The 57,671-nt window shown below is 46.0% G+C and carries 54 protein-coding genes and 1 riboswitch (1 of these 55 running past the window's edge); of the genes, 52 read left to right on the top strand and 2 right to left on the bottom strand.

Annotated features, from left to right (window positions below; translation table 11 throughout):
• On the top strand, positions 1-809 hold the 3' portion of the coding sequence (rsmI, locus tag PQG66_RS24120; protein WP_272040392.1) for a 16S rRNA (cytidine(1402)-2'-O)-methyltransferase. Its footprint begins 76 nt before the window's first position; only the last 809 of its 885 coding nucleotides appear in the window; its start codon lies beyond the left edge, outside the window; the stop codon is at positions 807-809.
• Between the two features lie 237 nt (positions 810-1,046).
• Here the strand turns inward: rsmI and PQG66_RS24115 are convergent, their stop codons facing one another.
• Positions 1,047-1,301, bottom strand: a complete 255-nt coding sequence (locus PQG66_RS24115; RefSeq protein WP_024633700.1) for an AbrB/MazE/SpoVT family DNA-binding domain-containing protein — start codon at positions 1,299-1,301, stop codon at positions 1,047-1,049.
• Between the two features lie 330 nt (positions 1,302-1,631).
• On the opposite strand from PQG66_RS24115, the gene PQG66_RS24110 reads away from it, so the two are divergent.
• The 50 genes from PQG66_RS24110 to PQG66_RS23865 all read left to right on the top strand — a co-directional run bounded on the left by PQG66_RS24110 (position 1,632) and on the right by PQG66_RS23865 (position 55,856).
• Positions 1,632-2,909, top strand: coding sequence for an HD domain-containing protein (locus PQG66_RS24110; protein ID WP_272040390.1), 1,278 nt, complete (start codon positions 1,632-1,634; stop codon positions 2,907-2,909).
• A 348-nt stretch (positions 2,910-3,257) separates the two neighbouring features.
• Positions 3,258-4,025, top strand: coding sequence for a TatD family hydrolase (locus PQG66_RS24105; RefSeq protein ID WP_272040389.1), 768 nt, complete (start codon positions 3,258-3,260; stop codon positions 4,023-4,025).
• Between the two features lie 241 nt (positions 4,026-4,266).
• A riboswitch (cyclic di-AMP (ydaO/yuaA leader) is annotated at positions 4,267-4,520 on the top strand.
• 268 nt (positions 4,521-4,788) lie between these two features.
• The gene (locus tag PQG66_RS24100) at positions 4,789-5,970 is read left to right on the top strand and encodes a 3D domain-containing protein (RefSeq protein WP_272040388.1); all 1,182 of its coding nucleotides are present in this window, start codon (positions 4,789-4,791) and stop codon (positions 5,968-5,970) included.
• Between the two features lie 155 nt (positions 5,971-6,125).
• Positions 6,126-6,671 carry a ribonuclease M5 gene (rnmV, locus tag PQG66_RS24095; protein WP_272040387.1) on the top strand — a complete coding sequence of 182 codons (546 nt, stop codon included), beginning with the start codon at positions 6,126-6,128 and terminating at the stop codon, positions 6,669-6,671.
• 4 nt (positions 6,672-6,675) lie between these two features.
• Positions 6,676-7,578, top strand: coding sequence for a ribosomal RNA small subunit methyltransferase A (gene rsmA, locus PQG66_RS24090; protein WP_442955172.1), 903 nt, complete (start codon positions 6,676-6,678; stop codon positions 7,576-7,578).
• A gap of 58 nt (positions 7,579-7,636) precedes the next feature.
• Positions 7,637-8,533 carry a sporulation peptidase YabG gene (gene yabG / locus PQG66_RS24085; RefSeq protein WP_272040386.1) on the top strand — a complete coding sequence of 299 codons (897 nt, stop codon included), beginning with the start codon at positions 7,637-7,639 and terminating at the stop codon, positions 8,531-8,533.
• 173 nt (positions 8,534-8,706) lie between these two features.
• Positions 8,707-8,979, top strand: a complete 273-nt coding sequence (gene veg, locus PQG66_RS24080; protein ID WP_272040385.1) for a biofilm formation stimulator Veg — start codon at positions 8,707-8,709, stop codon at positions 8,977-8,979.
• 205 nt (positions 8,980-9,184) lie between these two features.
• Entirely contained in the window at positions 9,185-9,361 is a 177-nt protein-coding gene (locus PQG66_RS24075; RefSeq protein ID WP_272040384.1) for a small, acid-soluble spore protein, alpha/beta type, read from the top strand.
• A gap of 150 nt (positions 9,362-9,511) precedes the next feature.
• Positions 9,512-10,366 (top strand): 4-(cytidine 5'-diphospho)-2-C-methyl-D-erythritol kinase, encoded by an 855-nt coding sequence (ispE, locus tag PQG66_RS24070; RefSeq protein ID WP_272040383.1) that lies wholly within the window; start codon positions 9,512-9,514, stop codon positions 10,364-10,366.
• 96 nt (positions 10,367-10,462) lie between these two features.
• Positions 10,463-11,290 carry a pur operon repressor gene (gene purR, locus PQG66_RS24065; RefSeq protein WP_272040382.1) on the top strand — a complete coding sequence of 276 codons (828 nt, stop codon included), beginning with the start codon at positions 10,463-10,465 and terminating at the stop codon, positions 11,288-11,290.
• Positions 11,291-11,477: 187 nt separating this feature from the next.
• The gene (gene spoVG / locus PQG66_RS24060; RefSeq protein ID WP_017691372.1) at positions 11,478-11,762 is read left to right on the top strand and encodes a septation regulator SpoVG; all 285 of its coding nucleotides are present in this window, start codon (positions 11,478-11,480) and stop codon (positions 11,760-11,762) included.
• A gap of 357 nt (positions 11,763-12,119) precedes the next feature.
• Positions 12,120-13,511, top strand: a complete 1,392-nt coding sequence (gene glmU, locus PQG66_RS24055; RefSeq protein WP_442955174.1) for a bifunctional UDP-N-acetylglucosamine diphosphorylase/glucosamine-1-phosphate N-acetyltransferase GlmU — start codon at positions 12,120-12,122, stop codon at positions 13,509-13,511.
• A 97-nt stretch (positions 13,512-13,608) separates the two neighbouring features.
• Positions 13,609-14,562, top strand: coding sequence for a ribose-phosphate diphosphokinase (locus tag PQG66_RS24050; protein WP_017691370.1), 954 nt, complete (start codon positions 13,609-13,611; stop codon positions 14,560-14,562).
• 424 nt (positions 14,563-14,986) lie between these two features.
• On the top strand, positions 14,987-15,547 hold the full coding sequence (gene pth / locus PQG66_RS24045; RefSeq protein WP_272040378.1) for an aminoacyl-tRNA hydrolase: 561 nt from the start codon (positions 14,987-14,989) through the stop codon (positions 15,545-15,547).
• A gap of 95 nt (positions 15,548-15,642) precedes the next feature.
• A complete protein-coding gene (locus tag PQG66_RS24040; protein ID WP_272040377.1) occupies positions 15,643-15,873 on the top strand; it encodes an anti-sigma-F factor Fin family protein in 231 nt (76 codons plus the stop codon).
• A gap of 330 nt (positions 15,874-16,203) precedes the next feature.
• Entirely contained in the window at positions 16,204-19,731 is a 3,528-nt protein-coding gene (mfd, locus tag PQG66_RS24035) for a transcription-repair coupling factor (RefSeq protein ID WP_272040376.1), read from the top strand.
• The gene (locus PQG66_RS24030) at positions 19,715-20,857 is read left to right on the top strand and encodes a peptidylprolyl isomerase (protein ID WP_272040375.1); all 1,143 of its coding nucleotides are present in this window, start codon (positions 19,715-19,717) and stop codon (positions 20,855-20,857) included. Before mfd ends, PQG66_RS24030 begins: the two co-directional genes overlap by 17 nt.
• Positions 20,858-21,120: 263 nt before the next feature.
• Complete coding sequence (gene spoVT, locus PQG66_RS24025; RefSeq protein WP_272040374.1) at positions 21,121-21,663, top strand: stage V sporulation protein T; 543 nt, start codon at positions 21,121-21,123, stop codon at positions 21,661-21,663.
• 377 nt (positions 21,664-22,040) lie between these two features.
• Positions 22,041-23,822 (top strand): putative polysaccharide biosynthesis protein, encoded by a 1,782-nt coding sequence (locus PQG66_RS24020; protein ID WP_272040373.1) that lies wholly within the window; start codon positions 22,041-22,043, stop codon positions 23,820-23,822.
• Positions 23,823-24,060: 238 nt separating this feature from the next.
• A complete protein-coding gene (mazG, locus tag PQG66_RS24015; RefSeq protein ID WP_272040372.1) occupies positions 24,061-25,554 on the top strand; it encodes a nucleoside triphosphate pyrophosphohydrolase in 1,494 nt (497 codons plus the stop codon).
• Positions 25,555-25,780: 226 nt separating this feature from the next.
• The gene (locus tag PQG66_RS24010; protein ID WP_442955171.1) at positions 25,781-26,131 is read left to right on the top strand and encodes an HU family DNA-binding protein; all 351 of its coding nucleotides are present in this window, start codon (positions 25,781-25,783) and stop codon (positions 26,129-26,131) included.
• Complete coding sequence (locus PQG66_RS24005) at positions 26,131-26,409, top strand: RNA-binding S4 domain-containing protein (RefSeq protein WP_272040370.1); 279 nt, start codon at positions 26,131-26,133, stop codon at positions 26,407-26,409. Before PQG66_RS24010 ends, PQG66_RS24005 begins: the two co-directional genes overlap by 1 nt.
• Positions 26,410-26,585: 176 nt before the next feature.
• Positions 26,586-26,870, top strand: a complete 285-nt coding sequence (gene yabP, locus PQG66_RS24000) for a sporulation protein YabP (RefSeq protein ID WP_272040369.1) — start codon at positions 26,586-26,588, stop codon at positions 26,868-26,870.
• Entirely contained in the window at positions 26,867-27,457 is a 591-nt protein-coding gene (gene yabQ, locus PQG66_RS23995; protein WP_272040368.1) for a spore cortex biosynthesis protein YabQ, read from the top strand. Before yabP ends, yabQ begins: the two co-directional genes overlap by 4 nt.
• Entirely contained in the window at positions 27,450-27,785 is a 336-nt protein-coding gene (locus PQG66_RS23990; RefSeq protein ID WP_272040367.1) for a septum formation initiator family protein, read from the top strand. The genes yabQ and PQG66_RS23990 overlap by 8 nt, the downstream gene beginning before the upstream one ends.
• A gap of 202 nt (positions 27,786-27,987) precedes the next feature.
• The gene (locus PQG66_RS23985) at positions 27,988-28,512 is read left to right on the top strand and encodes a S1 domain-containing RNA-binding protein (RefSeq protein ID WP_056697430.1); all 525 of its coding nucleotides are present in this window, start codon (positions 27,988-27,990) and stop codon (positions 28,510-28,512) included.
• A gap of 503 nt (positions 28,513-29,015) precedes the next feature.
• Positions 29,016-31,523, top strand: a complete 2,508-nt coding sequence (gene spoIIE / locus PQG66_RS23980) for a stage II sporulation protein E (RefSeq protein ID WP_272040366.1) — start codon at positions 29,016-29,018, stop codon at positions 31,521-31,523.
• 95 nt (positions 31,524-31,618) lie between these two features.
• Positions 31,619-32,371 carry a VWA domain-containing protein gene (locus PQG66_RS23975; protein ID WP_272040365.1) on the top strand — a complete coding sequence of 251 codons (753 nt, stop codon included), beginning with the start codon at positions 31,619-31,621 and terminating at the stop codon, positions 32,369-32,371.
• Positions 32,355-33,302, top strand: coding sequence for a serine/threonine protein kinase (locus PQG66_RS23970; RefSeq protein ID WP_272040364.1), 948 nt, complete (start codon positions 32,355-32,357; stop codon positions 33,300-33,302). The genes PQG66_RS23975 and PQG66_RS23970 overlap by 17 nt, the downstream gene beginning before the upstream one ends.
• 44 nt (positions 33,303-33,346) lie before the next feature.
• Positions 33,347-34,786 (top strand): tRNA lysidine(34) synthetase TilS, encoded by a 1,440-nt coding sequence (tilS, locus tag PQG66_RS23965; protein ID WP_272040363.1) that lies wholly within the window; start codon positions 33,347-33,349, stop codon positions 34,784-34,786.
• A 52-nt stretch (positions 34,787-34,838) separates the two neighbouring features.
• Positions 34,839-35,378 carry a hypoxanthine phosphoribosyltransferase gene (hpt, locus tag PQG66_RS23960; protein ID WP_272040362.1) on the top strand — a complete coding sequence of 180 codons (540 nt, stop codon included), beginning with the start codon at positions 34,839-34,841 and terminating at the stop codon, positions 35,376-35,378.
• Between the two features lie 99 nt (positions 35,379-35,477).
• A complete protein-coding gene (gene ftsH, locus PQG66_RS23955) occupies positions 35,478-37,523 on the top strand; it encodes an ATP-dependent zinc metalloprotease FtsH (RefSeq protein ID WP_272040361.1) in 2,046 nt (681 codons plus the stop codon).
• Between the two features lie 298 nt (positions 37,524-37,821).
• Positions 37,822-38,760: a quinolinate synthase NadA gene (gene nadA / locus PQG66_RS23950; protein WP_272040360.1), complete on the top strand. Its 939-nt coding sequence runs from the start codon at positions 37,822-37,824 to the stop codon at positions 38,758-38,760.
• Between the two features lie 35 nt (positions 38,761-38,795).
• The gene (nadB, locus tag PQG66_RS23945; protein WP_272040359.1) at positions 38,796-40,430 is read left to right on the top strand and encodes an L-aspartate oxidase; all 1,635 of its coding nucleotides are present in this window, start codon (positions 38,796-38,798) and stop codon (positions 40,428-40,430) included.
• Positions 40,427-41,293: a carboxylating nicotinate-nucleotide diphosphorylase gene (gene nadC, locus PQG66_RS23940; protein ID WP_272040358.1), complete on the top strand. Its 867-nt coding sequence runs from the start codon at positions 40,427-40,429 to the stop codon at positions 41,291-41,293. Before nadB ends, nadC begins: the two co-directional genes overlap by 4 nt.
• 6 nt (positions 41,294-41,299) lie before the next feature.
• Complete coding sequence (locus PQG66_RS23935) at positions 41,300-42,070, top strand: type III pantothenate kinase (RefSeq protein ID WP_272040356.1); 771 nt, start codon at positions 41,300-41,302, stop codon at positions 42,068-42,070.
• Between the two features lie 103 nt (positions 42,071-42,173).
• Positions 42,174-43,064 carry an Hsp33 family molecular chaperone HslO gene (gene hslO / locus PQG66_RS23930; RefSeq protein WP_272040355.1) on the top strand — a complete coding sequence of 297 codons (891 nt, stop codon included), beginning with the start codon at positions 42,174-42,176 and terminating at the stop codon, positions 43,062-43,064.
• Between the two features lie 23 nt (positions 43,065-43,087).
• The gene (locus PQG66_RS23925) at positions 43,088-44,038 is read left to right on the top strand and encodes a peptidylprolyl isomerase (RefSeq protein ID WP_272040354.1); all 951 of its coding nucleotides are present in this window, start codon (positions 43,088-43,090) and stop codon (positions 44,036-44,038) included.
• A gap of 396 nt (positions 44,039-44,434) precedes the next feature.
• Positions 44,435-45,373 carry a cysteine synthase A gene (cysK, locus tag PQG66_RS23920; protein ID WP_272040353.1) on the top strand — a complete coding sequence of 313 codons (939 nt, stop codon included), beginning with the start codon at positions 44,435-44,437 and terminating at the stop codon, positions 45,371-45,373.
• Between the two features lie 270 nt (positions 45,374-45,643).
• Positions 45,644-47,239, top strand: coding sequence for an anthranilate synthase component I family protein (locus PQG66_RS23915; RefSeq protein ID WP_272040352.1), 1,596 nt, complete (start codon positions 45,644-45,646; stop codon positions 47,237-47,239).
• A 92-nt stretch (positions 47,240-47,331) separates the two neighbouring features.
• Positions 47,332-47,910, top strand: a complete 579-nt coding sequence (gene pabA, locus PQG66_RS23910) for an aminodeoxychorismate/anthranilate synthase component II (protein ID WP_272040351.1) — start codon at positions 47,332-47,334, stop codon at positions 47,908-47,910.
• 1 nt (position 47,911) lies between these two features.
• Complete coding sequence (locus PQG66_RS23905) at positions 47,912-48,805, top strand: aminotransferase class IV (RefSeq protein WP_272040350.1); 894 nt, start codon at positions 47,912-47,914, stop codon at positions 48,803-48,805.
• A complete protein-coding gene (folP, locus tag PQG66_RS23900) occupies positions 48,802-49,668 on the top strand; it encodes a dihydropteroate synthase (RefSeq protein WP_272040349.1) in 867 nt (288 codons plus the stop codon). Before PQG66_RS23905 ends, folP begins: the two co-directional genes overlap by 4 nt.
• A 120-nt stretch (positions 49,669-49,788) precedes the next feature.
• Positions 49,789-50,151: a dihydroneopterin aldolase gene (gene folB / locus PQG66_RS23895; protein WP_272040348.1), complete on the top strand. Its 363-nt coding sequence runs from the start codon at positions 49,789-49,791 to the stop codon at positions 50,149-50,151.
• A gap of 9 nt (positions 50,152-50,160) precedes the next feature.
• Positions 50,161-50,718, top strand: a complete 558-nt coding sequence (gene folK / locus PQG66_RS23890) for a 2-amino-4-hydroxy-6-hydroxymethyldihydropteridine diphosphokinase (protein ID WP_272040347.1) — start codon at positions 50,161-50,163, stop codon at positions 50,716-50,718.
• Complete coding sequence (locus tag PQG66_RS23885; protein WP_442955170.1) at positions 50,715-50,864, top strand: helix-turn-helix domain-containing protein; 150 nt, start codon at positions 50,715-50,717, stop codon at positions 50,862-50,864. The genes folK and PQG66_RS23885 overlap by 4 nt, the downstream gene beginning before the upstream one ends.
• Positions 50,865-50,989: 125 nt before the next feature.
• A complete protein-coding gene (gene dusB, locus PQG66_RS23880) occupies positions 50,990-52,009 on the top strand; it encodes a tRNA dihydrouridine synthase DusB (protein ID WP_272040345.1) in 1,020 nt (339 codons plus the stop codon).
• Positions 52,010-52,261: 252 nt separating this feature from the next.
• A complete protein-coding gene (greA, locus tag PQG66_RS23875; protein ID WP_272040344.1) occupies positions 52,262-52,741 on the top strand; it encodes a transcription elongation factor GreA in 480 nt (159 codons plus the stop codon).
• 114 nt (positions 52,742-52,855) lie between these two features.
• Positions 52,856-54,367, top strand: a complete 1,512-nt coding sequence (lysS, locus tag PQG66_RS23870; protein WP_272040343.1) for a lysine--tRNA ligase — start codon at positions 52,856-52,858, stop codon at positions 54,365-54,367.
• A gap of 151 nt (positions 54,368-54,518) precedes the next feature.
• On the top strand, positions 54,519-55,856 hold the full coding sequence (locus tag PQG66_RS23865) for a TrkH family potassium uptake protein (RefSeq protein WP_272040342.1): 1,338 nt from the start codon (positions 54,519-54,521) through the stop codon (positions 55,854-55,856).
• A gap of 152 nt (positions 55,857-56,008) precedes the next feature.
• Here PQG66_RS23865 and PQG66_RS23860 read toward each other — a convergent pair whose 3' ends face one another.
• Entirely contained in the window at positions 56,009-56,599 is a 591-nt protein-coding gene (locus tag PQG66_RS23860) for a TetR/AcrR family transcriptional regulator (RefSeq protein ID WP_272040341.1), read from the bottom strand.
• Between the two features lie 90 nt (positions 56,600-56,689).
• Here PQG66_RS23860 and PQG66_RS23855 point away from each other — a divergent pair, with 90 nt between their 5' ends.
• Positions 56,690-57,229 (top strand): hypothetical protein, encoded by a 540-nt coding sequence (locus PQG66_RS23855; RefSeq protein WP_272040340.1) that lies wholly within the window; start codon positions 56,690-56,692, stop codon positions 57,227-57,229.
• The last annotated feature ends 442 nt before the right edge of the window (positions 57,230-57,671 follow it).

The following is a 57,671-nucleotide window of genomic DNA, read 5'->3' as shown; positions in this document are numbered from 1 at the left end:
TTGGAAATTTGGAGGATATGACCTTTCGAGCGATTAAGACATTGCAGAGCTGTGATATTATCGCTGCTGAAGACACACGTCAAACCCGAAAGCTGCTCACCCACTTTGAAATTACACCTTCCATGTTATTTAGCTATCATGAGCATAATAAGGCCGCAAGTGGTCCTGAATTGATACGCTATATAATAGAAGGAAAAAATTTAGCATTGGTTAGTGACGCCGGGCTGCCTGCGATTTCGGACCCTGGTTCTGATCTCGTACAGCTTGCGATAGAAGCAGGAGTTACAGTTATTCCGATCCCCGGACCAAATGCAGCATTATCAGCTCTGATTGTATCCGGATTACCTACGGAACGATTCACCTTTGGTGGCTTCCTGCCACGAGAGAAAAAGGATATGCGTAAGGTACTGGAATCTTTCAATGAATCGAATGGGACATTACTTTTTTATGAGTCTCCTCACCGAATTCGCAAAACGTTATTGTACCTGGAGGAAATTCTGGGCGAACGTTCGATTGTACTGGCACGTGAGTTGACCAAACGGCATGAGGAGTTTGTCAGAGGCACACTGCAGGAATGCATGGATTGGTTAGAGGAGCACCCACCTCTGGGTGAATATTGTCTGTTGGTCGAAGGAATCAAAGAAGAAGAACGTAGGGCTGAACGAGAAGCCTGGTGGCAGGTTATGACGCTGGAGGAACATGTAAAACACTATGAAAATGAGGGAATCAGCCGAAAAGATGCAATGAAAAAAACAGCATCGGACCGCGGTATAACGAAACGGGATGTATATAATGCTCTAATTGGCTAGCTGATCCCAGCAAAAATGTGGAATAGTGAGATCTACCTGAAAATGGGCTTAAAACAAACCTTAAGATACCCTTAAAATGTAAAAAGAGCAGCACACTAATTTGTGAAAAATATGTGACTGCTCTTAAAAATAGTAAAAAAAAACCTCCCAACGGTGAGTTCACACCGGGAAGGCAATGAAGGGATATAAAAAGGTTAGAATTAACGATTAGAATAATTCCATTATACCAGTATCTTCTTATTTTGTCACAGGTGCAGGGATTTCTGAAATACATTCGTTACAAACGATTTTTCCTTTGAAGTACGTAACATTCTCTGCATTACCACAGAAGATACAAGCTGGCTCGTATTTTTTGAGCATAATACGCTCACCATCAACGTAGATTTCCAAAGCATCTTTCTCACCAATACCGAGCGTACGACGCAATTCGATTGGAATAACCACCCGTCCCAGTTCATCCACTTTTCTTACAATACCTGTTGATTTCATCATTATAATCAGTGCTCCTCTCAGCTAACTATCAGTGTCATTATTCGACATTATTTTATGTTTTATGGTACTCATCATACCAACGTTTCCCAAAACAGTCAACCTTAAAATTAGCTTAAAATGTAAGATGTTTTCTTAAGTTTACTGGTGGCAAGGGATTGAGTGCACTTTTTCGTAATTAAACATCGTTGAGAGCTTTGTCGATTTGGAAAACGACAAAAGTACTTTATTCGACAAAAATCGTCAAACCATGTCGAAAACTTGGCGAAAATCGGAGTCAGACATGCTATGACGTAAGGAAAAAGAGAACAATTAAAAAGGAGTGAACTAAAAATGGAACAACGTCTAACCGAAGAGAAGGTTTTTAAAGATCCGGTACATAATTACATCCATGTGCAGGAGCCCATTATATGGAAGTTGATCAATACACCTGAGTTTCAGCGGCTCCGTCGAATTCGTCAACTAGGGACATCCTATCTTACATTTCATGGGGCAGAACACAGTCGCTTTTCCCATTCCCTGGGCGTATACGAAATTACACGTAAAATCATCTCTCAGTTTGAACGAAGTCATTATTCGGACTGGCCAAGGGAAGAAAAGCAAGTGGCTCTATGTGCAGCTTTGCTTCATGATCTTGGACATGGGCCGTTCTCTCATTCCATTGAAGAGGCCTTTGACATGAATCATGAAGATTGGACATGTCGCATTATCCAGGGTGATACCGAAGTAGGGGCAATACTAAGACGGTATGCTCCTCATTTTGATGAAAAAGTAGCCTCTGTTATTCAGAAAACGTATGACAAACCTATTGTGGTGAATCTGGTAACTAGTCCGCTTGATGCTGACCGAATGGATTATCTGCTCAGGGATGCCTATTTCACGGGAGTTAATTATGGTACGATCGACCTCGATCGAATCCTCCGCATGCTCCGTCCATTCCATGGAAGGATTGTAGTGAAAGAGTCCGGCATGCATGCTGTGGAAGATTATCTAATGTCGAGGTACCAGATGTACTGGCAGATTTATTTCCATCCCGTGACGCGTAGCTCCGAGATTATACTGAGACAGATTTTTAAGCGAGCAAAAGAACTTGTAAAGCAAGACTTCTCATTCAAATTCATGGTTGAACCACTGCCGAAACTTTTCCAAGGTGAGATTTCAGTTCATGAGTATCTACAGCTTGATGAATCGTTAATTCAGACAGCTTTTATGCAGTGGCGTAAGGAGGAAGATACTGTTCTAAGTGATCTGTGCGAGCGTTTTATGAATCGCAGGTTGTATAAGTATGTGGAACTCGAACAGATTGACCTGGCCATGGTTGAAGAAATACGGGAAGCCTTTGTGAAAGCAGGTCTAGACCCCGAATATGATCTCGAGATTGATTTCCCAACGGATAATCCGTATGATGTGTTTCGGCCAGATCAATCCACAGATAAGCAGATACTTCTGCTTGATCGGCAGGACAAACTGCATGAGTTGTCAGAAGTGTCTGATATTGTTCGTTCAATCAGTGGACTTCAACTAGGCAAACATCATCTGTACTATCCGAAGAACAAGGTAGATGCTATTCTTCATGAATTACCGTCTCATATCCGCCCCTATTTTTTGTAATGATGATGGACACGACAGGTGATACATTTTGATATCAAAAGACTTTCTAAAAGAGCTATTAAACATGATACATTAATCTGCTTTAATGGGGAGTAAGGGTAGATCGACATAATTTTGTAATTCACGTAGGGAAATATACAATTCTACACTCTATATACGCTATACCTTGCTCTAATTTTTTGTTTTCCTTCTATATATAGTAGTTTGAGTATCAAAAATAAATTTACAAAATTTTTGATTGTTCCACCCCATTGATGATGCAAAAAAATGAACTACTCATAAAAAAACGAAATTTCAACGCATAAAAATACGTATTTGTCTTTCGACATGAAGGGAGAAACATAGACAATGTTATTTGATACCCATACACATCTTGATGCACCACAATTCGACGAAGATCGAGAAGACGTTATCCAACGCGCGGTAGATTCCGGCGTTACTCGCATGATTAACATAGGCTTTAATCGAGAGACCATACCAACGACGATGAAATTGGCTGAAACATATGACTTTATCTATGCAGCCGTTGGATGGCATCCAGTGGACGCGATCACCATGCAGGAGGGGGATCTGGAATGGATTGCGTCATTGTGCAAACATGAAAAGGTAGTAGCAATCGGTGAAATTGGTCTGGACTATCATTGGGATACTTCACCTAAGGAGGTACAGCACCGCGTATTACGACAACAAATTGCATTGGCGCGTGAACTAGGTATGCCAATTGTCATCCATAATCGGGATGCACATGAAGATATAGTACGTATTTTGCGTGAAGAAAAGGCTGGCGAGGTTGGCGGTGTGATGCATTCCTTTTCGGGGAGCTGGGAAACGGCAAAGATGTGTCTGGATTTAGGGTTCCATCTCTCTTTTGGAGGCCCGATCACTTTCAAAAATGCGAAGCAGCCAAAAGAGGTACTTGCCAAGGTTCCCATGGACCGTTTTTTCATTGAAACCGACTCACCTTATCTGACACCTCATCCATTTCGCGGAAAACGAAATGAAACAGCGCATGTACGTCTGGTAGCAGAAGCAGCAGCGGAAATAAAAGGCATTTCGGTAGAGGAAATAGCTGCAATTACAACCAAAAATGCCATGGAACGATTTGGGATACGATAAGAAAACGAGTAAATCAGGTGAAAAAGGGAGTTAAAGAGAGGTAATTTGCTCTTTGATTCAAATAATTAAAGAATATTACAATATTTTAACCAAATATTTAGAAAAACGTACTTGATCCATGCTTTACAACATGCATCAAAACAGGATATCATCTTTTCAGTGAATTGTTGTGCGGAAAATTGGACAGATGTTCGGGGGATGAACAAAGGGACACTTTCCGATAAGACAACATTACTTTCATGAATCAATCTCGCTGAATCTCTGTTAACGGAGAGCGGGGGAACCAATAGGGCTTAAACACCGGTGATTGCAGCCGGTGCGCATCGTTCACTGACCCAAAAGCAGTGGATCGTTCTGCGAAGCCGTATTTGATTTCTTCTTTGGGTCTCGGGGTGAATTCAAGGGTATCCGCCATGAGCGGGTGACCTAAGATAGGGCGGCTCTCTTTCGCCCGAACCCGACAGCTAACCTCGCAAGCGGAAAAAGAGAGGCAACCTCGTGCATGAATTTCCGAAATTCAAATCATTCGGAAGCCACGAAAGGGTCTCTAACACTCTTTCTTTGGCTTTTTTTGTTTTGAATAAAAGAAATATTGTCATCATACGGTAAGTATTCAGGAGGATGACATCATGTTACGAAGAGGGGTTCATGGTGCAGAACGGGTCATTACCTCTGATCCATGTTCTGTAGAAAATTTGGTATAGTCGCGTCAAAAACATCATGCATTACTTTAGACGGCGAGGCTATGAAGGAGGACGGAGAAGTGGGCACATTCCAACCAGAAGAGACCCATGAGTCACGATCATCCAGTAAGTCTTTCGCGTTACGGTGGAAGCATGAGAACTTGCGTCAAATGGCATTGATCGCGATATTCTCAATTGCACTTGCAATCATGATCTTGTTAGTCGTTTACGGTCAGGCCGGGAAGCAGATTTCACTGGTTATTGACGGCAAAGCTCAAGTGGTAGAGACTCGTACAGGAATGCTTCAGGAAATGTTGGAGGAGCAGTCAATCACAGTCAGCCCTCACGACAAGGTATCCATGCCCATGAATGGGGCCATTGCAGATGGAGACCGAATCGTTATTGAGCGGGCCGTTCCAGTTAACATTACGGCAGACGGAGACACCAAGACTCTGTATACAACCGATTCATCGGTACAAGATGTAATTCAGCAATCAGGCATTGAAGTTGCAAATCAAGATAAAGTGTTTCCAGCGCTCGAAACTGCGATTAAAGCGGACATGAAGATTCGTATAGTGCGTGTAACAAAGCGTACAGTCGATGTGAAACAACCGATTGCTTACAAAGTTATTAAAACGGCTGATCCTAGTTTGTTCAAAGGGGATAACCGTGTTGTCGTAAACGGTAAAGAAGGCACACTTGTTCAGCATATTGAAAAGGTGTTTCAGGATGGAGAACTTGTCTCCAAAAAAATGGTGGGCAAAACGATTGCGAATAATCGTGTAGATAAGGTTATCGCGGTTGGTACAAAAGCCAAACCCGTAGAGAAAGAACCAGAGGTTCAATTGGTATCGGCCAAAACCTCAAGCAGCAAAGCAACAACAACGAACTCGACGAAAACATCTGCCTCGGGCAGCAAAGTGATTACCGTCTCTGGGACTTCTTTTAAATATTCGAAAGTTCTAAAAAATGTATCCATGACAGCCTACTCTTCTGAAGAGCCGGGTATTGGTACAAAAACAGCATCTGGTACTCGTGTAACGGAAGGGCGCACCATTGCGGTTGATCCCAAGGTCATTCCAATCGGCTGGTGGGTATACATCGAAGGCCTCGGATTCCGTCGCGCAGAAGATACAGGTGGTGCGATCAAAGGTAATAAAATCGACGTTTATTTTGATAGTGTGAAGCATGCCCTGAATTTTGGACGTAAAAAAGGAAAAACGGTCTATGTCATCGGTCCGGTGAAGCCTGAAGCGAACTAAAATCGTTTTACTTTGAATTGGGAATGCTATAAAATAAATGCATGATGGATTCATGCGGAATATGCGGCGGAGGGGTCTGAATTCAGTCTCCTCCGCCGTTTGGCTGAGAAGAGGATATTCCTCTTCTTTTTGCGTTAGAAAGGAAGTAATGGAACATGATAAAAGAAGTTATCGTTGTAGAGGGTCGAGATGACACAGTAGCGATTCGCAGAGCAGTTGAGGCAGACACCATTGAAACGGGAGGTTCTGCTATTAATCAGCGTATACTGAAACGTATTGCGCTCGCCCAGGAGCGACGTGGTGTCATCATATTGACTGACCCGGATCATGCGGGAGAGCGTATTCGTAAAATCATTGCCAACAAGATCCCTGGTTGCAAGCATGCTTTTATCCCAGAGGCAGATGCAACGCGCAAAGGAGATATCGGGGTTGAGAATGCTTCGCCAGAAGCCATCCGTCATGCATTAGCTCGTGTACACACCTCCTATGAAGGTGCACCTAGCCTCATTGATTGGGAGGATCTGATCGAGGCAGGTCTGATTGTACACCCACAGGCGGCTGCACGCCGCATGGAGATGGGCAATCTGCTGGGAATAGGTTATTGTAACGGGAAGCAATTCCACAAACGGCTCAGTGTATTCCAGATTACCAGAGAAGAGTTCTCCGCTGCATTAGCGCAAATTGAACGTGAAGGAATGTGAGTATATGAAGGATATGGAGCAAACCATTGAAATAGCAACACCGAAGCGTACTAAAGAAATTATTCAAAAGCATGGATTCTCCTTTAAGAAAAGTCTGGGTCAGAATTTTCTGATTGATCAAAACATATTGAACAAAATAGTTGGTGCAGCCGATCTGGATGAATCCAAGGGGGCGCTGGAGATTGGCCCGGGAATTGGGGCCCTTACGGAACGTCTGGCCCGTGTAGCAGGACCTGTTACAGCCGTCGAGATTGACCAGCGCCTGCTACCGATTCTTGGAGAGATGATGGAGCCATATCCAAACGTACGCGTGCATCACGGAGATGTGCTTAAGCTGGATCTGGCGGAGCTTTTTGCCACAGACTTTGCTTCGGTTAATAAAGTCAGTGTTGTAGCGAATCTGCCCTATTATGTAACGACACCAATCATGATGAAGCTGCTGGAAGAGAAACTGCCGGTAGATAGCATCGTGGTGATGATACAGAAGGAAGTGGCTGAGCGCATGGCAGCTACACCAGGCTCCAAGGATTATGGCAGTTTAAGCATTGCTGTGCAGTACTACAGTATGCCGGAACTGGTCTGTGTGGTGCCGCCTACAGTATTTATTCCACAGCCGAATGTAGAATCGGCTGTAATCAAGCTGAAGGTGCGAGAGCAACCTCCTGTGCAGGTTCCAAGCGAAGAACACTATTTCGAGGTCGTACAGGCTTCTTTTGCCCAGCGGAGAAAAACAATCTCAAACAACCTCAAGGCTCGCTTCTTCACGAAGGAGAATAGAGAACAGGCCGACCTGCTGCTAGAGCAGGCAGGTATCCAGCCTTCAAGGCGCGGTGAAACATTAAGTCTGCAGGAGTATGCAACTCTCAGCACAGTGATGTGGGAAGCTGGAGTTCGCGGAGGGCTATAATTTTCAATGAACCAATCCGGGTCTCTGCCCATACGATGGGGTAGAGGTGATAATGGTGATGAATATCGGAGACTTGGTCGTCCGGAAGTCATACGGAGGCGATGTGACTTTCCGGGTAGAAGGACTCCAGTCCGATGCTGCGGTCATTAAAGGGACCGAGTTCCGGCTCTTGGCAGACTCCCCGGTGGACGATTTGATACAGGTTCCTTACGAACCACAGAACGCAAAGACCCGTCAGGCGTATGTCAAAGCTCATCAGACTCTATCCCGGTTACAGCAGAACCGAATGGAGCAGGCTGAGCGTTATCGGGAAGGTCTGATACAGGAATGGGCTACACAACAGGAGCCAGCTTATTTTGAAATGCCTGGCAAGGTGCTACATCTGGATGGTGACCCGAATTACCTGAAAAAAAGTATGAACCTGTATGAGCAGCTGCGCGTTCCTGCAGAAGGACAGTATGTGCATGAATCAGCCATGGCCGATACGTTATACCGCCTACTGCCCAAAGTTCGTCCTGATATCGTTGTGATTACCGGTCATGACGGTGTGCTAAAGACACGCCAGCCCTATGATTTGTACAGTCTGGGGAGCTACAAAAACTCACAGAACTTTGTATCGGCAATTCAGGTAGCGAGACAATACGAGCGTCATCTTGACGCACTCACGATTATTGCGGGAGCATGCCAGTCGCACTTTGAGGCATTGTTGCGTGCTGGTGCCAACTTTGCGAGTTCCCCAGGTAGAATCCTCATCCATGCGCTAGATCCGGTCTACGTGGCTGCTAAGGCTTCGTTTACTTCGGTTCGAGATACAGTAAACATGAATGATGTACTTCATAACACGATCAGTGGTATCCAAGGTGTAGGTGGTGTGGAAACCAAGGGGAGCTATCGTGTAGGGTTACCCGGGCTCAATGATTTATCTACACTAAAAGTGAATCCGTCAGCAATATAATGAGCGGTAATGGTCGTTACATTTAATTCAGAAAAGTCCTGAAAAAGGACTTTTTTTATTTGCAAAAAAAATAATTGACAACGACTTTTTAGTGCTGATATAATATTTAGTTTTAATTTGACATGGGCTGTAAAATACAGTATAATGAACAAGAAAAGAGGTGGACGTCCCTAATGGCTAAAAATACGCTGTTGGATATCAAACGCAATCTTGATGCACATATTGGTCAGAAAATTACGCTGCGGGCTAATGGTGGCCGCCGTAAGACGATTGAGCGTACGGGTGTATTGGAAGAAACGTACCCTTCTGTTTTTATTGTTAAGCTTGATGAGGAACAAGAAACCTTCAAGCGAGTATCATACAGCTATGCGGATATACTTACGGAGTCTGTAGAAGTTATGGTCTTTGACCCAAACAGTGAGACAAGCTCCTATATGGAGACGTAAGCATTGGTTTACGGGCGATTTACCCTTTGGGTGAATCGTCTTTTTTATATTTGTCAGGAATGACGCCGAAGTAGTCACGGCATACTAACGGAACAGGTCTAGGATCACCGCTCAGTTATAGGGTACAGCGGCCCAGAGCCTGATTCATACAGTCGAACTGCCGGAACTCATTGTGTCTTGATTAAGATTTAGAGGAGGATGACTTATGAGTCGCAGAAGGAGAAGCGTCATGTCCGAGGAACTGAAGTATGAGCTGGCAAAGGATCTTGGCTTCTATGATACCGTTCAGCAGGAGGGATGGGGCGGAATTAAGGCCAAAGATGCCGGGAACATGGTGAAAAGGGCAATTCAAATGGCAGAAGAGGCAGCGCGTAAATCCTAATTTAAGTTTAACCAGAATGGAGAGCGGGGCATTTTTCAAAATTCGCCCCCGCTTTTTCCCCATGGATACGGAATACAAATGACTTGACAGCCCCATTTTGATATAATATGTTAAGTTGTCTTAGGGAAAAGGTGAGGACGGGTGAACGTCTTGAAAATTTACGAAAAAGCGCCTGCTAAAATTAATTTAATGTTGGATGTCCTACATAAAAGAAGTGATGGATTTCATGAAGTTGAAATGATCATGACGATGGTGGATCTGGCAGATCGCCTAGAGATGTCGGAATTGCCACGAGATACGATTGTCATCTCCAGCCAAGCGGGCTACATTCCGCTAGATGAGAAGAATCTGGCGTTTCAAGCGGCGAGATTGATTAAGGAACGTTACAATGTACGCACGGGAGTTCATATCCATCTAGACAAAAAAATTCCTGTTGCTGCTGGTCTTGCTGGGGGGAGCAGTGATGCGGCTGCAACGCTGCGTGGACTGAACCGTCTATGGCGGCTTAATATACCGGATCAGGAATTGCAGGAATTGGGTGCCGAGCTAGGGTCGGATGTCCCGTTCTGTATTACAGGGGGAACGGCACTTGCAACAGGACGGGGAGAGAAATTAACTCCGATTCCTAACCCACCGCAATGTTGGGTTATTTTGGCCAAACCACCAATCAATGTGTCTACTGCCGATGTGTATGGACGTTTCCGAAGTGAGAAGATTGTTCGTCATCCAAGCGCAGCCAGAATGGAACAGGCTATCCGTAGTCAATCCTTTACAGAAGTCTGCAATCAGATGGGCAATGTGCTGGAGGATGTAACCTTGAAGCTGTATCCGGAAGTTCAGCATCTCAAGGAGGCCATGATACGCCTTGGTGCAGACGGAGTGCTGATGTCGGGAAGTGGCCCGACTGTCTTTGGATTAGTATCCAAAGAAGCCAAGGTGGCACGGATCTATAATGGACTTCGGGGATTCTGCAAAGAAGTCTATGCTGTGCGATTGTTAACGTAAATTTACTTTTATAATGTACAAACACGTATAAAGGTGATATATTTTTAAATAATTATTCGGATTTGGATGTTTCCGTGATCGTGAGGATGGATCTCTGTGAAGAAGTTAAAACGAAGCGCAAGGCTGGTTGAAATGACGCAATACTTGTTGTCCAAACCACATACGGTTATTCCGCTCACCACATTTGCCGAACGTTATGGTGCTGCCAAGTCGTCGATCAGTGAGGATCTGGCCATTATCAAGGAAGTGTTCGAGGAAGGTGGGTCAGGAGAACTGCATACACTTGCAGGCGCTGCTGGTGGAGTGAAATGGATTCCGAAGGTATCGGAAGAACATGCCCTTGCTTTTGCTGAGCGTCTGTCGACCCAGCTTGCACAGCCTGACCGGATTTTGCCAGGGGGATATCTATACATGTCAGATCTTCTTGGACAGCCAGCTTTGATGAATGAAGCGGGTAAAATCTTTGCAACGGCTTTTAGCAATATGAATATTGATGTGGTCATGACAGTAGAAACCAAGGGAATCCCGCTCGCTTATGCGACTGGAGCCCAGCTTAACCTGCCCGTTGTGCTGGTACGCAGGGACCATCAGGCTACGGAAGGATCGGCCGTAAGTATTAATTATGTATCGGGTTCCCACAAAAGTCTGCATACTATGTCCCTATCTCGCCGAGCGATGAAAGAACATTCCCGTGTACTTATTGTGGATGATTTCATGAAAGCCGGGGGTACAGTTCAAGGGATGATTGATCTACTTGCAGAGTTTAATGCGACAGTCGCTGGCGTTGGTGTATTGGTGGAATCCGGATCTGTAGATTCGGAAGAACGTTTGCTCACCGATTATGTATCACTTGCGAAGCTGACAGCAGTTGATGCAAAGAGTAGGCACATTTCGGTCTCGCCGGGTAACTATTTTAACATGTAGAATAATGACGAATGGCATGTCGGGAAAAGTTCTTTTCCATCATCCTGGCACTAACGTTGTCGAATTGTGTATTAAATAAAAAAATTCCTTAAATTAGGACATTTTTATGGTTATAAAAGAAGGAGTTCGTGTAGGCTGTGTGGAATTATACACCAAGTTCTTATGGAAAAAGGTGGTGAACACACACATGCAAATTACGGATGTCAGACTCCGCCGCGTTAACTCGGAAGGGAGAATGAAGGCTATCGCATCCATTACCATCGATAACGAATTCGTCGTTCATGACATTCGTGTCATCGATGGTAACAACGGAATGTTTGTTGCAATGCCGAGCAAGCGGACTCCTGACGGAGAGTTCCGTGATATCGCCCACCCGATCTCTTCTGGTACGCGTGAGAAGATTCAGGCAGCAGTATTAACTGAATATGACCGTGCAGCTACTGAGGAAGAAGTCATTGAAGAAGGTGCCTGAGAACATTATTGGGGTTCGAAGGAAAAGAGAGCCATGTCTTATGGCTCTCTTTTCTTTTTGAGCGGAATAAGATATATTCAGTATTGAGTTTATTCAAAAAGAGAACCGGAGCCTATTCTTCGTTCGGTTGCAGAGCGGCATCTTAGGAATCGTTGGGATTCAGTTAAGCTCACAGGTACACGGCGTCATATATGTAGTCACGAATTACTCGGCACTACGTTGTTTCGCGTGGTTACAGAGACAGCAAAAGCGATGAACAAGACCGGCAATGGAGCCGGCTGAACGATACTCATTGGAGATGGATTTGTGGATGTTCAATGAGTTTTTCAGAACAGGAGGTCGTTAATTTTGAAACGCATGGCAATTGTTCTTGCCGCAGGGCAAGGTAAAAGAATGAAATCCAAATTGTACAAAGTGCTGCATCCCGTATGCGGTAAACCGATGGTCGGACATGTGCTGGATGCAGCTCTTCAAGCAGGAGTTGAACGAAGCGTAGTTGTTGTTGGTCACGGGGCCGAAGCGGTGCAGTCATTTTTAGGTTCGAGAGCAGAATACGCCCTTCAGGCGGAGCAGCTTGGTACAGGACATGCCGTGAAACAGGTGAAGTCCCTGCTTGGCGGTGAGAACGGGTCAACCATTGTAGTTTGTGGGGATACACCTCTCGTTACAAGCGAAACGCTGGAAGGTTTGATGAAGCTGCACGAGGAGCGTGGAGCCGCTGCAACAGTGCTTACGGCTGAACTGGAACAACCTAAAGGATACGGACGTGTCATTCGTGGCGAAGACGGTTCTGTCCAACGGATCGTAGAGCAGAAGGATTGCTCACCTCAGGAAGATGCTGTAAAAGAAATTAACACAGGCACGTATTGCTTTGATAATGCAAAACTGTTTGCAGCACTGGATAAGGTAACTAACCAGAATGCACAGGGTGAATATTATCTGACAGACGTTGTGGGCATTTTCAAAAGCGAAGGTGAAGTGGTAGAGGCTTATATGTCTGATGATATCGCGGAATCCATCGGAGTTAATGATAGAATTGCTCTCTCTCAAGCAGAGGCTTACATGCGTGAACGTCTGGCTATGCGTCATATGTTGAATGGTGTAACCATCATTGATCCATCATCGACATATATCGGAGCAGATGTTACGATTGGAGCAGATACTGTATTGTATCCGGGAACCGTTCTTAAAGGCACTACATCTATTGGTGAATCATGTCATATCGGTCCACATACGGATATTGAAGATAGTATAATACAAGATGGTGCCGTTATTAAACATTCGGTCCTGTCCGAAGCAGAAGTTGGCCCTGATGCTACTGTAGGTCCGTTTGCCAATCTGCGTCCAGGGGCCAAATTGGGCCGAAACGTAAAAATCGGTGATTTTGTCGAAGTAAAAAATGCTACAATTGATGAAGGCTCCAAAGTGTCACACCTCAGTTATATCGGGGATGCACAAGTAGGTAAGAACGTAAATGTTGGATGCGGAGCAATAACGGTTAATTATGATGGTTATAATAAGGCTGTAACCATCATTGAAGATGATGCCTTTGTGGGTAGCAACGTTAATTTGATCGCACCGATCACGGTTGGAAAAGGCGCATATGTTGTTGCAGGCTCCACCGTTACACAATCTGTTCCTGAGAACGATCTGGCTATTGCCCGTTCGCGCCAAGAGAACAAAGCCGGTTACGCGGAGAAAATCCGCGGTCGTGCCAAAGCTAAGAAACAAAACGCTAAGCCTGAATAAGGGTTATGATAATGAATTGCCTCCCACGCATGGGAGGTGCCGACATGTCGCAGACGCTTATAGATTCCAATGAACCAGCACGGAGGGTTTTTATTTTATGACGTATTTTGACTCGAAATTAAAAATATTTACTTGCAATTCTAACCCCAAGCTTGCCCATCAAATTGCTGATTATATCGGGATTCCCATGGGTGAATCCCACACAACCAGCTTTAGTGATGGCGAGATTCAAGTGAAACTCTCCGAGAGTGTTCGTGGCTGTCACGTGTATATCGTACAGTCAACTTGCTTGCCGGTTAATGACAACCTGATGGAAATGCTCGTGATGATTGATGCATTGAAACGTGCATCAGCCAAAACGATTAACGTAGTTATCCCGTATTATGGTTATGCACGTCAAGACCGCAAAGCACGTTCCCGTGATCCAATTACGGCTAAACTGGTTGCTAACTTGATTGAAAAAGCGGGCGCAACCCGCGTGATTGCAATGGATCTGCACGCAATGCAGATTCAAGGATTCTTTGACATTCCAGTGGATCATCTGCTCGGTGTGCCAATTCTGGCTCAATATTTCCGCTCTAAGCAGATTGAAAATCCGGTTGTCGTGTCACCTGACCACGGTGGTGTGGTTCGTGCACGTAAACTGGCTGACTTCCTGAATGCACCGCTCGCAATTATCGACAAACGTCGTCCTGAGCCAAATGTGAGTGAAGTCATGAATATTATTGGTAACATCGAAGGCAAAACAGCAATACTCATTGACGACATTATTGATACAGCTGGAACGATTGTATTGGGAGCGAATGCTTTGATGGAAGGCGGCGTGAAGGAAGTATACGCATGCTGTACCCACCCTGTATTATCTGGACCTGCAATGGAGCGTCTGGAGAATGCACCACTGAAGGAAGTCATCGTAACGGATACGATTCCAATTACACATGCAAATCCAACAAGCAAGCTTAAAGTGCTATCTGTAGCACCGTTGCTTGGAGAAGCAATCATCCGGGTTCATGAGGAATTGTCCATCAGCAAGCTATTTGAAATTGAATAGGACGTCTGCATAAAATAGTAGAGGGGTTACGTCTTCCGGTTAGACCGGAAAATGTAACCCCTGTCGGCGTGCCGTTTTTAATAGGATAAAAAAGAGTGCTGACGCAATTAATATCCCGGGCGAGAAATAAAGCGAAAGCGGCGTCTGTGAAATAGCGTATCAGCTATTTCAACAAATTGACTATCAAAACGGGTGACCAGACCAATCTCAATATGGGTGTTCCGGTCGTATACCTGTACAGGCACGTGATGTTCTAGATGATAAATAAAGTCACTATGTTGAGTCAGTTGTCCGTTATCTTCGCGCAAAACCCGCTCACCTTCCTGAGATGATAAATGTTCGATACGTACTTTCCTGATATTATATGAAATATAACATTCGAAGTCTATGCCTCACCTGAAGCTGACCCCAAGGAGGGAACAAGATGAAGTGGATTGTCGGACTTGGGAACCCAGGCTCGAACTATGCCAAAACCAGGCATAATATCGGTTTTATGGCCCTTGATCGATTCGCAGAACGCCATAATATTTCAATCACGCAGAATAAGTGTAAAGCACTGATTGGAGAGGGCAATATTGGCGGTGTCAAAACGGTACTAATTAAACCAATGACATTTATGAACCTTTCTGGTGAATCCGTCAGGGCCTACATGGATTTTTACAAGGTAAGTCTAGAAGATCTCATTGTGGTATATGACGATATGGACACAGAGATTGGCAAGGTTCGGTTACGGTATCAAGGCAGTGCTGGTGGACATAATGGAATCAAGTCGATTATTCAGCACACGGGTACACAGCAGTTTAACAGGATTCGTATGGGCATATCCCGTCCTGATCCTGGCCATGCCATTGTGGACTATGTCTTATCGACATTTATGAAGAAAGAAAAAGAGGCACTGGAGCAGACAATCGAGCAAACCTGTGATGCCCTAGAGTTTAGTTTAACGAATACATTCGAGCAAACGATGGCCAAGTTCAACGGCTAATTGCTTGAACGAATGGAAAAATGATCAAATGCAGGGCTTCGATTCGGACAACCTGGGCATACTGGATGTATAAACCATGTTCAGGAGGCATAACTATGTCAGTGAATTATGTATGTCGGCATTGCCGTACCTTTATTGGACGAATCGATTCGGCTAAAATTACAGAAGCACAGCTCGGGTTTCATTTCTTGACCCCCGACGAGCGGAGGGATATAATAGCGTATAATTCGGGTGGTGATATTACTGTTCGGATTACATGTGATTATTGTAAAGAAGCGTTGGAAAACAATCCTGAGCTGAGTCTGCTTGCGAGTCCGCTTCAGTAGACAACAGAAGCCGATGACTAATTAGCAATTGTACGTATGGATGAACATTGAAAAATGGACAGATGAGGAAGACCGCAGTTACAGCAGTCTTCCTTTTATAGCCTTGGCAGCCTGCTGAGGCTTCTTTTCAGTTGGTACGAAATCAAGATGGTTCGTAACTCGGTTAAATTCAGGGTAAAGTAGTATGAACAGATGTGGTAATGTTACGAGTAATCCTTTATGATGAAACAGGAGAAAAAGGAATAAGTATCCATTTTTAAAAATTTAAAAAACTATAAAGATGTTGCACATAATGCAATAATCAAGAAAGTTATAAGAGAGGTGCCCCTTTTGTTACAAGCACTCATACAGGCTTTTTCTAAAGATCCGGACTTTGGATCCATTACGGCTGGAGTCAAGTCCGGCATGAAGGAGCAATTAGTCTCCGGTCTATCTGGCTCAGCTCGCCAGATTATGCTGGCTGCACTCCATCAGGAGATGGATCGTCCACTACTCGTTGTAACTCATAATATGTTTTCCGCACAAAAGATGGCAGAGGATTTACAGGAAGCGCTTTCAACAGATCAGGTGTTAATCTACCCAGCTAACGAACTTGTCGCGGCCGAGGCAGCTGTATCCAGTCCAGAGACGCTTGCTCAGCGTATAGAGGTTTTGGTCCGTTGTGCCCAAGGGTTCAGGGGCATTGTTGTTATTCCTTTTTCCGGGGTGAGACGTTATGTTCCAGTTCCGGAAGTGATGGCTAATGCACAGATTCAGATCAAGCAAGGTAACACACTTCAGTTGGATTCATTCCTGCTGGAGATGGTGACACTCGGCTATGAACGTGTGGAGCGCGTTGAATCTCGCGGACAGATGAGTGTACGTGGAGGTATTATTGACTTCTATCCAATGACTTCATCGATTGCGTATCGGGTGGAGTTATTTGACGACGAAATTGATTCCATTCGCACATTCGATCCTGCAGATCAGCGTTCCATTGAGCGGATAGAGGAAATCACGGTTTTGCCATGTAAAGAATTGATTGCTGATCGGGAGCGAATGGAGAAGGCAGCGGATACAGCAGCACTTCTGCTTGAACAGCAACTGGAGAAAATGACAGACCGTCAGGCAAAGCTACGGCTTCGGGAAGAGATGCATCGGGAGATCGAGCTGCTTCGCCAGCATGTATATTTTTCGGAAATGTACAAATATATCTCCCCTCTGTACCCGGAAAAGAAAACAATCTATGACTATATGCCGGAAGATACCATTCTGGTGCTGGATGAGCCGGCGCGACTGTCCGAAACGTCGAAACAGCTGGATCGGGATGAGTCCGAATGGAATCTGCACCTGATACAAAATGGTAAAACCCTGCCCGAGTTGTCGTTATCAGCCGATGGGGATGAACTGCTCTATGAGCGTCCATTCCAGACGATCTTTATGTCGATCTTTTTACGTCAGGTCCCTCATACCCAGCCGCAGAACATTCTGAACTTTATTAGCCGGGGGATGCAGGATTTCCACGGGCAGATGAACGTGCTGAAGGCGGAGATGGAACGCTGGCAGAAAGCCGGAGTTAAGGTGTTGATGTTAGCTAACGGTGAAGAGCGCATGAATCGGATGCGTCGGGTATTACAGGATTACGACATTCCAGAGCCGGAGCTGCTGAATGGTAATTTGCAGACGGGATTCGAGATGCCTTCTATTCATCTGGCAGTGGTTACCGAAGGAGAAATGTTCTCACAGAAGCAGCGTAAAGCCCGTAAGCCGATTCGGAACATTGACAATGCGGAACGCATCAAATCCTACAGCGAGCTGAAGGTAGGCGATTATGTCGTTCACCAGAATCACGGGATTGGTAAATACCTCGGGATTGGAACGTTAGAAGTCGCTGGTATTCACAAAGATTACATGCACATTCTGTATGCAGGCGGCGACAAGTTATCTGTTCCAATTGAACAGATTGATCTGATCCAAAAGTATGTAGGATCTGAAGAGAAAGAGCCTAAAATATACAAACTGGGTGGAAATGAATGGACACGGGTAAAAAATAAAGTCCGTTCTTCTGTTCAGGATATTGCCGACGATCTGATCAAGCTATATGCAGAACGTCAGACATCCAAAGGATATGGATTCGACAAGGATTCAGCAGAACAGCAGGAATTTGAGGATATGTTCCCTTATGATGAGACACGAGATCAGATGCGTGCAATTGAGGAAATTAAAAAGGATATGGAACAAAACCGTCCAATGGACCGTTTATTATGTGGAGACGTTGGATACGGTAAAACTGAAGTAGCCATTCGGGCTGCATTTAAAGCAGCAATTGAAGGGAAACAGGTGGCAGTGCTTGTTCCAACAACGATTTTGGCTCAACAGCACTATGAAACGTTCCGTGAGCGCTTCTCCGGTTATCCGTTCAATATTCATGTTCTTAGTCGGTTCCGCTCTCGTAAGGAGCAGAATGAGACGGCGAAAGGGATTAAATCGGGTACTGTCGATATTGTGATCGGTACGCACCGTTTGCTGTCGCAGGACTTGGTATTTAAGGACCTCGGACTGCTGATTGTGGATGAGGAACAACGTTTTGGCGTCACACACAAGGAGAAGTTAAAGAAACTTAAAACCAATGTGGACGTGTTAACTCTTACAGCAACACCAATTCCGCGTACATTACACATGTCTATGCTAGGTGTACGTGATCTATCTGTTATTGAGACGCCGCCGGAGAATCGGTTCCCGGTTCAGACCTATGTGGTGGAGCATAGTCATGCCCTTGTCCGGGAAGCGATTGAGCGCGAGCTGGCCCGTGGTGGTCAGGTCTATTATCTTTACAACCGGGTGCAAGGTATTCAGGAGATGGCTGCGGAAATTTCGGATCTGGTACCTGAAGCCAAAGTTGGTGTAGGACATGGTCAGATGACCGAAACGGAGCTGGAGAAAACAATCCTCGACTTTCTGGACGGAGAGTATGACGTATTGGTGAGCACAAGTATCATTGAGACGGGTGTGGACATTCCGAATGTAAATACACTAATTGTACATGATGCGGATAAAATGGGTCTTTCTCAGCTGTATCAGCTTCGTGGACGGGTAGGACGGTCTAACCGAATTGCCTATGCTTATTTCACATACCAACGGGACAAAGTGCTTACAGAGGTAGCCGAGAAGCGCCTACAGTCTATTAAGGAATTCACCGAACTGGGTTCAGGCTTCAAAATTGCGATGCGTGACTTGTCCATTCGTGGTGCGGGGAACCTGCTCGGAGCAGAGCAGCACGGCTTTATCGCTTCGGTCGGATTCGATCTGTACTCGCAGATGCTCGCTGAGGAGATCAACAAACGTAAGGTCACGATGCTTGGAGAAGAGTCTGTTCCTTCCGACCAATGGAATACAACACTTGACCTTAGTATCGATGCCTATTTGCCATCGGATTATATTTACGACAGTATTCAAAAAATTGAGATCTATAAAAAGGTAGCTGTTATTGCCTCTTTCGAAGATGCGATGGAACTCGAAGACGAGTTGGTTGACCGTTTCGGTGATCTGCCGGAGGCTGTAACGAATCTGATGGCGGTAGCTCGTCTTAAAGTATATGGCAAGATTTACGGAATTGAGTCTATTACGCAGCGTGGCGATGACCTTGTGGTGAAGTTCTATGAAGGGCGAGAGCATGCCTTTGAGCTTTCGAAAATCGCACACATTGGAAATCAGTTCGAAAGACGTGTACAATTTGAACAAGGACCCCATATGCTGATTCATGTCAAAGGCAAGGGTCTTGGGGATAAGCAACTGATGGAACTGGTAGAAAAGTTTCTGGAGTCCATGAAGACTGCTTTTAAATCAAAGGGGGAACTTAAAGATGTTAGCAAAGTATAAAAAAGTGGGAAAAGTGCTGTCCATAGGGTTGGTTGCAGTACTGTCCCTCTCCTTGCTTGCCGCATGTGGCAAGAAGGAAGAAACCAAAGCGCCGGAGTCCAAGGATAACAGTGCTGTTGTAGCTACTTATGAGGGTGGTACGATTACAGCCAATGAATTCGACCTGGAACAACGTGTCATGAAGTTTCTCTCTCCTCAATATGCAGAGCTGATGGAAATGGATGAAATTAAAGAAACTTTGTTGAAGCAAGAAATTGCTTATAAGTATCTGAGCGATAAGGCGAGTGAAGAAGCAAAAACGGCTGGTGCTAAAACAGCTGCAGAGCAATTTGACAATTTGAAAGCTCAAGTGAAGGAAGACCAGTGGAAGGAAATGCTGGAGAAACAAAATCTCACAGATCAAAACATTAAAGACTACATGACTCGCATCATGACGGTGATCAAAGATAAAGAAACTGGTGTGACAGAAGATGCCATGAAGGCAGAGTATGAGAAAAATAAAGATCAGTATACAACAGCATCTGTACGTCACGTACTGATCAACTTTGTAGACCCTAAAACAGAAAAAGAACGTAAGAAAGAAGATGCTTTGAAACTTGCAAAAGAAGTAAAAGCGAAACTGGACGGCGGAGCTGACTTTGCTGAAATTGCCAAAAAGTACTCTGAAGATCCAGGGTCTGCTGACAAAGGTGGACTTTATGAAAATACGCCAGTTGGAACTTGGGTAGAAGCATTCAAGGAAGCGGCAAAAACATTGCCACTGAACAAAATTAGTGATCCGGTTGAAACAGAGTACGGCTACCACGTGATGAAAGTGGAAGCACGTACAGAAGCAGACTACTCCAAATTGGCAGCAGAGCAGAAAGACGCGTTAAAAAGCCAGCTGGCTTCAGGTGAAATCGATGCCTTTATGCAAAATGATCTGGACAAGCTGATTAAAGAAATTAATCTTCCTAAGACGGATAAGAAAGAGGAAGGTACAACAGAGGGTACAACGGGTTCGGGTACTGAAGGTACGAAAACCGATGAAACTAAAGCTGACTCCAGTACAGATACGAAAACAGATGAAGGTACAACTGGAACAGACAAAGATGCAAATGCAGAAGAGGGTACAAGCAGTAAGTAATAACTTGATTCAAAAGTCTGACGAAGCACGGGGAGAACTACGGTTCTTTCTGCTGCTTCGTTTTTGCGTTTATGGAGCAACATATGGAAGAGGATTATTTTTTAGGATAAGTTCATCAACGATATTCTGCAAAACATGTATAAGGATATGGGAACAGATGAATACTATGGTCAAGAAATCACACTAAACGTTCTGGGACTTTCCTCTACCCATTAAGGAACAGTAGTTGAAAAATCTTCTCGAGAAAGTGGGGCAACATGTAAATGAAAGCTACTGGTATTGTCCGCCGTATAGATGACCTGGGTCGTGTGGTCATTCCAAAAGAAATCCGTCGTACGTTACGTATTCGTGAGGGAGATCCACTTGAAATCTTTGTAGATCGGGATGGAGAGGTCATTCTTAAAAAATATTCGCCCATTGGTGAGCTTGGCGATTTTGCTAAAGAATATGCTGAATCCCTGTATGAAAGTACAGGCCACGTGACGATGATTTCAGATCGGGACACGATTATAACGGTGGCAGGCGGGTCCAAGAAAGAATATTTGGACAAGCAGGTTGGCAGCCTTGTGGAGAGTTGTATGGAAAATCGTAAGACGATTATGGAAGCAACCAGTGGTACTTATGAGCTTAGCAAAGATCATGACGAGACGTTATCCTCTTTTGTTATCGCACCTATTATTGCTGGTGGTGATCCCATCGGAACCGTGATCCTGTTCAATAAGGATGATTCCGTGAAGATGTCTCAGATGGAAACCAAAATGGCTGAGACGGCAGCGGGATTCCTCGGCAAACAAATGGAACAATAATAGCAGACGGACTCCTGTTAGCCTGAACCGGGCAGACGGGAGTTTTTGCTTTTTACATATAAGTTGAACTAAAGGTATTTACACAAGTACTCCGATGACAGAATAACCTTCCAATCGCTGTTATCCCCAGATTTTTTGGATTCCCTTTTTTAAAAGGGAAAATCCGGTGATAAAGGCGAGCGCTCCGCTTTTTCAGGTTTTTTCTGTCCTCTCCGTTAAAGTGTAAAAAATTATTCCAAATTATATAGGGTGGGGTAGATAGGAAGAGGTGTTGATCAAAGGATGTTCGTGTGTGTGTCTTCTGGCAGGTATAATAGCTAAGGGAGTGTTATACTTCGTTTGAATGCCAGGATCACATGGGAGGAACCAAGAACATTATGAAACAGCCATCATCAGGCACAAGGTTGCTGCAAGGTGCGTTTATTCTAGGGCTTGCCGCCATTATCTCCAAAATCATTGGTGCTTTTCAAAAGATTCCACTCCAGAATCTAGGGGGAGACGGTGTTTTTGGTATCTACAACACGGTCTATCCGTTATATATGCTTATTATTACACTGGCTGCAGCAGGTTTGCCGTTAGCCGTATCCAAATTTGTAGCAGAACAGAATGCCCTTGGCAGACCAGACGAGAGCCGTAGAATTATACGATTATCTTCGATGCTGCTGGGAGGCTTGGGAATGGTTACCGCAATACTGATGTACGTAAGTGCACCATGGGTTGCAGCTCTGATCGGTAACCAACATGTGATCCCTTCTATTCATGCTGCCTCATTAGCTTTGTTATGTGTACCGCTGATGACAGGGTTGCGCGGATATTTTCAGGGGATGCAGCAGATGGTACCTACAGCCGTCTCTCAGGTAGTTGAACAGACTGTTCGGGTCACTGTCATGATTGTGGTGTTATTGTGGCTGATTGGCCAAGATGCTTCACTTGAGATGATTGCCGCAGGGGCAATGTTAGGCTCGGTCGCAGGAGGTTGTGCGGGGCTGGTGGTGATGCTGGGGTTCGTCTACCGACATCGGCGACAAGAGCGGGCAGATCATTGGTCAGAGGAAGGAGCATTGTTTAGGAATTTAGAGCATTCCCAGGATATGAGTCAGACCACTCAAACCTCGGATGTCTCCCGAGATAGTGGAAGCCGGCATATGGCGATAACTGGAGAGGACATCAACAAGGTTATCCCAGTGGAGGGTGTGCAAGCTCGGAAGACTAAACGCACTAACGCAGAGTGGATACGTACTTTATTGATCTATGCCGTTCCGGTTTGTTTGGGATCGCTAGCCGTACCTCTGATGAATCTGGTCGATACCTTTACGGTGCCGCGTCTGTTAAGCGGTGAAGGTCTAGATGAGGTTCAAACGATGGTATCCTTCGGTATATACAACCGTGGATTGCCGCTGGTACAGCTGGTGACGATGCTTGCCACGTCACTATCGGTGCTCTTTATTCCGGCGATGGCCGAAGCACGACTCAAGGGCGGGCCAGAAGCCGTCAGACAGCAGGCGGGCATGGCGCTGCGCTGGTTCTGGCTGATCGGTCTGGCAGCTTCCGCAGGTCTTGCGGTGCTGGCAGATCCGATTAACCGCATGCTGTACGGGGATGCCGCAGGCACCGAAGCTTTGCGGTACATGGCGCTGACGGCAGCGGGCAGCACCGTCAGCATCATCGCGGCGGCGCTGTTGCAAGGCCTCGGCGCCGTACGCGCTCCCGCGTTCAGCATGCTGGCCGCCGCAGGCGTCAAGGTGCTGCTGAACGTCATGCTTGTGCCAGCGCTGGGCATCAGCGGCGCGGCCATTGCAGGTGCAGCCGCCTATATGCTGGCGGCTGGCCTGAATGTGGCGCTGCTGGCGCGGCTCACCGCCATGCGCCCTGCTCCTGGCGCCGTCCTGGCGAAGCCGGCGCTAGTGATCGCCGCCATGAGCCTGGCGGCGCTAGGCATGGCCTGGGCCGCCGAAGTCATACTCGGCGGCTTGGGCATCGCAGCCACGCAGCGGCTGGCTGCGATGGGCATGAGCCTGCTGGGCATGGCCGCAGGCGGAGCCGTGTTTGTGCTGACGGCGGCCCGGATTGGGCTGCTGACCGCCACAGAGCTGGCGGCCTTGCCCAAACTGGGGCCACGCCTGGCCAAGCTGCTGCGCAGACTGCGTGTACTGCGCTAGCCCAAACTTATGTTGCTAGCTACTGAATGAAGCAGCTGCAGAACATGCCTGTTTTGCTATTACAACCGAAGCAATTATTGAATATCGACAGATTCTGGTATAATACGTTTAATTATTGAGTGCCATCCTGTTCAGTTTAGACGAGAGATGCTTATAGCTATTGATATGCCAATTCTGGTATACCAATTGCGTAGACAGCCCGGAAGGGCAGGATGGTTCGGATGGAGGTTTAAGCACAATGAGTGCAGCTTTGACAGTGGTTGGTCTAGGATCTGGTGATGCAGATCAACTGACTTTGGGCATTATTAAAAAAATGAAAAACGCGTCTACCTTGTATGTACGTACATTGGATCATCCGGCGCTGAACGATCTACAGCAGGAGGGGCTGGAGATGACGTCGTTTGACAGCATCTATGAAGAAAAATCCTCCTTCCCCGAGGTTTATGATGAGATTGCAAAACAACTGATTGAGGCTGCTCGAAGTGGGGCTTCAGATACTGAGATTGTCTATGCTGTACCAGGCCATCCAATGGTTGCCGAAGCGAGTGTACGTCTTTTGAAAGAACAATGTCCAGAACAAGGCATTTCCCTACGTATCATGGGTGGAGAGAGTTTCCTGGATGAAGCTTTTATTCGGCTTGGCTTTGACCCTATTGAAGGTTTTCAATTACTGGATGCCAGCAGTCTGAGTCCAGAACTTGTACAACCGCAACTACATACGTTAATTGGACAAGTCTATGATGGCTTTACCGCTTCGGACGTGAAGTTATGTCTAATGGAGGTATACCCCGACGATTATCCAGTGGTTGTGGGTCATGCACTTGGCGTGCAAGGTCAAGAAGTCATTCATAAGGTGCCGCTACATGAGCTGGATCGGACCCCTGGTTATGGCAACCTGTCCCTGATCTATGTGCCGAAAAATACAGATGATGCACTGCGTCGCCGTTCCTTCGCACGTTTGCACGAGATTGTAAACATTCTCCGCAGCCCAGGTGGCTGCCCGTGGGATCAAGAGCAGACGCATCAGTCGATTCGCAAAAATCTGATTGAAGAGACTTATGAAGTAATTGAGACCATCGACGAGGATGACCCGGATCATATGAAAGAAGAGTTGGGTGATCTGTTGCTGCAGATTATGCTGCATGCTCAGATGGAAGAAGAGGTCGGTACGTTTAACGTGTATGACGTCATTGAAGGGTTGAATGACAAGCTGATCTTCCGTCATCCGCATGTATTTGGCGATAATCAGGCTGAAGATGCGACTGAAGCCTTGCAAAACTGGGAACAGATGAAAGCAGAGGAGAAAAAGCGTAAAGGTCAGGACATGCATAAGGCTTCTGTGCTGGATGGCATTCCGCGTGATCTGCCTGCACTGATGAAAGGATACAAGCTCCAGAAAAAAGCAGCCAAAGTCGGCTTCGATTGGGATGATGTAGAGGGCGTCTTTGACAAGATCGAAGAGGAACTGGCCGAACTGAAAGAAGCGGTGCAGCAGGGACATGATGATGAAGCCCGTAAGCTGGAACTTGGTGATGTGTTATTTGCCACAGCGAACGTAGCTCGTTTCATTGGCACGGACCCCGAGGAGGCTCTTGCTGCTACAAACCGCAAGTTTGTTGCTAGGTTTCAGTATATTGAGGATCGGCTTCGTGAACGAGGTAAAACACCTGCGGACAGCACGGTGGAAGAGATGGAGCAGTTCTGGCAACAGGCGAAGAAAGCAGGGCTCTAGTTTTAATATTTTGTAAATGTAACCAAAACTTTCATTCCATCAGGCTGGGCAGTGTGTTATGATGGGCGAACATGTGTTCATGCTATTTTTGGGATATGATGTTTAACCTGACATTATTTCGGGTACTGGACTTAAACAAATCTCTGCCATGCAGTGATAAAAGCTAAAAAAGTCCCAGCACAAGGCAGGAATTTAGCATACAAGCCAGAATACATGTGTAGTAACCATGCGAGAAATGACTTGGTTTAGGCAAGGTCATCAAGGCTCGCAGATACTTTTTTTTCAAATTGGGAGGCTTTTAAACATGAACAAAACAGACCTGATTAACAACATTTCTAACAAAAGCGGTTTGACAAAGAAAGATGTCGAGTCCGTATTGAATGGCTTTTTAGGAGAAATTACGGATGCACTTGCCAGCGGTGACAAAGTACAATTGATCGGCTTCGGCACTTTTGAGACCCGCAAACGTTCTGGACGTACAGGACGTAACCCGCAAACAGGGAATGAGATTGTGATTCCTGAGTCCATTGTTCCTGCATTTAAAGCAGGTAACAAACTTAAAGAAGCAGTAAAATAATGCGTCTTGATAAATTCCTGAAAGTATCTCGGCTGATCAAACGCCGTACGGTAGCCAAGGACATCTCTGAACAGGGACGTGTTCTGGTGAATGGACGGGAAGCCAAACCTAGCGCTTCTGTCAAAGTAGGAGATGAGCTTACTGTTCAATTTGGTCAAAAGCTGGTCACCGTGAAGGTGGAACGTCTTGCTGAGAGTACAAAGAAGGAGGAGGCGAGTAGCCTCTACACCTTGGTTAAGGAAGAGCCGATCGCCAAGGATAACGGGATAGACTGGTAACAGTCCACCTGATACATTGAAATGCCTTTTATGTTATGGAATTAAAACGTCCTTCCGAATGCGGAAGGGCGTTTTTCGTTATGTCCCAGAAGGAAATGAATAGATTCGTAAGGTGATGGTTCTAATCTCGTTCCCTCATCCATAAGCTAGGTACTAAAGAAGGAGGGGTACATGCCATGGTTGAGCACGGAAAGGCAAAACAGCATCATCTGAACATGCAGAATCGGAAGCTGCTTGATCTGACAGGGGTCTCCAATGTGGAGAGCTTTGACAGTGAGGAATTTTTGCTTCAGACCGAACTTGGGCATCTGACCATCCGGGGGCACAATTTACATATCAAAAACTTGAGCCTGGAGGAAGGTCTCTTATCTATTGAGGGCACGATTAGTTCGCTTCAATATCTGGACCCCGGTTCCCAGTCCAAAAATAGTAAAGGCCTGTTTGGCAAGATGTTCCGATGATTCTTGATGCACAGTGGATCACACTGGCCTGGATGATGTTATCGGGAATTGTGATGGGCGTAGCTTACGACAGTTACCGGGTACTGTCCGGACAGCTGCAATTCCCGAAGTGGAGCATCCATTCACTTGATTTGTTGTACTGGATCGCTTCCGCGTTGTTCGTTTTTCGGATGTTGTATGCCGGAAATCACGGACAGCTGCGGTTTTATGTCTTTTTGGGGCTGATTATCGGAGTTTGCTTCTATTTTTGGCTTTTAAGTGTTACAACTCAGCATTTTGTGGTAATGTTAATTAAACTCGCAAGAACACTCATCCAGTGGTGTGGACATATCCTTAACATCTTGATTGTTGTGCCGATTAAGGGAATATATAAAATGGTTCGCGTATTATTCGGTTTTATCCTTGCGATACTAATATTCCTTGGTAAGCTGGTGGTGCAATGTTTAACGCCTTTCGGTAAATTGTTCTGCTGGATGTTCAGGCCGCTCCTGAGTTATTGGGTGACGCCTCAGTGGATGATCCGAGTGGGTACAAAGATTGCAGTGATATGGAAACGCTGGTTTCAAGGAGGTCCGAGGAATGAGTAGAACACCTGTGGGCAAACAGAAGGGCCAAGTTAATCAGGGAAAGTCTGCCGGTGCACGAAGGCGCCTGATGCTTTGGCTCACATTTGTAGTTGTTTTTGCAATCTGGTCAGGATATACGTTCCTTGTTCAGAATGCACAAATATCGGACAAGAGTTCTTATTTGGCCAAACAGCAAGGCTCTAAGCAGGAGACACAACAACAACTAGAGCAGCTGAAGTATGAAGTCAGTCGGTTAAAGGACCCTGAGTACATAGGTCAGCTGGCACGAAAAAAGGGATATTATCTGCCTGAGGAAACACCAATTCAGGTTGAAGAGTCAGGAAACTAATGGTATTCCGTCTTTCACTGCTAAAGCAAGGTATGCTCTCCAGATATATTTTGGAGATGAACCGAAAAAAATAGGCTTTCCAATAGGCCAGTGCTCAGTTGACCTTGGTTTGTGGCATAAGGTATAATCACAAGTAGCACAGCATGATTTGGGTATTTAAAAAATCGGGTTGTATATTTTTAAGGGAGGATCATTTTATTCTATGGCAATTGAAGTGGGCACCAAGTTAGAGGGCAAGGTGACAGGAATCACGCATTTTGGAGCATTTGTGGATCTGTCAGGAGGTGTCACGGGTCTCGTTCACATCTCGGAAATCGCCGACAATTACGTCAAAGATGTCAACGACCACCTGAAGCTGAATGACCAAGTTACAGTAAAGGTTATCAACGTTGACAAGGACGGCAAGATCGGACTTTCCATCAAACAGGCTGTTGACAAGCCGGTAGAGCAACAGACACAATCCAGACCACCAAGAGCTCCTAGACCGGAACGCAGTGGAGGAGATCGCGAACGATTCAGCGGTGGAGGCCCAAGTGGTGGCCAAGGTCGCGGTGGTGGTGGCGGATTTAACCGTGATCGCGGAGGCCGTTCTTTCAAGCCCGCAGCAGGCAAACCTTCATTTGAGGATAAAATGTCACGCTTCCTGAAAGACAGCGAAGAACGGATTTCTTCGCTCAAGAAGAATACAGAGGGCAAACGTGGTGGCCGTGGCGCTAAACGTGTGTGATCTGTTTCAACCTGACTTGAATATATAAGTAAAACCGTTAGCCAACTGGCTAACGGTTTTTTTGTGTTTCTTTTTTTATGGATATCCAATATATATTCCTATTTCGACGAAACACCATAGAGGAAGGGGTTTTTAGGTAAGTCACGACATGATCTCCTTATGAAATTATGCTGTCAAACGGAATCATAAGAACATTTGTCGCCTTCGATTTTTTACCGACAGGTTTCCGTGGCATTCCCCAGTTATTCTGCTCATATCATGACGACACCCACCTGATTCTCGTTCAAAATCAGACATCCTTATTTCGAGTAGAATGCTGAAAAGGGCATGAAACTACAATAAGGCCGAGGGTTTCGCACCATCGTGCCGAGCCGTTTCTTTTGTCGTAAATTTCTTGAAGCTCATCCAGCTATTCTGACAAACTATATCTTCTACTCTATCTATAATCAGAACCATCGAGAACGAAACACGAAATCTAATTAATCGAATGGGGTGCCTTGAGCATGATGGAAAAGTGGAATGTCCTTCAATTTCCGGGAATGAAAGCAGGTAAAGGAGGTGCTGCAGCCCGAGAGGAACTGTCAGTACGTCTGAAACAATGGCTCGGTTCCCGCAAGGCTGTCCAGGCGGTAGTATCTCGTAAGTGGGTATTGCTACTTACCTTTATGGGCTTTCTACTAGGGAAGGCGATGATCTTGAATGAGTTATCTCCTTTTGCTATCGCATACTTTGCTGTCATTGCTTTTATGCGCAGGGATTACATGATTCCGGTTGGAGGGGCACTACTCGCCGGAAGTCTGTTTGCTCCGTTCCCGGTTTCACTAATTGTGGCCTCCGAGATTGCCATCTTCTATTTATTATTCCGTGGGTTGGAATCTTATGACCGTGCTGAATTATCATATGCACCAATGATGGTGTTTACGACAACTTTTATGGTAAAACTATTCGCCGTTGTCATAGGTCCTTCGTTCAGCTGGTATGCGATGTTAATGCTAACGATGGATTCCGTTCTAAGTTTCGTGCTGACTCTGGTGTTCATTCAAGCGATACCGATTTTTACGTACCGCAAAAAAAAGTTCAACCTAAAGAACGAGGAGATCCTGTGCCTGATTATTTTGCTGGCATCCGTAATGACTGGAGCGGTGGGGTGGACTATTCAGTCTCTTTCAGTAGAGCATATGCTCTCACGTTATCTTATTCTAATCTTTGCTCTGGTGGGAGGAGCCCCCCTGGGTGCTTCGGTCGGTGTGATCACAGGTTTAATTCTGAGTCTGGCTGATATGTCCGCAGTATACCAGATGAGTCTGCTTGCTTTTGCAGGAATGTTAGCAGGTATGCTTCGTGAGGGGAAGCGTGCATCGGTTGCCCTGGGCATGCTGCTGGGTTCGTCCATTCTATCTATATATCTTGGTGGTCCGGGCGATGTGATGAATTCGCTGTGGGAAACATGTGCAGCCATTGTACTATTTATGTTAACACCGAAGAGTGTAGTTGATGCGATCTCTAAATATGTGCCAGGCACGCAGAATCATACTAAGTCACAACATGAATACGCCAAACGGATTCGGGATATTACTGCGGAACGAGTGACCCGATTTTCACAGGTATTTCGTCAGTTATCACGTAGCTTTGATCAGATGTCCGGTACGGGGGAGCCGATACATAAAGAAGGGGGCATGGATCATTTCATGAATGCAGTGGCTGAAGGGACCTGTGCGGGTTGCTTCAAGCGTACACAATGCTGGGATGCCAAGTTTATTCAAACCTACAGCTACATGACGGATGTAATGAGTACAATCGAGGCTAATCCGGAGATATCGGGTAAACAAATTCCCGTTGAGTGGAACAGAGTATGTGCCAAACCAGAAGAGGTTCTGGAAGTCATGCGGGCTCAATATGGTCTGCATCAGCACAATATGCAATGGAAACGCCAGATTATTGATAGCAGGCAGCTGGTTGCCGAACAATTATCCGGAGTATCTCAGGTGATGGAGGACCTGGCCAAAGAAATTCAACGCGAAAGTGAGGAGATGGTGCAACAAGAAGAACAGATTCGGGATGCGCTGGAGTCTCTTGGACTATCTATTCATTCTATTGAAATTATCAATCTGGAAGCGGGCAATGTAGAAATTGAGATTGTGCATGCGTATACCAGAGGGTTTGATGAATGCCGGAAAATGATCGCTCCGCTGATCTCTAATGTACTGGACGAGCATATCGCTGTATTGCATGAAACGATGACCGATCCTCGTCAGGGATTGGCAACCGTAACTTTTGGCTCGGCAAAGACATTTGAGGTGACCACAGGTGTAGCTGCTGCTGCCAAGGGAGGCGATGTGATGTCCGGCGATAGCTTCAGTACGGTAGAACTGGGTAATGGTACGTTTGCTGTTGCGCTTAGTGATGGAATGGGGAATGGAGAGCGGGCGCGTATGGAGAGCAGTGCAGCATTAAATATTCTGGAGCAACTTCTTCAGTCAGGCATGGATGAGAAATTAGCGATCAAATCTGTCAATTCCGTGCTGATGCTGCGCTCTCCAGAAGAGATGTATGCCACTGTCGATATGGCGCTGATCGATGAATATACAGCAGAAACAACCTTTATGAAAATTGGCTCGACCCCGAGCTTTATTAAACGTGGGCAGGAGGTTATTCCGGTTTCGGCAAGCAATCTGCCGATCGGCATAATTAAAGACATTGAGGTAGATCTGGTGACACTCCAGCTGCAGCCGGGTGATATTTTGATCATGATGACAGATGGTATCTATGATGCTCCAGGATATGCAGTTAATAAGGAATTGTGGATGAAACGCCTCATTCAGGAGATTGATACAGAAGATCCACAAGAACTGGCAGACTGCCTACTTGAGAGCGTAATTCGGTACCAGCAGCAAGAGATTCTGGATGACATGACAGTCGTGGTTGGCAAAGTTGAACATTATCGTCCTGAATGGGCTACCTTACGTGTGCCAGGTATTAGCCGTATGGAACGTCCTCGTACCGTAAGTTGAAGACTAATTTCCGTCCAAATACTCCGTTTGAATTCTCTTCAATCTGGCAATGCTAGTCATAGAGTTGGAGAGTACGAATAACGGAGGGATATCGGATGAAACAAATTTTGCTCATCACCGATGGTTGTTCCAATGTGGGAGTGAGCCCGGTACTGGCAGCGGCAGAGGCACGGGAAGAGGGCATAACGGTTAATGTGGTAGGCGTAATTGATTACGGTACAATTGGCGAACTGGGAAGTAGAGAGATTGAGGATATTGCGAGAGCCGGGGGAGGCATTAGCCAGGTAGTAGGTACCCGACAGCTTGCTCATACGATGCAGATGATGACGAGGAAAACGGTGGTTCAGACGATTCAGCAAGCGGTTAATAGAGAGCTTACACAAATCTTGGGAACGAAGGGGACCAAGACGGTAACCGATCTGGAGCCTTCCCAGCGCTCACAGGTCGTGGAAGTCATTGATAACTTAACGGAGAATGCAGCTCTACAGGTCTCGCTACTAATTGATGTTAGTGCAAGTATGAAACCGAAGCTGGCAGCTGTAGAGGAAGGCATTCGAGATTTAATGTTAAGTTTGCAGGCTCGAGTCGGTAAGAGCCGGTTATCTGTATTTCATTTTCCAGGCCGCCACAGCGGGGAGGATGCAGTAATGGATATCGACTGGACCGATGATCCGGGGCGTGTTCGTGCCTTGTTCGGACGGTTGCAGACAAAGGGGGCAACGCCGACAGGTCCTGCAATTCAGAAGGTGATTGATTTTTACCGTTATGGTACACTGGAGGGACAGCAGGAAATAGAAGGGAACTATCGCATTGAAAGAGAAGGGATGCTCGGTGACAACGTTGTCTGATGCCTCTTTCCCGCCAGGAACTGTCATTACGGGGAAATGGAATCGAAGTCGTTATACGATTCGAAAGCTGCTGGGTAGAGGCGCCAACGGGGTTGTGTTCCTTGTCCAGCTTGGAGAGAATGGCAAACATTATGCGCTCAAAATGGGATTTGATCCCGTTGACTTGCAGTCTGAGATCAATGTGCTCAAATCGTTTCAATTACAGCGTAATCATGAAGCTCTTCGGCAGAGCGGCATTCCTTCCTATCTTAAAGATGTGGACGATTATGCCGTTCGCGACCGGGATATTCCTTTTTACGTGATGCGCTATGTTCGGGGTGAGGCTCTTCATCATTTCATTCGACGTCAGGGGACTGACTGGACTATGCTTATTGGAGCAAGACTGTTGCAAAGACTTGCCCAACTACATCGAGCAGGCTGGGTATTTGGAGATCTCAAACCTCAAAATGTACTCGTGTCCGATTATGGCCATGTCGAGCTGATCGATTACGGCGGAGTAACGTCCATCGGACGAAGTGTTAAACAGTTTACGGAGTGGTATGACCGTGGATTTTGGAATGCAGGCAGCCGTACCGCAGACGCTACATATGATGTGTTTGCCTTTGCACTGCTAATGATTCATATTCTGGAGGGGGACGCGCTGAAGTCTCTAGCTACAGACGGACTGCCGCAATTGCGGAATGTGAACCAACTTGTGCTTCTGGTCGAGAAAAGCGAAAGGCTGGGTCCTTTTCGTCAATGGATTATCAGGGCTCTTCGGGGGCAGTTTAAGGATGCAGATCATGCAGCGAAATTGTGGAAGGAATTGATGGCACGCCCCACACCGATGCGTCGCCGTTCCAGAAGCAATACGCCACGATGGTTGAAAAATGCATTTGCGCTATCGGTTATATTACTTATTGGTGCACTCATCTATGCACTTCGTTTTTAATGGATGAGCGTGCATATACATAACGCAAGGAATGAGGAGCAGGTATGGAAGCTTTACGCTGGGATACACTGGTCAATAACGTATTGGATGCAGCGGAAGAGCATCAGTTATGGGTTCCCGGAGATCGTATTGTCGTCGCTGTATCGGGCGGACCGGATTCGGTAGCTTTTTTGCATATCATGCATGAGATTAGCAAGAAGCATGTGCCGCTTGAATTAATCTGTGCCCATGTACATCACGGCTTTCGAAAGGAATCGGATGATGAGGCCCGTCAAATGATGGAAACGGCTCATCAGCTCGGTATTGCTTTTGAATGGACAAAGGTGGACATCCCTTCCTATATGAAGCAAACTGGCCAAGGACCTCAGGAGGCAGCGCGTAACCGGCGTTATGCATTTTTGCATGACGTGGCTGATCAGTACGGGGCGGCCAGTATCGCTCTGGCCCATCATGCGGATGACCAGGCAGAGACAGTTATGCTTCATTTGCTACGTGGAAGCGGCTTGGCGGGGCTGGCAGGAATGAAATTCAAACGTCGTGAAAAAAATGTGGAACTTATTCGTCCATGCCTTCGTATAAACAAGACGGACCTTGTAGAAGCTTGTAATACAAAAGGTTTTACTTACTTCCATGACAGGAGCAACGATCAACGTAAATATCGGCGTAATGCGATTCGATTGGATGTGCTCCCATTTTTGGGGCAATATAATGGACAACTCACGCCATCACTGAATCGACTTGCTGAAATTGTGGGTGATGAAGACGATTTCATGGAGCAGAGTACTCACGACACATACAGGTGTCTAGTGCAGGTGAACGGCGGAAGGCAAACCTTTAAGGTGCCTTCCTTCTTGGAGTTACATGTTGCTTTACAACGAAGGTTGATTAAACTAATATTGAATTATCTGCCTTTGGACAGTGATTTTGTCGACTTTACCCGTATTGAAACTATTCGGCGCAAAGTAATAGATACCGAGTTGACGACTTGGAGCCTGGATATAGGACAATCACTCGTTTGCACCCGGGAGTATGATCTGATCTCCTTCGGTCAACGGACAGGCGTAAAAGGTCAATCTTACGAGTATCGTCTTGCACAATGGAGCGGAACTTATGAGCTTTCACTCAACGAAATTGATCGGTATATCCGATTGATGTCGATGAGTCCCGAGAACTATCATGTACCGGAATCGGCGGAACAAGCCGCGTTTGATGCGGATGAGCTTCTGATGCCGTTGGTTGTACGTTCACGGTTACCTGGAGATACCATGAAAGTAATGGGATTAAACGGAAGCAAAAAGGTGAAAAATATTTTCATCGATGAGAAAATTCCCCCATCCGTCCGCTCACGTATTCCTGTGGTGTGTGATGGAGCAGGCAATATCATCTGGTTACCGGGTGTTCGACGGTCTGATGTGGCCCCTGTCAGGGAGAGTACTTCCACAATCCTGTACATGACTGTAGGCGACTCGGCGATTCAGGGGTAGTGGTTATGGTTCAGGTAAGGCTTTCATAGTATAACTTAGGAGGTTCGCACAGTTGCAGAACGACATTCAAGAAGTATTGATCAGTGAAGAGGAAATTCAGAGTAAAGTTAAGGAATTAGGTGCAATACTAAGTGCCGATTATGCTAACCGGAACCCTTTGGTCATTTGCGTGCTCAAAGGTGCGTTTATATTTATGGCTGATTTGGTTAAAAACATAACGGTACCGGTTGAGATGGATTTCATGGCCGTATCTAGTTATGGAGCATCAACTAAGTCATCCGGTGTTGTCAAAATCATTAAGGATCTGGATGTATCGGTTGAAGGACGTGAAGTTCTAATTGTCGAGGATATTATCGACAGTGGGCTTACCCTCAGCTACTTAATCGAGCTTTTGGAAAATCGCGGTGCTGAAACGGTACGTGTGGTTACACTGTTCGATAAGCCATCTGGACGCAAAGTGGAATTGGAAGCCCACTACACTGGCTTCGATATTCCTGATGCATTCATCGTTGGATATGGTTTGGATTATGCCGAACAATATAGGAACCTGCCTTATATCGGGATACTGAAACCGGAAATCTATACGAGCTGATATCCTGCCAGACCAAGCCGTGTGCTGTTTTTGGCATCTATTGAGAAGCCACGTCTGGCTATGTTAAAATAATTAAAGTGTCTCGAGAGGAGGTAGGGGATGAATCGGTTCATCCGGAATTCTGGTTTTTATTTGATTCTTTTTTTAGTTGTGGTGGGTTTAGTTAGATTTATCACAGATGGAAACGATGTTATAGAAAACCCTAGATATGATCAGTTTCGTGCTGAGGTTAAAGCTAACAATATTGCCGAAGTGACTGTTCAATTCAACGGTCAGACATATCTCGTGACCGGCCGATACAAACAAGCACCTGATGGGGCCAAATCAGAAAGTTTCTCAACGTATATTCCTCCTACGGATGAGGCAATCAGTGAACTTGTAGCTGCAAGTGAAGCTAACAAATTTGAATATCATCAGGAACCAATGAAAGGTGACAGCATCTGGTTGACACTGCTGACTTCCTTTATTCCTTTGATCATTATGTTCCTGCTGTTCTTCTTCCTGTTTAATCAGGCTCAAGGCGGCGGCGGTAAAGTAATGAACTTTGGTAAGAGCCGCGCTCGTCTCTACAATGAAGAGAAAAAGCGGGTTACATTTGAAGATGTTGCGGGTGCTGACGAGGAGAAACAAGAGCTGGTTGAAGTCGTAGACTTCCTCAAGGATCCTCGGAAGTTCGCAGCCGTTGGTGCACGTATTCCGAAGGGCGTATTGCTTGTAGGTCCTCCGGGTACAGGTAAAACATTGCTCGCTCGTGCTGTAGCTGGTGAAGCAGGTGTACCATTCTTCAGCATTTCCGGTTCCGACTTTGTCGAAATGTTTGTCGGTGTCGGTGCATCACGTGTCCGTGACTTGTTCGAAAATGCAAAGAAAAATGCGCCTTGTATCATCTTTATTGATGAGATTGATGCAGTGGGACGTCAGCGTGGTGCTGGTCTTGGCGGCGGTCACGATGAACGTGAACAAACCCTTAACCAGTTGCTCGTCGAAATGGACGGATTCGGTGCAAACGAAGGTATCATCATCGTTGCTGCAACGAACCGTGCAGATATTCTCGATCCGGCGTTGCTGCGTCCAGGACGTTTTGACCGTCAAATCACAGTGGATCGTCCAGACGTTAGAGGTCGTGAAGCTGTTCTGAAAGTACATTCACGTAACAAACCTCTCACAAAAGATGTGAAACTAGACATTATCGCGAAGCGTACAACAGGCTTCTCAGGTGCAGACTTAGAGAACTTGCTGAACGAAGCTGCCTTGCTTGCAGCACGTCGTAACCGCAAAGATATTTCTATGCGTGAAGTCGATGAGGCGATTGACCGAGTTATCGTTGGTACGGAGAAGAAAAGCCGTGTCATCAGTGATCGTGAGAAACGTATTGTTGCTTATCACGAAGCAGGCCATACCATTGTAGGATACTTCCTGGAACATGCTGATATGGTACATAAAGTGACCATCATTCCGCGCGGACGTGCGGGTGGATATGTAATCATGTTACCTAAAGAAGACCGTATGCTGGTTACCAAGCAAGAGTTGCTCGACAAAGTAACTGGACTCCTCGGAGGTCGTGTAGCTGAAGAATTGTTCATCGGAGAAATTGGTACTGGTGCATACAGTGACTTCCAGCAAGCGACAGGTATCGTGCGCAGCATGGTTATGGAATACGGTATGAGTGAGAAACTGGGCCCGATGCAATTCGGAAGTTCACAAGGACAGGTATTCCTTGGACGGGATATCGGTCATGAACAGAATTACTCGGATTCCATCGCATATGAGATTGACCAAGAGATGCAGCGGTTTATTAACGAATGTTATGAGAAGTGTAAAGCATTGCTGATCAAACATACGAGAGAGATGCATCTGATTGCCGAAACATTGCTTGAGGTGGAGACGTTGGAAATGGATCAGATCAAGCAGTTGATCGAAACAGGTTCCCTTACACCAAAAGCAGAAGGTGATAACTCTGGGGAAGGTACGCCAAATGAAGCCGGCGAACCAATCGTGGATAACATCGGAGATGTTCGCGTCCGTATCCAAGGCAAAGATGAAACATCTGAGCCACCGGCCGGAGATATTCCGAACGAAACAACGCCTGACCCGAATAAGGGCAGCAACGATCCAAATGATGGTGGTTCAAAGCCAACATCTTAATACGGCATAGTTCCGGTCATATACCGGAATGACGAGAAGAGAGCCCCTGTGGCTCTCTTTTTTTGTTATCAGTAAATAATTTAAGGGGAAACAGATAATCCAGAGCTAGACGGCGAACCGTAAAGTATATGGGGGATAAGGCCGCTTTTCTTGCTTTTTTTCAATTATTGACAGAGTCGTGAACGTTGTGTAAATTAGTTGTTAAACCGCTTGTGATTCGTTTCACCAGCGAATATAACGACTAGATATGCCCTATGAAACAGCGCATGGTGCTGTACCGATAAGGAGAGGATCACAGGTGGAAGCTCTGGCTTTAGAGCGCAAGGCTGAGATGAATCGTGAGTTGCGTGAGCGGCTGATGGAACTTAAGAAGGAACGCAATGCTATTATTCTGGCTCATTACTATCAACGTGACGAGGTGCAGGAAGTCGCAGATTTTCGTGGTGATTCATTCCTGCTCGCTCAGAAAGCTGCACAGACCGATGCAGAGGTTATCGTATTCTGTGGTGTTCATTTTATGGGTGAAAGCGCTAAAATTCTAGCTCCGAACAAAACCGTTCTCATTCCTGATGAACGCGCAGGCTGTCCGATGGCGGATATGGTGAACGTGGATGGCTTAAGGAAACTGAAGGCTCAGCATCCTCATGCCAAGGTCGTCACATATATTAATTCATCTGCTGAGATCAAAGCAGAAACGGATATTTGTTGTACATCTGCGAATGCTGTTCGCGTAATCCAGTCTGTAGATTCAGATGAAATTATATGGGTGCCAGATAAGAACTTGGGGCACTATGTGCAGCAACACACAGACAAGAAGATGATTATCTGGGAAGGTTACTGCAATACACATGACATGCTGACTGTAAAAGATGTGGTTGAGATGAAAGCCAAATATCCTAATGCTGAATTTGTGGTGCACCCCGAATGCCGTCCTGAAGTTGTGGAGATGGGTGACTTTGTAGGCAGTACTACAGCAATTTTGGAGTATTGCAAGAACTCAAAGACTAAAGAATTTATCGTGGGAACCGAGGATGGTACAGGATATCAACTTCGTCTCGATAGTCCAGATAAACAGTTTCATTTTGCAACAAAGTTTCTCGTATGTCCAAACATGAAAGTCAACAACCTGAAAAAGCTGGTTAAGTGTCTGGAAACGATGAAACCACAGATTTATGTTCCACCGGCTATTGCTGATCAAGCCAGAGAATCACTAGAGCGCATGTTACTGGTGAAGTAACATGCGTTACTCTTGCTCCGAAACAGGTGAATGGGATGATACCGCAATATATACATGATTTTGATCTCTCTGCGCTTCCTATGGTGGAGACTGAAGTGCTGGTAATTGGTTCGGGTATCGCAGGTCTTTTTACCGCTATTAAGGCTAGCGAAAAACATCATGTGCTAATGATTACGAAGAAGTCTTTGCTTGAGAGTAACACCAGATATGCGCAGGGGGGGATTGCGGCTGTTATCGCTGAAGATGATTCACCTGCCTATCATCTGCAAGATACTCTGGTTGCCGGAGCCGGCTTATGCCGTTCCGAGGCAGTAAAAGTACTGGTAAATGAAGGACCTGACGGTGTAAGAGAACTGATCCATCTAGGTACATTGTTTGACTTGGAGAACGGCGAGTTGGCGTTGACGCAGGAAGGTGCGCACAGCCATCGCCGTATTTTACATGCCAATGGAGATGCTACAGGGTACGAGATTGTAAGAGCGCTCGCTGTAAAGGTCCATGAACATCCTGGTATTGATGTATGGGATGAACATTTCGTCATTGATCTCATTACAGATGGCGGAGAATGTATCGGTGCGCTAGTTTTAAAAGAAGATGGTTCGAAAGTGTTTGTCAAAGCTAAGGCAACGGTGCTCTGTTCCGGTGGGGCGGGGCAACTATATCGTTATACGACGAACCCTGATGTAGCTACTGCAGACGGGGTGGCTATGGCATATCGAGCAGGCGCTATTGTTCGTGATATGGAATTTATTCAGTTTCATCCCACATCCTTATGTTATCCGGGAGCTCCACGTTTCCTGATCTCCGAAGCTGTACGTGGGGAGGGAGCATACCTTCGCAATGTGAAGGGTGAACGATTCATGGAAAAATATCATGCTCAGCTCGAGCTTGCACCTCGCGATATTGTAGCAAGGGCAATCGTCAGTGAGATGGAATTGACAAAAAGTACGTTTGTTTATCTCGATATTACCCATGAACATCCGGAGATGGTGAGAAGTCGTTTTCCTACCATTTATGAAACCTGTATGCGGTACGGCCTCGACATGACTACAGATTGGATTCCCGTCGCACCTGCAGCACACTATATGATGGGCGGAGTGAAGACTGACTTGAGTGGGGAGAGTAGCATCCCTCGGTTGTTCGCTTGCGGAGAGGTTTCCTCTACCGGTGTACACGGAGCGAATCGATTAGCTAGCAATTCATTATCTGAAGCGATAGTGTTTGGGCGGCGAATTGTGGAACGGATCCAGTCACTTCCGCCAATTCAGGAATCACTAGGGAGAGCTGTGAAATTGCCTAGTACAGATAAAATGAACATTAACGATGAGAAACAGCAGCATACCAAGCCAATATCAGAAAGACGTTTAAGTCTACAAAAGATGATGGTTCGGCAAGTGGGTCTGAGAAGGAATCGAATACATCTTCAGCAAGCGATGGATCAACTGCAGCATGAGTTAACTTTCTTTGATCAGAAGCCTACACAGCGGGAGGAACTGGAGTATGCCAACCTTCTGACTTGTGCGTGGCTGGTCACTAGCGGAGCGTTGCACCGTGAGGAAAGCCGAGGAGCCCACTACCGTGACGACTTCCCGGCACGTGACGATATAGCATGGCAGAAGCATAGTCTGCAGCAAAGAGAACAAGCGATTGTGGAGGAGTGGATGTCATGATACTGAACGGATACAATGAGGATCTTATGGAGATGATCAAAGGCTGGCTTCGTGAGGATGTAGGTGCAGGAGATGTCACAACGAATGTGACCATCCCGGCAAGTAGCAGATCCAAGGCAGTGATTCATGCCAAAGGCCATGGGATTATTGCAGGCATGTCCATTGCCGAGCTTGTTTTTCAAGTCGTAGATCCACAGCTTCGTTATACGGCAAAAGTAAATGATGGTGATGCAGTTACGCCCGGTACGATCCTGGCTGAAGTTGAAGGAAGTACGCATTCTCTCCTGACTGGAGAGCGTCTGGCACTTAATCTGTTACAGCGTATGTCCGGCATTGCGACGCGTACACGTTCCTACGTGGAGGCCCTTGAAGGATTGAAGACCAGACTTGTCGATACACGCAAAACAACACCAGGTCACCGATTGCTGGAAAAATACGCTGTACGTGTTGGTGGCGGTGCCAATCATCGGTTCGGCTTGTATGATGCTGTCATGATCAAAGACAATCATATTAAAGGTGCAGGCAGCATTACCGAAGCAGTGCAACGTGCGCGAGCGGTTATTCCGCATACGATGACGATTGAAGTAGAAACGGAAAGCCTGGCCCAAGTGCAGGAAGCCTTGCAAGCCGGGGCAGATATCATTATGCTGGATAACATGCAGCCTGATCGGATGCAAGAAGCAATCGCTCTGATTCGCCAGCAGGCTCCGCATGTGAAGGTGGAAGCATCCGGGAACGTATCTCTCCAAACCATCCGTGACATTGCGGAAACTGGTGTGGATGTAATTTCAGTTGGCAGGTTAACCTATTCCTTTGAGAGCATGGATATCAGCTTGGATTTAAACGAAAAGAAAGAGGGGTGAACCTCTTTGATTGTAGTGGTAGACGTGGGTAACAGTAATATCGTGCTCGGAGTATATCAGGGCCGTGAACTGTTACATCATTTCCGTCTGAGCACATCTCGGCAGTCTACAGTGGATGAATACGGCGTATTGATTTATAATTTATTTCATATGTCCGCGATCTCAGCTCGAGACATCGAGGGTGTAATCATTTCATCTGTGGTTCCGCCGCTGGTGAACGTCATCGAGATGATGTGCGAGAAATATATGGGCAAGAGACCAATGCTTGTTGGGCCGGGCATCAAGACGGGGCTAAATCTGCGATACGAGAATCCGCGAGAAGTGGGAGCGGATCGGATCGTGAACGCCGTAGCAGCTTTGGAGAAATATGGCGGCCCCCTTGTAGTTGTTGATTTTGGTACAGCGACTACATTTGACTGTATTGATGAGAAAGGCCACTACTTGGGCGGCGCCATTGTACCGGGGATTCATATTGCTACCGAAGCTCTATATGAGCGGGCAGCCAAGTTGCCCCGGATTGAGCTAGAGAAGCCGAAGAAGGTTATTGGACGCAATACGGTGCATGCCATGCAGTCAGGAATTATCTATGGTTATGCCGGGCAAGTGGACGGCATCGTAGAACGAATCCGCAAAGAGATGGGGGCCGAGCCTATGGTCGTTGCCACAGGAGGTCTTGCTGCACTGATTGCTGAAGAGACCCGGAGCATTGAGAAGGTAGATCCACTGCTTACGCTTGAGGGACTGCGTGTCATCTACGAGCGAAATCGGGAAAGGTAGATATACAAAGGGCGGCGTACAGCAGGCTGGGATTGCAGCTTATATGTTAAGCCGTTTTTTTCTGTTAAGGAACATAATTACAAGCCAAAGGAGGCTGAATGACTTGGAAAACAACAACAAACATGACCGGTTGATCCGTGGTACAGCAATGAATGGGAAGGTACGGGCATTTGCTGTTCAAACAACAGAACTGGTGGAAGAGCTACGAAGACGACATGACACGTTTCCCACGGCTACAGCAGCTATGGGGCGTACGGTAACAACAGCAGCCATTATGGGTGCAATGCTCAAAGGTGAAGAGAAACTGACGATCCAAGTGAATGGTGATGGCCCGATCGGACAGATTGTAGCTGACGCTAATGCTAAAGGTGAGGTGCGGGGCTACGTTACCCATCCACATGTGCATCTGCCAAGTAATCGCTTTGGGAAGTTAGATGTGGCTGGAGCGGTAGGCACAGAAGGATTCATTAACATTACCAAAGATTTGGGACTGAAAGAGCCTTATCGTGGTAGCATACCGATTATCTCTGGAGAACTCGGCGAAGACTTTACGTACTACTTTGCCCAGTCGGAACAAACGCCTTCTGCGGTTGGGGTAGGTGTTCTGGTTGATACGGATAACTCGGTTATCGTTTCGGGCGGTTTCATTATTCAGCTGTTGCCAGGTCTAACAGACCCTGAAATTACAGAAATTGAAAATGCCATTGGTGCCTTGCCTCCAGTTACAACCTTGTTGAACGAGGGTTTGGAGCTTGAGGAATTGCTGCGTCGTCTCCTTCCAGATGTACGAGTTATGGGTGAACTGGATATTCACTTTAATTGTAATTGTTCACGTGAACGTCTTGAAAAAACATTGATCAGTCTTGGACAGTCCGAGCTGGAGCAGTTGATTGAAGAGGAAGGACAGGCTGAAGTAGTCTGCCAATTCTGTAATGAGGCGTATGATTTTAACAAAGAGCAGCTAGAAGCCATCCTAGAACAAGCCAAGAACTGATCAAAGCGGGGACGGGATGCGGTATGACCAGACAGGAAAAAGGGTTGTGGACAGCGGTTGTTATTTTGACACTTGGTGTATTAGTCATGGGTACAGTTATGGCGATGCAGGTGATGAATCAGGGCAAGGACGAAGCGGAGAAGTCTCATGATGCCAATCAGGAAGAAGGAAATGCTGTTGCCACGATAAACGGAGAAGTGATTACAGACAAAGCTTGGACGGATGCCCTAAAGCAACGTTACGGCAGTGAGATGCTGCTGCAAATGCTAAATCGAAAAGCAGTATATGCTGAAGCAATCCAACGGAATTTAGTAGTCACTCCCCAAGAGATCGCAAGGGAAATGGCTAAGGCAATGAATGGATATGATTCAGAGAAGTCTTATTATGATGCTATGAAGTCTGAGCTCGGCCTGTCGAAGGAGGATCTCGAACTGGAAGCGGGATACCGTCTATTGCTTGAAAAGATTGCTACCGCAGGTATACAGGTTAAGGATGATGATATCCAACAATATTGGGTAGATCATCGAGAAGACTACATCACACCTGAGAAATATGACCTGTCCATGATTATAGTAAAGGAAAAGTCCGAATCCGATGATTTACTCGCAGCACTGAGAAACGGGAAAGATTTTGAAGAGACGGCTCGTGTGGAATCAGAGGATACGTATTCTCGAGATGCTGGAGGTAGACTGGGCTGGATTGAGCAAAATGATCCGTTTCTACCTCAATCCATCTTGCAGCTGGCTGCCAATATGCAAATCGGTGATATCGCCGGGCCAGTAGAGGTGGAGAGCGGCTATGCAATTCTCAGACTGAATGACAAAGCCGAACGGCAGGAGCTGTCGGCCAAAGAAGTACATGAAGAGATTCGTATGGAGCTGGCATTAAATCAGGCTGATCCTCTACCGCAGGTCGAACAGATGCTACGAGATAAATACGAGGCTGTGATCATCTCTGAAATTCCTGCTTCCTGAGTTGATGAAAAACGAGTATCCTGCCTTATAAGAGCTGCATCTTGATAAAAATACTTTGTCTACGGTCTCAGGACCTAAGGCAAAGTATTTTTTTGAATACTCATATTGACAATGGCGTGTAAGGTTGTTAATATGGAAATAATCAAATACCTACTCGTTTACTCGGATATAAAATTTAAGATAAGAACTTCATCTATTATAGGACTCAATGTCATAAGAAACTTTCGGAAAAATCGGCGCTACCTATACCTGTATGCAAGGTCCTTTATGCAGAAAGGGACAGCTTATCACCGGATTTCCGCAGTTCTTCATAAAACATCCAGAGGATTTTCAGCACATACCGTATATGGCTAAGAAGAAGCAAGTATTTTTCATCCCACTAAGGAGGGCATTCATATGGCTAAAGTAGTTAATAACGTAACTGAACTCATCGGGGGTACTCCGCTGGTACGTCTGAACAATATCGTACCCGAAGGCAGTGCAGAAATATTTGTGAAGCTGGAATATCAGAACCCGGGATCAAGTGTTAAAGATCGTATCGCGATTAGCATTGTTGAAGAAGCGGAAAAAGAAGGCAAGCTGAAACCAGGTGGTACGATTATTGAAGCTACAAGCGGTAACACAGGAATCGGTCTGGCGATGGTTGCTGCTGCTAAAGGCTACAAGGCCGTTGTTGTAATGCCTGAAACGATGAGCTTGGAGCGTCGCAATCTGCTTCGTGCTTATGGTGCTGAATTGGTACTCACACCTGGAGCAGAGGGAATGAACGGTGCAGTTAAAAAAGCAGAAGAGCTGTTAAAAGAAAACCCAACGTACTTCATGGCTGAGCAATTCAAAAATAAAGCAAACGTGAAAATTCACCGCGAAACGACAGGTCCTGAAATCGTTGAAGCGATCCAGTCTGTAGGTGGTACACTTGATGCGTTTGTTGCAGGTATTGGTACTGGTGGAACGATCACAGGAACGGGTGAAGTGTTGAAAGAAGCATTCCCTGGAATCAAAATTGTGGCAGTAGAGCCAGCCGCATCTCCAATTCTAGCGGGTGGTAAACCAGGCCCTCACAAAATTCAGGGAATTGGTGCGAACTTTATTCCTGAGATTTTGGATCAAGAAGTTTATGACGAGATCATTCACATCGAGAATGATGATGCGTTTGAAACAGCCCGGACAGTTGCGAAAGAAGAAGGTATCCTTTCCGGTATTTCATCTGGTGCAGCGATTCGTGCAGGTCTTCAGGTTGCAAAACAGCTGGGTAAAGGTAAACGTGTCGTAGTTATCGTACCAAGTAATGGTGAACGTTATCTGAGCACGCCGTTATATAATTTCGAGGCATAATAACACCGTTACAACTAACGGTTAATGTCACAAGATCTCATGAGAATATGTTCTTGTGTCCTCTAATCATGTATGATCCTTCCTGCCCTGACGGGTAGGGAGGATTTTTTGTGTAACGCTTTTAAAAGCAACGTTGCTTTAGTATACTATCAAACAAAAAGAAATATATAGGTTGAATCCTCTGTACATAGCTTGTTCCTTCACTTGGAACGTTTGTGTTAATGATACATTTTCAACTTATATAACGACATAGGAAAGGGCGGCAGGCCAATGACACACCTGATGACAACATACGCCGACTGGGAAGTGTGGGCTAGGCAAGGTTGGACCATGTTGCCTTATATAATAAAGTCAGATGGAGCACCGTATCATGGCGGATTACCGTTGACTTGGGAAGCTGCATGGCAGCATGCATCTCCTAATGCCATCATACTGGAGAACGGGAAAGGTGGAAGGTATACGTTCCTCGGATTAAATCCGGTGTCCATTGTTTCCGGCAAAGGGCAGGAAGCAACAATCTTTGACGTGCACCAAGGGACAACAGGAACAGATCGGGGCAAGCCGCTGGAAGTATTAAAAAGATGGACAGCACCTTACCGAGCACCCAAGATTGATGGAGCACCAGATTTTGCAGGCGGTTGTGCCGGATATCTGAGCTATGACGTCGCCAGATCGTTGGAGAGACTACCATTGATTGCCGAAGACAACCCTGCTCTCCCCGATTACTGGTGGATGCGATTTGATGAACTTTGGGCGTACGATCATGAGCAGCAGGCACTTTTCTGTATGGTGCATCTGGAAATCAACTCTGAACAGCAAGAACAGACCGATCTGCGTAGTCTCTATGCTACAGCGGAGAAACGTGCAGCTGCCATGCAGCAACGATGGCTTCATATGATGGGGTTTGCTCAGGCTGAGGAGCAGCAACAGGCACTGGAACTCCGTCAAAGGCAGGTTCATCTTGCACTGCGTAAAGAAGAATCTGAACGGGAAACGGAGGGATGGCAGACATCCTTCCCACAAGAGGATTTTGAACAAGCTGTGCGTAAGGTGCAGGAATATATCCGACAAGGCGATGTGTTTCAGGTTAATCTATCCCTCAGACATGAGAAGCAGCTGCAATCCAGCGGCGAGCATATCTATGAATGGTTGCGAATGGTGAACCCTTCACCTTATATGGGGATGCTTCGCAGTCCCGAATTTCAACTGGTCAGTGGATCACCTGAATTGCTTGTCAAAGTGGAGAACGGAAAAGTCAGTGCGCGTCCTATTGCCGGAACGAGAAGAAGAGGGCGCGATGAGGCAGAGGATCAGGCGATGGCAGAGGAATTGCTTGGTAGTGAGAAGGAGCGAGCCGAACATATTATGCTGGTAGACCTGGAACGTAATGATATCGGGCGAATTGCTGCCTATGGGTCAGTTCATGTGCCGGAATTGATGACTATTGAGAAATATTCCCATGTAATGCATCTGGTTTCGCAGGTAGAAGGTAAACTTGCCGAAGGATTGACCGTATTTGATGTCATTGCTGCAACGTTCCCGGGTGGGACGATAACGGGGGCTCCGAAAGTGCGCACCATGGAAATTATTGAAGAGCTTGAGCCGGTTCGTCGAGGGCCGTACACAGGGTCTATTGGATGGATAGATTTCAGTGGCAATATGGAATTGAATATCGTCATTCGAACACTTGCTATCAAGGACGGAACGGGTTATGTTCAGGCAGGAGCTGGCATCGTTATTGATTCAGATCCATATCGTGAGTACAGAGAGTGCCACAATAAAGCCAGAGCAATGATGAGAGCTGTGAATTACAGTGAACGGGCTGAAACCGAATTGGGACAGTCATCAAAAGCGAACACGAATTGAGCAAGCGCAGTCCGAACGGAACGAAGCAATTAATTTAATATAAAAATGGCATCTGCCGCAGTCTGCGGTAGAAGATGAGAAGGAGCGGACATATGATTCTGGTTATCGACAATTACGATTCCTTTACCTATAACCTAGTTCAATATCTGGGTGAATTGGGGGAAACGGTGGAAGTTCGCCGTAATGACGAAATTGATCTGGCAGGCATTGAAGCGCTGGCACCGGATCATATTCTGATCTCTCCAGGCCCGTGCACGCCGAATGAGGCGGGAATTAGTCTGGCGGTTATTGATCATTTTAAAGGCAGTATTCCGATCTTTGGCGTATGCCTCGGCCATCAGGCAATTGGACAGGCATTTGGCGGCAATGTTATTCGCGCAGATCGTATGATGCATGGCAAAACGTCCGAAATGCTTCACACGGGCACATCTGTGTTTGCGGGTTTACCTTCTCCATTCACGGCAACCCGTTATCATTCGTTGATCGTGGAGCGTAGTAGCCTGCCGGATTGTTTAGAGATTACAGCAGAGACGGCTGAAGGAGAGATTATGGGTCTTCGCCATAAAGAGTATGCGATTGAAGGGGTACAGTTCCACCCGGAATCCATTATTACAGATCACGGTCATCAGATACTTCGCAATTTCCTTTCACAACAAAAGGCGACTGTATAACATGCAATATGCCGCGATGAACGGAAAGTTGGTTCAGCTGGCATCAGCCGTGGTTCCTGTGACGGATCACGGCTTTTTGTACGGGATTGGGTTGTTTGAGACCTTTCGTACATATCAGGGGGTGCCTTATCTTCTGGAACGACATTTAGAGCGTATGGCTGCTGGCTGTGCGGAGCTAGGTATTCCGTTTGAGGTGACAGCCACTGAAGTCACAGACTGGATATCTCGTCTAATGCGGGCAAACAATCTTGAGGATGCCTATGTGCGGTATACGATATCTGCTGGTGAAGCGCCGTTTGGATTACCTTCGGGGGATTACACAGACCCAACTCATATCGTATTAGCAAAAGCACTGCCAGAACCATCTCCCACTCTATATGAGAGAGGTAAAGTACTTCAGCAGCTATCTACACCTCGCAATACGCCGGAGAGCCACACCAGATTCAAGTCGCTTCATTACATGAACAGCATATTAGCCAAACGTGAATTAAATAGATATATTCAGCATGACCATCGGTTGCAAGGAGCAGAGGGATTACAAATTACGCGAGAAGGTTATATTGCAGAAGGGATTGTCAGTAACGTATTTTGGGTGCGTGAACAGGTCCTCTATACCCCTTCATTGTCTACTGGAATTCTGCCGGGCATTACTAGAGCTGTAGTGATGGAGATTGCTGCCGATCAAGGTATTTCCTGCCGAGAGGTGGAATCGCCATGGAGGGATCTGGAGCAGGCTGATGAAATCTTCCTGACCGGTTCAGTGGCTGAGTTGGTCCCGGTGACGAAACTATACGATTTAGATGGTAACGAAGTTAAAATCAGCAACGGATTTATTGGCCCGGTTACCGCAGTGTTGCTGCGTATGTACCGGGAGAAAGCGGGGTATACTTCATGACACTTACACCAGTCATTTACGAACGGAAATATGAATGGGGTCCAGCTTCAATAACCCTGGGAACCCGTACTCAGATTATGGGTATCCTGAATGTAACACCTGATTCGTTCTCAGACGGGGGACGATACAATAATGTGGAACGTGCTGTAGCTCATGCCAAACAGATGATAGAAGACGGTGCCGATCTGATTGATATCGGTGGAGAATCCACCCGTCCAGGTTCACAGGTAATCAGTGTGGATGAAGAGCTTCAGCGGATTATTCCGGTGATTGAAGCCCTGCATGCAGAGGCGCCACATATTCCAATATCAGTCGATACCTATAAGGCCGAGGTTGCCCGTCAAGCGATTCAGGCTGGCGCTCATATCATCAATGATGTATGGGGGGCCAAAGGCGATCCTGAGATGGCACGTACTGCAGCCGATCTGGGCTGTCCGATTATTCTGATGCATAATAGGCAGGCACGGGATTACACCGATTATCTGAATGATGTGGTGCATGATGTGCAGGAAAGTATCGAACGGGCACTTGCAGCTGGCGTACACGAGAAGCAAATAATACTAGACCCGGGAATCGGTTTCGTGAAAGACCTTTCTGAGAACCTGCAATTGATGTCATCTCTGGGTATACTGGGTGAACTCGGTTATCCGGTACTGCTCGCCACATCCCGCAAACGATTTATCCAACATACGTTGGATGTTGGCGCGGATGATGCAATCGAAGGCACAGCCGCGACAGTGGCATTTGGCATTGCCCAAGGCTGCCAGATGGTACGAGTCCATGATGTGAAACCGATTCGGCGGACGGCAGACATGTGTGATGCGATGTTGTATCGTTCTCCAGGCTTGCGGAGAAGATCTTAATGAGGGGGGCTCTAGGCCCTTCCATAAGATAGCGAAGCGTTTTGATATAGAAAGTTAGGGTATTGCAAGCAATCATCGCTCAACTTAATTCGATATTTAAATAGAAAGCAGGCGAAATAGATGGATAGAATGGTGCTGCATCGCATGGAGTATTACGGATACCATGGTGTGTTTGAAGAAGAGCGGAAGCTCGGTCAGCGTTTTTACATCGATTTGGAGATTGATATGGATCTGAGTGAGGCTGGGCGTAATGATGACCTGACCCAAACGATTAATTATGCGGAGATTCATGAGCTGGTAAAACAGATCGTTGAGAATACTTCATTCCAGTTAATTGAAGCTTTGGGTGAACATATTGCATCTTCTCTATTAGACACTTATACTATTATCAATGCATTGACAGTCAAGGTGACGAAGCCACATCCGCCATTTGATATTCATTTCGGAGGCGTAACAGTAGAGCTTCGCCGCTCAAGAAAGTGAGAACCGATCATGATTGCACATTCGACCTCTGAATCCTCAGAGGCTTATATTGCTTTGGGGGCTAATTTGGGTGACCGTGGGCAGACGCTGCTCGAGGCGGTTACGCTGCTAGATGCACACCCTTACATTTCTGTCCTGCGCTGTTCCGCGTTATATGAGACAGAGCCGGTGGGGTATGTGGATCAGCCTTCATTTTTGAATATGGCTATAGCTGTCCGTACAAGTCTAACACCGGAGCATCTGCTTACGGAGTTACTGAGTGTAGAGAACCAGCTTGGGCGCGTCCGCGATATTCGCTGGGGTCCGCGTACGGTGGACCTGGACCTGCTATGGATGCAAGGTGAGACACGAGACACGGAGTTGCTTCAACTGCCGCATCCCCGTATGGGAGAGCGTGCTTTTGTACTGGTGCCACTGTCGGACATCGTACCGCAGGATGAGGCATCGGGCTTGCATACCTTTGTACACGCATCGTTGTCTGTACTGGATGGAAAGGAAGGAATACAGCGTTGGAAAACATGCAATTGGCCAATCGAATCCGGGCATTCCGGAAGCTCAAAGGCTTGACCCAACATGAACTTGCAAACGAGACAGGTATTTCCTTAGCTATTCTAGGAACGATTGAACGGGGAAACCGGAGGGTTACACCGCTGGAACTAAGTAAAATTGCCGATGTACTCGCGGTTAGTATAGAGGAATTACAGGGTCAATAAGCAAGAGCTGAACGACTACATCTCAAATTAATAAACATGACACGAATAAACAGAGTTAGACTAGTTCTTGAATAACAAACACATGAAGTGCTCTCTTGCATCGAAAAAGGGGTGAGACAGTAAGTATGCTTAAGATTGGCAATATTGAAATGAAGAATCAGGTCGTGCTTGCACCGATGGCTGGTGTATGCAACCCCGCTTTCCGCTTGATTGCTAAAGAGTTTGGTACAGGTCTTGTCTGTGCCGAGATGGTGAGTGGCAAGGCCATTGTGCATGGTAACCAGCGGACACGCGAGATGTTATTCGTAGATGAGCGTGAGAAACCACTCAGTTTGCAGATCTGGGGTGGAGACCGCGAATCCCTTGTCGAGGCGGCCAGAATCGTGGATCAAGAAACGAATGCAGATATTATCGACATTAATATGGGATGCCCTGTGCCGAAGGTGACGAAGTGTGATGCAGGTGCGCGCTGGCTTCTGGACCCGAACAAAATCTATGAGATGGTATCTGCCGTTGTGGATGCCGTCGAGAAACCGGTAACTGTTAAAATGCGGATTGGTTGGGATAACGAACATATCTATGTAGTGGAAAATGCTCTGGCGGTAGAGTGCGCAGGGGGAAGTGCTGTCAGTGTACACGGCCGAACCAGAGAACAACTCTATACCGGTACAGCGGATTGGTCACATATTAAAAACGTCAAGGAAGCCGTCTCTATCCCTGTGATTGGTAACGGTGACGTATCTTCACCAGAAGATGCCCGCCGTATGCTAGATGAAACGGGCTGTGACGGTGTGATGATTGGGCGGGCTGCCCTGGGGAATCCGTGGATGCTCTATCGTACGATCCAATATCTGAGCTCAGGCGAATTGCTCCCTGATCCGGATGCCGAGGAGAAGATTCGTGTAGCTGTCCTCCATATGGATCGACTGATTGCACTCAAAAATGAAACGATCGCTATTCGCGAAATGCGCAAGCATCTGGCTTGGTATCTGAAGGGGCTGAAAGGATCAGCGCGGGTCAAAGACGTTATTATGGAAGGAACCAAACGGGACGAAATGGTGGAGATTCTGGAGAGCTTTGTGGCCCAGTTGAAAATCGGGGGGAATCTCGAGTCGGAACCGGTTATTACCGGGAATGCCTCTTAATTGAGGAGGGCGGATATAAAACGTTTACAGCCAAGGGTGGCGTAACATTGACTTTTCGAGACCGTTCCCCTATAATTTCTCAGTATAAATTCGCCATGTGGTTTATTAAGTATTCGTGCATCAGGAGGAATATTCTATTTCTCTGGAGAACTTCATATAGTTTTGAAGATGTATGCGGGCGGAGTTCTGTCATCAGCACTAATTCCGTTGCCGTACAATCAAATTATTCCCATGACAGGAGAATCGGTTGAAATGAGCGACAAGGAAGTTATCCTTACACCAGAAGGACTCAAAAAGCTGGAGGAAGAACTGGAAACACTGAAATCAGTGAAGCGCCGCGAAGTGGCTGAACGGATCAAAGTAGCCATCGGCTACGGTGATATCAGTGAGAACTCCGAATATGAAGATGCGAAAAATGAGCAAGCTTTTATTGAAGGACGTATCATTACGCTGGAGAAAATGCTTCGTAACGCACGCATCATCAACAGCGATGAGATTGATACCGATGCTGTAAGCGTGGGTGCTACGGTTATCGTCGAAGATTTGGAATTTGGTGACATTACTGAATATACAATTGTAGGTACGGCCGAATCCAATCCACTTCAGAACAAAATTTCGAATGAGAGTCCTGTGGGTAAAGCCATTTTGGGCAAGAAAAAGGGTACAGTGGTTGATGTAAATGTGCCTGCTGGCGTAATTCAATATAAAATTGTAGATATTAAAAAGCTGTAGTAACGAAGCAGTCAGGCGCACTAGACAAAAGCTTCCTTAAAGGGAGCTTTTTTTCAACATAAAGGACAAGCGTCCTGCCAGACTGCAATGCAAATAAGGAGATGAATACAGATCATGACGGATGAAGTCTTGAATCAGGAAACCGAACTTAGCGAGCTGTTACAGATTCGCCGCGACAAATTGGACGAGCTCCGCAGCTTGGGAATCGACCCTTTTGGCCAAAAATATGTACGTACCGAGGAAGCCGGCTCTATTCTGAAGAAGTATGAAGAACTGACTAAGGAAGAGCTGGAAGAGAAGCACATCGAAGTCAGTATTGCCGGACGGATTATGGCGAAGCGGGGAATGGGTAAAGCAAGCTTTGCACATATTCAGGACCTGAGCGGCAGAATCCAGATCTATGTTCGTCAGGATAGCGTACCAGAGGACAAGTTTACAGCATTTAGTTTACTTGATCTTGGAGATATCGTTGGGGTAACCGGCGTTGTTTTCAAAACCAAAACAGGCGAGACTTCCGTTAAAGTCCAAGACTTGGAAGTGCTGTCCAAATCACTTTATCCACTGCCGGATAAATATCATGGTCTGACTGATGTTGAACTGCGTTATCGTCAGCGTTATGTGGATCTGATCATGAACCCTGATGTGCAGCAGACCTTCATTATGCGTTCCAAAATCATCCAATCCATGCGCCGTTATCTGGACTCCCATGGCTATCTGGAAGTGGAGACACCAACACTGCATGCGATTGCAGGTGGTGCAGCGGCACGTCCATTCATTACACATCACAATGCGCTTGATATGGAATTGTACATGCGGATTGCGATTGAACTTCACTTGAAACGTCTAATTGTTGGCGGTTTGGAAAAAGTATATGAGATTGGCCGTGTATACCGGAACGAAGGTATGTCTACACGTCATAATCCGGAGTTTACAATGATTGAGTTGTATGAGGCTTACGCGGATTACAAGGATATCATGGCTTTGACTGAGAACCTGGTAGCTCACATTGCACAGGAAGTACTCGGTACACAAGTGATTCAATACGGAGATCATGAAGTAGATCTAACGCCGCAATGGCGCCGTGTTACGATGGTGGATGCGGTTAAGGAAGTTGTAGGTGTAGACTTCTCTGTACAGATGACGGACGAAGAAGCACACAACTTGGCGAAAGAGCATAATGTAAAAGTGGAACCACATATGACATTTGGTCATATTCTAAATGCTTTCTTTGAAGAGTTTGTTGAAGAAACCTTGATTCAGCCAACATTCATTATGGGACATCCGCTTGAAATCTCGCCACTGGCGAAGAAAAGCGACGTAGATCCACGTTTTACGGATCGCTTCGAGTTGTTTATCGTTGGTCGTGAGCATGCCAATGCCTTCACCGAGCTGAATGATCCAATTGATCAGCGTCAGCGTTTTGAAGCACAGATGTTGGAGAAAGAGCATGGTAATGACGAGGCGCATGAAATGGATGACGACTTCATTCGTGCACTTGAATACGGTATGCCGCCAACAGGTGGTCTAGGGATTGGTATTGATCGTCTGATTATGTTGCTTACCAATTCGCCTTCCATCCGTGATGTACTGCTCTTCCCGCACATGCGTCCACGTACACAAGAGTAAATAAGGAACGAACATTCGTTCATCATAGAAGAGGAACCTGCCACGTGCTTCAAGCTGGGGCAAGTTCCTCTTTGGGTTTACATAGACAATATAACGGAATGCTGTAGAGTGTCATTGCTTAAATTTTAATTTGTTAAGAGAGGTGCCCTTCATGAAGTTCAGGCTTCATATTGCCAGGTTCATATCTCCCCCGTTGATATTGGTTGGTGGTTTCTTGCTGATCATCTCCGTTGGTACGGTCTTGTTAATGCTGCCGTTGGCCAATCAGAGTGGTACACACCTAGCCTTTATTGATGCTTTATTTACAGCTACTTCTGCGGCATGTGTAACTGGACTGGTTGTGGTGGATGTAGGGACAACCTTTAATCATTTTGGTCAGATTGTCATCATGATTCTTATGCAGCTTGGCGGACTAGGTTTCATGACCATGGCTACATTGTTTGCGCTCGTGCTGGGTAAACGTATCTCTCTTAAGGACAGACTGCTGCTAAAGGAAGCCATCAATGCAGACAGTATGGAGGGGATTGTGCGGATTATCCGCAAGGTATTGATTTTTTCGTTTACGATTGAAGGTGTAGCTGCGGTTATATTGGCTTTGCGCTGGGCGACCGAGATGCCATTCATGCAGGCCGTATACTATGGTGTTTTTCATGCCGTATCTTTGTTTAATAACGGTGGATTTGATCTGTTTGGCAACAGTTTCCAATATTATACGGGGGACTGGATCTTTAACATTACGGCTTCGATCCTTGTCGTATCGGGCGGACTTGGCTTTGTTGTTCTGAATGATCTATTCGAATACCGCAAACGCCGCCGTCTATCGTTGCAGTCCAAACTGGTGCTGTCTGTGTCAGGTGCGCTGATTGGTATAGGGGCAGTGGTGTTGTTTATTTTCGAATTCACGAACAGTCATACGTTAGGATCGCTTACTTGGAGTGAGAAAATATATGCTTCATTTTTCCAGTCTGTCTCTACACGCTCCTCCGGAACGAGTACCATCGATATTACAGAGATGCGGCAGGCAACTCAATTTTTCTTTATTTTACTTATGTTCATCGGTGCTTCTCCGGGATCAACAGGTGGTGGGATCAAAACGACCACGTTCCTGATTATGATCGGGGCTGTGTATGCAATGATTCGAGGAAACAAAGATATAGTCTTTTTCCGTCATCGTGTTCCTAAAGAGTTACTTATGAGAGCTTTGACGATTATTATGGTTACTCTCAGTATCTTCATGATTGTGGTGATGCTATTGCTTACGACAGAGGATGCCCCCTTCCTCTCACTTATGTTTGAAGCTGCATCAGCTGTCGGTACGGTAGGGCTATCGGTGGGGGTAACGCATGAAATGACCTATTGGGGCAAACTTATCATTACCTTCACCATGTTTGTTGGCCGGATCGGACCGCTAACGATTGCTTATGCACTTCGTCCCCGTAAAGAGAAGAAGCTTTATCGCCACCCGGAAGGCCGTATTATTATTGGATAAAACAAAAACGCAGTCATTGCATGGAATGCCCCTGATCTGAAATGGGATATACATGAAATGGACTGCGTTTTTTCTGTTTGAAATGACATATTGTATATGAGTTGTGTCAGCATTAGTACATGAGTTACATATGCAGTTACTTATGTTGCGCATTATACACATAGAGAGGTCAGATGCAACATAAGGATTTCCTCCATAAGATCACCACTCATCTGGTCTGGTCTAAGAACGGCATGAATCGATAAGCCATCAACAAGAGCATAGAGCCTCTCAATCTCAACTTCCTGGTTCAAATCTGATTGGAAAATGTTGAGTTGCACCATAGAGATGATGACCATTTCAACAGCTCGTCTAATGTCGTTATAGACTCTATCAGCCAATTCTTTAAATAAAGGGTCCGTTTTGGATTTGGCAGTAAAAGCGTACCACACCTCCATTTCAGCCATTTTCTCATCCGTATTTGGCATGAATTCAAGCAGTAATTGTTTCATATGTTCCATCGGTGGCCCATCAAAGGACATATTTTGAATTCGTGCAGTTACTCGTTCTGATACTAGATTCATTGCAAATAACAGCAGCTCTGATTGAGTGGAAAAGTAATGGCGCATGGAACCGACCGAGATTCCAGCCTCTTCAGCGATATTTCGAACAGAGGCTTGTTCCATGCCATTTCTTCGAATAACACGCCAGGCAGCCTCGGCCACGAGCACGCGCTGTTTATCATGATCTACAATTTTAGGCATGTCCCTATTATATCATTATTGATTATTATAATACAAATGTGTTAAATTAATTGTAATACATATGTACTATATAAAAAGGGAGGGAAAGTTATGATTGCGTATTTTATTATCGCGTGTGAAATTGCTTTCTGGGTATTTGTTGCAGCAGGACTCAGTGTTCGATATATGTTAGGCAACAAACGATTAGGGATGGCTTTACTGGTAGCTACACCGATCATCGATGTACTATTGCTTATTGCCACTGTAATTGATCTTCATAGCGGGGCTACAGCTAGTATGGTTCATGGCATCGCGGCCATCTATATTGGCGTAAGTATTGCATTTGGTCATCAGATGATTGCTTGGGCAGACCGCTATTTCCAATACTGGTTCAAAGCTGGGGAGAATCCAAAGAAGTCTAAACCTTATGGGAGAGAACATGCAAGAAACGAGCGTAAAGGCTGGATTAGGCATCTCTTGGCTTGGAGTATAGGTAGTGCGCTTCTGTATATCATGATCTGGTGGATTGGTGATCCAGCACGTACAGAGGTGTTTTCAGGTTTGATAAGAGTGTGGGCTTTGGTGTTGGGTATTGATTTTCTAATTAGCTTTAGTTATAGTTTGTGGCCGAAACGAGAGCCTGCAAAATAGTAGTGTTACAGATGGAGATATAGCAACGGAGAGACTAACTTTTAGGTAAGGCCACTGGGCTGGGCATCATAAGTCTAAACCTGTAATATGGGCTTACAAGAGAATTAGGATAAATATGAATTAAATATATAATGAAAAAACACTTGTGTTTATATTATGTACATGGTATATTCTAATTCCGGCCAAGAAAACACAGTTACATCGTGTGGCTAGCAAGCGAATGAGTAAAGGCTTCGAAAGAAGCTTAGAAAAAAAGCTTGCAAAGTTGGTTCGGAAGTGATATGATATAAGAGTTACTGAATGAATGATCATCAGTGACCGAAAAGTTTGATCTTTGAAAACTGAACAACGAGTGAGTACTGATCTTGCTTGCAAGATCAACAATGAGATTTTTAATCTCGTCAGATTCAAAATGAGCTAATCGCTCTTTTCAATACTTTAT

The organism is Paenibacillus sp. JJ-100, assembly GCF_948329825.1.
Classification (GTDB): domain Bacteria; phylum Bacillota; class Bacilli; order Paenibacillales; family Paenibacillaceae; genus Paenibacillus.
This window is presented reverse-complemented; position numbering and strand designations above follow the sequence as displayed.

Excerpts from the sequence above, each read along its gene's own strand:
- PQG66_RS23865 (WP_272040342.1), top strand. The coding sequence starts at position 54,519 with ATGAAGTTCAGGCTTCATATTGCCAGGTTCATATCTCCCCCGTTGATA.
- dusB (WP_272040345.1), top strand. The coding sequence starts at position 50,990 with ATGCTTAAGATTGGCAATATTGAAATGAAGAATCAGGTCGTGCTTGCA.
- yabP (WP_272040369.1), top strand. The coding sequence starts at position 26,586 with ATGGTTGAGCACGGAAAGGCAAAACAGCATCATCTGAACATGCAGAAT.
- glmU (WP_442955174.1), top strand. The coding sequence starts at position 12,120 with ATGGCAATTGTTCTTGCCGCAGGGCAAGGTAAAAGAATGAAATCCAAA.
- PQG66_RS23905 (WP_272040350.1), top strand. The coding sequence starts at position 47,912 with ATGCAATATGCCGCGATGAACGGAAAGTTGGTTCAGCTGGCATCAGCC.
- rnmV (WP_272040387.1), top strand. The coding sequence starts at position 6,126 with ATGATAAAAGAAGTTATCGTTGTAGAGGGTCGAGATGACACAGTAGCG.
- PQG66_RS23860 (WP_272040341.1), bottom strand. The coding sequence starts at position 56,599 with ATGCCTAAAATTGTAGATCATGATAAACAGCGCGTGCTCGTGGCCGAG.
- pth (WP_272040378.1), top strand. The coding sequence starts at position 14,987 with ATGAAGTGGATTGTCGGACTTGGGAACCCAGGCTCGAACTATGCCAAA.
- folB (WP_272040348.1), top strand. The coding sequence starts at position 49,789 with ATGGATAGAATGGTGCTGCATCGCATGGAGTATTACGGATACCATGGT.
- yabG (WP_272040386.1), top strand. The coding sequence starts at position 7,637 with ATGAATATCGGAGACTTGGTCGTCCGGAAGTCATACGGAGGCGATGTG.
- greA (WP_272040344.1), top strand. The coding sequence starts at position 52,262 with ATGAGCGACAAGGAAGTTATCCTTACACCAGAAGGACTCAAAAAGCTG.
- PQG66_RS23915 (WP_272040352.1), top strand. The coding sequence starts at position 45,644 with ATGACACACCTGATGACAACATACGCCGACTGGGAAGTGTGGGCTAGG.
- PQG66_RS23925 (WP_272040354.1), top strand. The coding sequence starts at position 43,088 with ATGACCAGACAGGAAAAAGGGTTGTGGACAGCGGTTGTTATTTTGACA.
- spoVG (WP_017691372.1), top strand. The coding sequence starts at position 11,478 with ATGCAAATTACGGATGTCAGACTCCGCCGCGTTAACTCGGAAGGGAGA.
- PQG66_RS24040 (WP_272040377.1), top strand. The coding sequence starts at position 15,643 with ATGTCAGTGAATTATGTATGTCGGCATTGCCGTACCTTTATTGGACGA.
- mazG (WP_272040372.1), top strand. The coding sequence starts at position 24,061 with ATGAGTGCAGCTTTGACAGTGGTTGGTCTAGGATCTGGTGATGCAGAT.
- rsmA (WP_442955172.1), top strand. The coding sequence starts at position 6,676 with ATGAAGGATATGGAGCAAACCATTGAAATAGCAACACCGAAGCGTACT.
- nadB (WP_272040359.1), top strand. The coding sequence starts at position 38,796 with ATGATACCGCAATATATACATGATTTTGATCTCTCTGCGCTTCCTATG.
- PQG66_RS24115 (WP_024633700.1), bottom strand. The coding sequence starts at position 1,301 with ATGATGAAATCAACAGGTATTGTAAGAAAAGTGGATGAACTGGGACGG.
- PQG66_RS24010 (WP_442955171.1), top strand. The coding sequence starts at position 25,781 with ATGCGAGAAATGACTTGGTTTAGGCAAGGTCATCAAGGCTCGCAGATA.
- PQG66_RS23985 (WP_056697430.1), top strand. The coding sequence starts at position 27,988 with ATGGCAATTGAAGTGGGCACCAAGTTAGAGGGCAAGGTGACAGGAATC.
- ftsH (WP_272040361.1), top strand. The coding sequence starts at position 35,478 with ATGAATCGGTTCATCCGGAATTCTGGTTTTTATTTGATTCTTTTTTTA.
- PQG66_RS24020 (WP_272040373.1), top strand. The coding sequence starts at position 22,041 with ATGAAACAGCCATCATCAGGCACAAGGTTGCTGCAAGGTGCGTTTATT.
- folP (WP_272040349.1), top strand. The coding sequence starts at position 48,802 with ATGACACTTACACCAGTCATTTACGAACGGAAATATGAATGGGGTCCA.
- PQG66_RS24075 (WP_272040384.1), top strand. The coding sequence starts at position 9,185 with ATGAGTCGCAGAAGGAGAAGCGTCATGTCCGAGGAACTGAAGTATGAG.
- PQG66_RS23975 (WP_272040365.1), top strand. The coding sequence starts at position 31,619 with ATGAAACAAATTTTGCTCATCACCGATGGTTGTTCCAATGTGGGAGTG.
- pabA (WP_272040351.1), top strand. The coding sequence starts at position 47,332 with ATGATTCTGGTTATCGACAATTACGATTCCTTTACCTATAACCTAGTT.
- folK (WP_272040347.1), top strand. The coding sequence starts at position 50,161 with ATGATTGCACATTCGACCTCTGAATCCTCAGAGGCTTATATTGCTTTG.
- yabQ (WP_272040368.1), top strand. The coding sequence starts at position 26,867 with ATGATTCTTGATGCACAGTGGATCACACTGGCCTGGATGATGTTATCG.
- PQG66_RS23855 (WP_272040340.1), top strand. The coding sequence starts at position 56,690 with ATGATTGCGTATTTTATTATCGCGTGTGAAATTGCTTTCTGGGTATTT.
- PQG66_RS24110 (WP_272040390.1), top strand. The coding sequence starts at position 1,632 with ATGGAACAACGTCTAACCGAAGAGAAGGTTTTTAAAGATCCGGTACAT.
- veg (WP_272040385.1), top strand. The coding sequence starts at position 8,707 with ATGGCTAAAAATACGCTGTTGGATATCAAACGCAATCTTGATGCACAT.
- nadC (WP_272040358.1), top strand. The coding sequence starts at position 40,427 with ATGATACTGAACGGATACAATGAGGATCTTATGGAGATGATCAAAGGC.
- PQG66_RS24050 (WP_017691370.1), top strand. The coding sequence starts at position 13,609 with ATGACGTATTTTGACTCGAAATTAAAAATATTTACTTGCAATTCTAAC.
- PQG66_RS24005 (WP_272040370.1), top strand. The coding sequence starts at position 26,131 with ATGCGTCTTGATAAATTCCTGAAAGTATCTCGGCTGATCAAACGCCGT.
- PQG66_RS24030 (WP_272040375.1), top strand. The coding sequence starts at position 19,715 with ATGTTAGCAAAGTATAAAAAAGTGGGAAAAGTGCTGTCCATAGGGTTG.
- spoVT (WP_272040374.1), top strand. The coding sequence starts at position 21,121 with ATGAAAGCTACTGGTATTGTCCGCCGTATAGATGACCTGGGTCGTGTG.
- spoIIE (WP_272040366.1), top strand. The coding sequence starts at position 29,016 with ATGATGGAAAAGTGGAATGTCCTTCAATTTCCGGGAATGAAAGCAGGT.
- lysS (WP_272040343.1), top strand. The coding sequence starts at position 52,856 with ATGACGGATGAAGTCTTGAATCAGGAAACCGAACTTAGCGAGCTGTTA.
- tilS (WP_272040363.1), top strand. The coding sequence starts at position 33,347 with ATGGAAGCTTTACGCTGGGATACACTGGTCAATAACGTATTGGATGCA.
- PQG66_RS24105 (WP_272040389.1), top strand. The coding sequence starts at position 3,258 with ATGTTATTTGATACCCATACACATCTTGATGCACCACAATTCGACGAA.
- cysK (WP_272040353.1), top strand. The coding sequence starts at position 44,435 with ATGGCTAAAGTAGTTAATAACGTAACTGAACTCATCGGGGGTACTCCG.
- PQG66_RS23990 (WP_272040367.1), top strand. The coding sequence starts at position 27,450 with ATGAGTAGAACACCTGTGGGCAAACAGAAGGGCCAAGTTAATCAGGGA.